This is a genomic window from Bacillus mobilis (assembly GCF_001884045.1).
GTDB lineage: Bacteria > Bacillota > Bacilli > Bacillales > Bacillaceae_G > Bacillus_A > Bacillus_A mobilis.
This window is the reverse complement of sequence record NZ_MACF01000119.1, coordinates 230,687-287,615: the sequence shown is the minus strand read 5'-3', so window position 1 is coordinate 287,615 and position 56,929 is coordinate 230,687. Positions and strand designations below refer to the sequence as shown.

The 56,929-nt window shown below is 33.2% G+C and carries 67 protein-coding genes (1 of these 67 only partly in view); 46 read left to right on the top strand and 21 right to left on the bottom strand.

The window, feature by feature from the left end:
* Positions 1-45 precede the first annotated feature (45 nt).
* Positions 46-555, top strand: a complete 510-nt coding sequence (locus tag BAQ44_RS21130) for a 2'-5' RNA ligase family protein (RefSeq protein WP_071723547.1) — start codon at positions 46-48, stop codon at positions 553-555.
* Positions 556-561: 6 nt separating this feature from the next.
* Here BAQ44_RS21130 and coaW read toward each other — a convergent pair whose 3' ends face one another.
* The 7 genes from coaW to BAQ44_RS21095 all read right to left on the bottom strand — a co-directional run bounded on the left by coaW (position 562) and on the right by BAQ44_RS21095 (position 5,936).
* Positions 562-1,392, bottom strand: coding sequence for a type II pantothenate kinase (coaW, locus tag BAQ44_RS21125; protein WP_071723545.1), 831 nt, complete (start codon positions 1,390-1,392; stop codon positions 562-564).
* Between the two features lie 91 nt (positions 1,393-1,483).
* A complete protein-coding gene (locus tag BAQ44_RS21120; protein ID WP_071723543.1) occupies positions 1,484-1,882 on the bottom strand; it encodes a 3-hydroxyacyl-ACP dehydratase FabZ family protein in 399 nt (132 codons plus the stop codon).
* 56 nt (positions 1,883-1,938) lie between these two features.
* Positions 1,939-3,138 (bottom strand): LL-diaminopimelate aminotransferase, encoded by a 1,200-nt coding sequence (locus tag BAQ44_RS21115; protein ID WP_071723541.1) that lies wholly within the window; start codon positions 3,136-3,138, stop codon positions 1,939-1,941.
* Between the two features lie 165 nt (positions 3,139-3,303).
* Positions 3,304-3,666, bottom strand: coding sequence for a hypothetical protein (locus tag BAQ44_RS21110; protein ID WP_061679665.1), 363 nt, complete (start codon positions 3,664-3,666; stop codon positions 3,304-3,306).
* 177 nt (positions 3,667-3,843) lie between these two features.
* Positions 3,844-4,146 (bottom strand): hypothetical protein, encoded by a 303-nt coding sequence (locus tag BAQ44_RS21105; protein ID WP_063259975.1) that lies wholly within the window; start codon positions 4,144-4,146, stop codon positions 3,844-3,846.
* Positions 4,147-4,294: 148 nt separating this feature from the next.
* Positions 4,295-5,497 (bottom strand): MFS transporter, encoded by a 1,203-nt coding sequence (locus BAQ44_RS21100; RefSeq protein ID WP_071723538.1) that lies wholly within the window; start codon positions 5,495-5,497, stop codon positions 4,295-4,297.
* Between the two features lie 286 nt (positions 5,498-5,783).
* The gene (locus tag BAQ44_RS21095) at positions 5,784-5,936 is read right to left on the bottom strand and encodes a YqbF domain-containing protein (protein WP_071723536.1); all 153 of its coding nucleotides are present in this window, start codon (positions 5,934-5,936) and stop codon (positions 5,784-5,786) included.
* 511 nt (positions 5,937-6,447) lie between these two features.
* Here BAQ44_RS21095 and BAQ44_RS21085 point away from each other — a divergent pair.
* From BAQ44_RS21085 to BAQ44_RS21050, 8 genes are all read left to right on the top strand, one after another.
* Positions 6,448-7,233, top strand: coding sequence for a class I SAM-dependent methyltransferase (locus BAQ44_RS21085; RefSeq protein ID WP_071723533.1), 786 nt, complete (start codon positions 6,448-6,450; stop codon positions 7,231-7,233).
* A gap of 69 nt (positions 7,234-7,302) precedes the next feature.
* Positions 7,303-7,491, top strand: a complete 189-nt coding sequence (locus BAQ44_RS21080; RefSeq protein WP_063259970.1) for a DUF3970 family protein — start codon at positions 7,303-7,305, stop codon at positions 7,489-7,491.
* A gap of 77 nt (positions 7,492-7,568) precedes the next feature.
* Positions 7,569-8,534: a nucleoside hydrolase gene (locus tag BAQ44_RS21075; RefSeq protein WP_061679672.1), complete on the top strand. Its 966-nt coding sequence runs from the start codon at positions 7,569-7,571 to the stop codon at positions 8,532-8,534.
* A gap of 171 nt (positions 8,535-8,705) precedes the next feature.
* Entirely contained in the window at positions 8,706-8,948 is a 243-nt protein-coding gene (locus tag BAQ44_RS21070) for a GlsB/YeaQ/YmgE family stress response membrane protein (RefSeq protein ID WP_000638305.1), read from the top strand.
* Between the two features lie 77 nt (positions 8,949-9,025).
* Entirely contained in the window at positions 9,026-9,421 is a 396-nt protein-coding gene (locus BAQ44_RS21065; protein WP_000847586.1) for a hypothetical protein, read from the top strand.
* A 117-nt stretch (positions 9,422-9,538) separates the two neighbouring features.
* The gene (locus tag BAQ44_RS21060; protein ID WP_071723532.1) at positions 9,539-10,036 is read left to right on the top strand and encodes a hypothetical protein; all 498 of its coding nucleotides are present in this window, start codon (positions 9,539-9,541) and stop codon (positions 10,034-10,036) included.
* Between the two features lie 108 nt (positions 10,037-10,144).
* Positions 10,145-10,990: a gluzincin family metallopeptidase gene (locus BAQ44_RS21055; protein WP_071723529.1), complete on the top strand. Its 846-nt coding sequence runs from the start codon at positions 10,145-10,147 to the stop codon at positions 10,988-10,990.
* Between the two features lie 28 nt (positions 10,991-11,018).
* Positions 11,019-11,687 carry a YjgB family protein gene (locus BAQ44_RS21050; protein WP_071723527.1) on the top strand — a complete coding sequence of 223 codons (669 nt, stop codon included), beginning with the start codon at positions 11,019-11,021 and terminating at the stop codon, positions 11,685-11,687.
* A 65-nt stretch (positions 11,688-11,752) separates the two neighbouring features.
* Here the strand turns inward: BAQ44_RS21050 and BAQ44_RS21045 are convergent, their stop codons facing one another.
* Positions 11,753-12,979 (bottom strand): MDR family MFS transporter, encoded by a 1,227-nt coding sequence (locus BAQ44_RS21045; RefSeq protein ID WP_071723525.1) that lies wholly within the window; start codon positions 12,977-12,979, stop codon positions 11,753-11,755.
* Positions 12,980-13,080: 101 nt separating this feature from the next.
* On the opposite strand from BAQ44_RS21045, the gene BAQ44_RS21040 reads away from it, so the two are divergent.
* From BAQ44_RS21040 to BAQ44_RS21020, 5 genes are all read left to right on the top strand, one after another.
* The gene (locus BAQ44_RS21040) at positions 13,081-14,823 is read left to right on the top strand and encodes an ABC transporter substrate-binding protein (RefSeq protein ID WP_071723523.1); all 1,743 of its coding nucleotides are present in this window, start codon (positions 13,081-13,083) and stop codon (positions 14,821-14,823) included.
* A gap of 150 nt (positions 14,824-14,973) precedes the next feature.
* The gene (locus BAQ44_RS21035) at positions 14,974-15,597 is read left to right on the top strand and encodes a YhbD family protein (RefSeq protein ID WP_000102259.1); all 624 of its coding nucleotides are present in this window, start codon (positions 14,974-14,976) and stop codon (positions 15,595-15,597) included.
* A 13-nt stretch (positions 15,598-15,610) separates the two neighbouring features.
* Complete coding sequence (locus BAQ44_RS21030) at positions 15,611-16,321, top strand: bactofilin family protein (RefSeq protein ID WP_071723520.1); 711 nt, start codon at positions 15,611-15,613, stop codon at positions 16,319-16,321.
* An 18-nt stretch (positions 16,322-16,339) separates the two neighbouring features.
* Positions 16,340-17,047: a cytoplasmic protein gene (locus BAQ44_RS21025; RefSeq protein ID WP_063259962.1), complete on the top strand. Its 708-nt coding sequence runs from the start codon at positions 16,340-16,342 to the stop codon at positions 17,045-17,047.
* 23 nt (positions 17,048-17,070) lie between these two features.
* The gene (locus BAQ44_RS21020; protein ID WP_071723519.1) at positions 17,071-18,606 is read left to right on the top strand and encodes an MDR family MFS transporter; all 1,536 of its coding nucleotides are present in this window, start codon (positions 17,071-17,073) and stop codon (positions 18,604-18,606) included.
* 54 nt (positions 18,607-18,660) lie between these two features.
* On the opposite strand, the gene BAQ44_RS21015 is transcribed toward BAQ44_RS21020, so the two are convergent.
* A complete protein-coding gene (locus BAQ44_RS21015; RefSeq protein WP_001062734.1) occupies positions 18,661-18,981 on the bottom strand; it encodes a hypothetical protein in 321 nt (106 codons plus the stop codon).
* A gap of 253 nt (positions 18,982-19,234) precedes the next feature.
* On the opposite strand from BAQ44_RS21015, the gene BAQ44_RS21010 reads away from it, so the two are divergent.
* Positions 19,235-20,014 (top strand): BC_2878 family exosporium-associated protein, encoded by a 780-nt coding sequence (locus tag BAQ44_RS21010; protein WP_071723516.1) that lies wholly within the window; start codon positions 19,235-19,237, stop codon positions 20,012-20,014.
* A gap of 263 nt (positions 20,015-20,277) precedes the next feature.
* Positions 20,278-21,048, top strand: coding sequence for a GNAT family N-acetyltransferase (locus tag BAQ44_RS21005; RefSeq protein ID WP_071723514.1), 771 nt, complete (start codon positions 20,278-20,280; stop codon positions 21,046-21,048).
* 118 nt (positions 21,049-21,166) lie between these two features.
* Here the strand turns inward: BAQ44_RS21005 and BAQ44_RS31185 are convergent, their stop codons facing one another.
* Positions 21,167-21,340, bottom strand: a complete 174-nt coding sequence (locus BAQ44_RS31185; protein WP_080467486.1) for a hypothetical protein — start codon at positions 21,338-21,340, stop codon at positions 21,167-21,169.
* On the opposite strand from BAQ44_RS31185, the gene BAQ44_RS30695 reads away from it, so the two are divergent.
* Entirely contained in the window at positions 21,339-21,536 is a 198-nt protein-coding gene (locus BAQ44_RS30695; protein WP_145925753.1) for a hypothetical protein, read from the top strand. The two genes, BAQ44_RS31185 and BAQ44_RS30695, sit on opposite strands and share 2 nt — an antisense overlap.
* Positions 21,537-21,587: 51 nt before the next feature.
* Here BAQ44_RS30695 and BAQ44_RS21000 read toward each other — a convergent pair whose 3' ends face one another.
* Complete coding sequence (locus BAQ44_RS21000) at positions 21,588-22,019, bottom strand: GNAT family N-acetyltransferase (protein WP_071723512.1); 432 nt, start codon at positions 22,017-22,019, stop codon at positions 21,588-21,590.
* Between the two features lie 214 nt (positions 22,020-22,233).
* Here BAQ44_RS21000 and BAQ44_RS20995 point away from each other — a divergent pair, with 214 nt between their 5' ends.
* From BAQ44_RS20995 to BAQ44_RS20975, 5 genes are all read left to right on the top strand, one after another.
* A complete protein-coding gene (locus BAQ44_RS20995) occupies positions 22,234-23,094 on the top strand; it encodes a DegV family protein (protein ID WP_061679684.1) in 861 nt (286 codons plus the stop codon).
* 220 nt (positions 23,095-23,314) lie between these two features.
* Positions 23,315-24,103: a PH domain-containing protein gene (locus tag BAQ44_RS20990; RefSeq protein WP_071723510.1), complete on the top strand. Its 789-nt coding sequence runs from the start codon at positions 23,315-23,317 to the stop codon at positions 24,101-24,103.
* A gap of 226 nt (positions 24,104-24,329) precedes the next feature.
* Complete coding sequence (locus tag BAQ44_RS20985) at positions 24,330-25,706, top strand: 5'-methylthioadenosine/adenosylhomocysteine nucleosidase (RefSeq protein ID WP_071723508.1); 1,377 nt, start codon at positions 24,330-24,332, stop codon at positions 25,704-25,706.
* A 173-nt stretch (positions 25,707-25,879) separates the two neighbouring features.
* The gene (locus BAQ44_RS20980; protein WP_071723506.1) at positions 25,880-26,584 is read left to right on the top strand and encodes an alpha/beta hydrolase; all 705 of its coding nucleotides are present in this window, start codon (positions 25,880-25,882) and stop codon (positions 26,582-26,584) included.
* A gap of 319 nt (positions 26,585-26,903) precedes the next feature.
* Complete coding sequence (locus BAQ44_RS20975; RefSeq protein ID WP_071723503.1) at positions 26,904-27,320, top strand: GNAT family N-acetyltransferase; 417 nt, start codon at positions 26,904-26,906, stop codon at positions 27,318-27,320.
* Between the two features lie 41 nt (positions 27,321-27,361).
* Here the strand turns inward: BAQ44_RS20975 and BAQ44_RS20970 are convergent, their stop codons facing one another.
* Positions 27,362-27,781 carry a hypothetical protein gene (locus tag BAQ44_RS20970; RefSeq protein WP_071723501.1) on the bottom strand — a complete coding sequence of 140 codons (420 nt, stop codon included), beginning with the start codon at positions 27,779-27,781 and terminating at the stop codon, positions 27,362-27,364.
* A 121-nt stretch (positions 27,782-27,902) separates the two neighbouring features.
* On the opposite strand from BAQ44_RS20970, the gene BAQ44_RS20965 reads away from it, so the two are divergent.
* The 3 genes from BAQ44_RS20965 (at position 27,903) to BAQ44_RS20955 (ending at position 31,919) form a co-directional block, all read left to right on the top strand.
* Complete coding sequence (locus tag BAQ44_RS20965; RefSeq protein ID WP_071723499.1) at positions 27,903-28,550, top strand: response regulator transcription factor; 648 nt, start codon at positions 27,903-27,905, stop codon at positions 28,548-28,550.
* Positions 28,543-29,919: a sensor histidine kinase gene (locus tag BAQ44_RS20960; RefSeq protein WP_071723497.1), complete on the top strand. Its 1,377-nt coding sequence runs from the start codon at positions 28,543-28,545 to the stop codon at positions 29,917-29,919. The genes BAQ44_RS20965 and BAQ44_RS20960 overlap by 8 nt, the downstream gene beginning before the upstream one ends.
* Positions 29,920-30,122: 203 nt before the next feature.
* Positions 30,123-31,919, top strand: a complete 1,797-nt coding sequence (locus BAQ44_RS20955; protein ID WP_071723495.1) for a Xaa-Pro dipeptidyl-peptidase — start codon at positions 30,123-30,125, stop codon at positions 31,917-31,919.
* A 59-nt stretch (positions 31,920-31,978) separates the two neighbouring features.
* On the opposite strand, the gene BAQ44_RS20950 is transcribed toward BAQ44_RS20955, so the two are convergent.
* Positions 31,979-32,260, bottom strand: a complete 282-nt coding sequence (locus BAQ44_RS20950) for a hypothetical protein (RefSeq protein ID WP_071723493.1) — start codon at positions 32,258-32,260, stop codon at positions 31,979-31,981.
* A 197-nt stretch (positions 32,261-32,457) separates the two neighbouring features.
* Here BAQ44_RS20950 and BAQ44_RS20940 point away from each other — a divergent pair, with 197 nt between their 5' ends.
* The 3 genes from BAQ44_RS20940 to BAQ44_RS20930 all read left to right on the top strand — a co-directional run bounded on the left by BAQ44_RS20940 (position 32,458) and on the right by BAQ44_RS20930 (position 34,277).
* On the top strand, positions 32,458-33,222 hold the full coding sequence (locus BAQ44_RS20940; protein ID WP_071723491.1) for a class I SAM-dependent methyltransferase: 765 nt from the start codon (positions 32,458-32,460) through the stop codon (positions 33,220-33,222).
* Between the two features lie 203 nt (positions 33,223-33,425).
* Entirely contained in the window at positions 33,426-33,689 is a 264-nt protein-coding gene (locus BAQ44_RS20935) for a hypothetical protein (protein ID WP_063259942.1), read from the top strand.
* Between the two features lie 357 nt (positions 33,690-34,046).
* Complete coding sequence (locus BAQ44_RS20930; protein WP_000789031.1) at positions 34,047-34,277, top strand: hypothetical protein; 231 nt, start codon at positions 34,047-34,049, stop codon at positions 34,275-34,277.
* A gap of 259 nt (positions 34,278-34,536) precedes the next feature.
* On the opposite strand, the gene BAQ44_RS20925 is transcribed toward BAQ44_RS20930, so the two are convergent.
* Positions 34,537-34,983, bottom strand: coding sequence for a cytidine deaminase (locus BAQ44_RS20925; protein ID WP_071723489.1), 447 nt, complete (start codon positions 34,981-34,983; stop codon positions 34,537-34,539).
* A 166-nt stretch (positions 34,984-35,149) separates the two neighbouring features.
* Here BAQ44_RS20925 and BAQ44_RS20920 point away from each other — a divergent pair, with 166 nt between their 5' ends.
* The 9 genes from BAQ44_RS20920 to dltD all read left to right on the top strand — a co-directional run bounded on the left by BAQ44_RS20920 (position 35,150) and on the right by dltD (position 43,561).
* Positions 35,150-35,641, top strand: coding sequence for an ankyrin repeat domain-containing protein (locus BAQ44_RS20920; RefSeq protein WP_071723487.1), 492 nt, complete (start codon positions 35,150-35,152; stop codon positions 35,639-35,641).
* Positions 35,638-36,228, top strand: a complete 591-nt coding sequence (locus BAQ44_RS20915; protein WP_071723485.1) for a DJ-1/PfpI family protein — start codon at positions 35,638-35,640, stop codon at positions 36,226-36,228. Before BAQ44_RS20920 ends, BAQ44_RS20915 begins: the two co-directional genes overlap by 4 nt.
* A gap of 404 nt (positions 36,229-36,632) precedes the next feature.
* A complete protein-coding gene (locus BAQ44_RS20910; RefSeq protein WP_071723483.1) occupies positions 36,633-36,989 on the top strand; it encodes an FtsB family cell division protein in 357 nt (118 codons plus the stop codon).
* A gap of 259 nt (positions 36,990-37,248) precedes the next feature.
* Positions 37,249-37,575 carry a DUF3870 domain-containing protein gene (locus BAQ44_RS20900; RefSeq protein WP_046954146.1) on the top strand — a complete coding sequence of 109 codons (327 nt, stop codon included), beginning with the start codon at positions 37,249-37,251 and terminating at the stop codon, positions 37,573-37,575.
* A gap of 143 nt (positions 37,576-37,718) precedes the next feature.
* Positions 37,719-38,780 (top strand): dipeptide epimerase, encoded by a 1,062-nt coding sequence (locus BAQ44_RS20895; RefSeq protein ID WP_116758397.1) that lies wholly within the window; start codon positions 37,719-37,721, stop codon positions 38,778-38,780.
* 39 nt (positions 38,781-38,819) lie between these two features.
* Positions 38,820-39,821, top strand: coding sequence for a C40 family peptidase (locus BAQ44_RS20890; protein WP_071723479.1), 1,002 nt, complete (start codon positions 38,820-38,822; stop codon positions 39,819-39,821).
* 20 nt (positions 39,822-39,841) lie between these two features.
* Positions 39,842-41,464: a peptide ABC transporter substrate-binding protein gene (locus tag BAQ44_RS20885; protein ID WP_071723477.1), complete on the top strand. Its 1,623-nt coding sequence runs from the start codon at positions 39,842-39,844 to the stop codon at positions 41,462-41,464.
* Between the two features lie 119 nt (positions 41,465-41,583).
* The gene (locus BAQ44_RS20880) at positions 41,584-42,111 is read left to right on the top strand and encodes a GNAT family N-acetyltransferase (protein ID WP_071723831.1); all 528 of its coding nucleotides are present in this window, start codon (positions 41,584-41,586) and stop codon (positions 42,109-42,111) included.
* Positions 42,112-42,379: 268 nt separating this feature from the next.
* On the top strand, positions 42,380-43,561 hold the full coding sequence (gene dltD / locus BAQ44_RS20875) for a D-alanyl-lipoteichoic acid biosynthesis protein DltD (protein ID WP_071723475.1): 1,182 nt from the start codon (positions 42,380-42,382) through the stop codon (positions 43,559-43,561).
* A gap of 38 nt (positions 43,562-43,599) precedes the next feature.
* Here dltD and BAQ44_RS20870 read toward each other — a convergent pair whose 3' ends face one another.
* Positions 43,600-43,824, bottom strand: a complete 225-nt coding sequence (locus tag BAQ44_RS20870; protein ID WP_061679707.1) for a hypothetical protein — start codon at positions 43,822-43,824, stop codon at positions 43,600-43,602.
* Positions 43,825-43,964: 140 nt separating this feature from the next.
* Here BAQ44_RS20870 and BAQ44_RS20865 point away from each other — a divergent pair, with 140 nt between their 5' ends.
* A complete protein-coding gene (locus BAQ44_RS20865) occupies positions 43,965-44,441 on the top strand; it encodes a DinB family protein (RefSeq protein ID WP_063259934.1) in 477 nt (158 codons plus the stop codon).
* Between the two features lie 38 nt (positions 44,442-44,479).
* On the opposite strand, the gene uptA is transcribed toward BAQ44_RS20865, so the two are convergent.
* Positions 44,480-45,085 carry an undecaprenyl phosphate transporter UptA gene (uptA, locus tag BAQ44_RS20860; protein WP_063259933.1) on the bottom strand — a complete coding sequence of 202 codons (606 nt, stop codon included), beginning with the start codon at positions 45,083-45,085 and terminating at the stop codon, positions 44,480-44,482.
* 493 nt (positions 45,086-45,578) lie between these two features.
* Between uptA and BAQ44_RS20855 the strand changes: the two genes are divergently transcribed.
* On the top strand, positions 45,579-46,979 hold the full coding sequence (locus tag BAQ44_RS20855; RefSeq protein ID WP_071723473.1) for an HD domain-containing protein: 1,401 nt from the start codon (positions 45,579-45,581) through the stop codon (positions 46,977-46,979).
* 191 nt (positions 46,980-47,170) lie between these two features.
* Here BAQ44_RS20855 and BAQ44_RS20850 read toward each other — a convergent pair whose 3' ends face one another.
* Positions 47,171-47,935 carry a DUF1836 domain-containing protein gene (locus BAQ44_RS20850; RefSeq protein WP_000447228.1) on the bottom strand — a complete coding sequence of 255 codons (765 nt, stop codon included), beginning with the start codon at positions 47,933-47,935 and terminating at the stop codon, positions 47,171-47,173.
* Between the two features lie 259 nt (positions 47,936-48,194).
* Here BAQ44_RS20850 and BAQ44_RS20845 point away from each other — a divergent pair, with 259 nt between their 5' ends.
* Both BAQ44_RS20845 and BAQ44_RS20840 read left to right on the top strand, forming a co-directional pair.
* The gene (locus BAQ44_RS20845) at positions 48,195-48,644 is read left to right on the top strand and encodes a hypothetical protein (protein ID WP_000914486.1); all 450 of its coding nucleotides are present in this window, start codon (positions 48,195-48,197) and stop codon (positions 48,642-48,644) included.
* Entirely contained in the window at positions 48,632-48,940 is a 309-nt protein-coding gene (locus BAQ44_RS20840) for a YxcD family protein (protein WP_061679711.1), read from the top strand. The genes BAQ44_RS20845 and BAQ44_RS20840 overlap by 13 nt, the downstream gene beginning before the upstream one ends.
* A 24-nt stretch (positions 48,941-48,964) precedes the next feature.
* On the opposite strand, the gene BAQ44_RS20835 is transcribed toward BAQ44_RS20840, so the two are convergent.
* The 4 genes from BAQ44_RS20835 to BAQ44_RS20820 form a co-directional block, all read right to left on the bottom strand.
* Positions 48,965-50,200, bottom strand: coding sequence for an NAD(P)/FAD-dependent oxidoreductase (locus tag BAQ44_RS20835; protein ID WP_071723471.1), 1,236 nt, complete (start codon positions 50,198-50,200; stop codon positions 48,965-48,967).
* Positions 50,197-50,529, bottom strand: coding sequence for a (2Fe-2S)-binding protein (locus BAQ44_RS20830; RefSeq protein WP_061679713.1), 333 nt, complete (start codon positions 50,527-50,529; stop codon positions 50,197-50,199). The genes BAQ44_RS20835 and BAQ44_RS20830 overlap by 4 nt, the downstream gene beginning before the upstream one ends.
* The gene (locus tag BAQ44_RS20825; RefSeq protein ID WP_061679714.1) at positions 50,526-50,798 is read right to left on the bottom strand and encodes a (2Fe-2S)-binding protein; all 273 of its coding nucleotides are present in this window, start codon (positions 50,796-50,798) and stop codon (positions 50,526-50,528) included. Before BAQ44_RS20825 ends, BAQ44_RS20830 begins: the two co-directional genes overlap by 4 nt.
* A gap of 72 nt (positions 50,799-50,870) precedes the next feature.
* Positions 50,871-52,532 (bottom strand): sigma-54 interaction domain-containing protein, encoded by a 1,662-nt coding sequence (locus BAQ44_RS20820; protein WP_071723469.1) that lies wholly within the window; start codon positions 52,530-52,532, stop codon positions 50,871-50,873.
* A 185-nt stretch (positions 52,533-52,717) separates the two neighbouring features.
* On the opposite strand from BAQ44_RS20820, the gene BAQ44_RS20815 reads away from it, so the two are divergent.
* The 5 genes in view from BAQ44_RS20815 to BAQ44_RS20795 are tightly spaced (at most 22 nt apart) and all read left to right on the top strand, a layout consistent with a single transcriptional unit that may run on beyond the window.
* Positions 52,718-53,893 carry an NAD(P)/FAD-dependent oxidoreductase gene (locus BAQ44_RS20815; RefSeq protein ID WP_063259927.1) on the top strand — a complete coding sequence of 392 codons (1,176 nt, stop codon included), beginning with the start codon at positions 52,718-52,720 and terminating at the stop codon, positions 53,891-53,893.
* A complete protein-coding gene (locus tag BAQ44_RS20810; protein WP_071723467.1) occupies positions 53,890-54,927 on the top strand; it encodes a proline racemase family protein in 1,038 nt (345 codons plus the stop codon). Before BAQ44_RS20815 ends, BAQ44_RS20810 begins: the two co-directional genes overlap by 4 nt.
* Positions 54,924-55,865, top strand: a complete 942-nt coding sequence (locus BAQ44_RS20805) for a proline racemase family protein (protein WP_071723465.1) — start codon at positions 54,924-54,926, stop codon at positions 55,863-55,865. The genes BAQ44_RS20810 and BAQ44_RS20805 overlap by 4 nt, the downstream gene beginning before the upstream one ends.
* A gap of 22 nt (positions 55,866-55,887) precedes the next feature.
* Complete coding sequence (gene dapA, locus BAQ44_RS20800; protein ID WP_061679719.1) at positions 55,888-56,784, top strand: 4-hydroxy-tetrahydrodipicolinate synthase; 897 nt, start codon at positions 55,888-55,890, stop codon at positions 56,782-56,784.
* An 18-nt stretch (positions 56,785-56,802) separates the two neighbouring features.
* A protein-coding gene (locus BAQ44_RS20795) for an aldehyde dehydrogenase family protein (protein ID WP_061679720.1) crosses the window boundary here: on the top strand, positions 56,803-56,929 show its 5' end (the start). 1,358 nt of this gene lie beyond the right edge of the window; only the first 127 of its 1,485 coding nucleotides appear in the window; the start codon lies at positions 56,803-56,805; its stop codon lies beyond the right edge, outside the window.

Below are 56,929 nucleotides of genomic sequence, written 5' to 3'. Positions count from 1 at the left end.
AGAATATGATACAAATTATAACGAGGGAAAGATGAGGGGATAAAAATGCGCACAATTTTAGTTTTTTTAAATAACATGTCCATCAATAAAATAGAGAACATTAGACAAAAATATGATCCTTTATTTGGGTTAATTCCACCTCATATAACAATTGTATTTCCATTTAAGAGTGATATTTCAGATGATGAATTAAAATCTCATATTTTGAATTTATCAAAAGGGGTAGGTAAAATTGAAATTGAGTTTGCAAATCGTATTACTAGTGTAGGAAACTATTTGTTTTTAGAAGTTGAGGGAGGGAAAGAACAAATAGACGAATTGCATGATTTGCTGTATACAGAAGCTTTATTACAATTTTTGAAAGAAGATATACCGTACATACCGCATGTAACAGTCGGGAGAAAAGAAAGTGCTGAGTTAGCTGCTGAAGTAGCTAAAGATATTCCAAGTTTCCCTGAAAAGTTACAATGTGTAGTTGATAGAATTAGTGTAGAGCGAATTGGAGAGAACGGAGAATCAATTATTGAATTTGAAGTACCGTTGCAAAAAAGCTGACAAGTGTCAGCTTTTTTTATCTGTAACATGAAGTAGAGCACCAATCGCACCGCTATTACCACCATCGCGTAAAAAGATTGGTGTTTTATTTTGATATTTTGTGTAGTTACTAATAATATTTTGGAGTTGTACGTTATTACAAAGAGTCGAACCAATATAAATAATATGGTCAATGTTTTTTGTTTCGGCGAATTGAAGGCTTAATGCAGTAACGACTTCACCGACAAGTCCTTGCACAGTTGCTAGTATATCAGAGCTACTAAAATTCGAGTCTGTTTTAGTAGCTTTGCCGAAATTACTTGCAGTTAAGCTATTATCAATAGGAGAGAGAATGCCATCATAAATATCTCCAACCGTAATATCTAGTGCTTTTCTAGAACCTACTTTTGTTAACGGAATCACATCTTCAAAATGATCTATATTTGTTAATAATTTTGAAAGCCCCATAATAGTACCACCGCCAACACCAGTTCCGCCAGCGCGAATATATTGGTCATTATAAACGTAATGAATGGAAGTACCTGTACCGATATTTGTTAATATAAAGTTATTTATATCATATTTTTCTTCTTTTAATATGTATTGGACACCTAATAGAGTAGCTTCAAATTCATTTCGTTCTACTATTTTATATGAGTCTGAAAGTAGTAGCTGTAATTGCTTCGCTTTACCACCTGTAATACATATTTGTTTTATACGAGTGTTTTTCTTAAGCCAATCTATTATTTTATCTTGTTCATTTGAATAAAATTTTTCAAAAGCTAATTGTTTTTGTTCGTTCAAATAAGCAATTTTCGTTAATGTTCCTCCAGCATCAATACCGATAGTACTTTCCATTTTCCTGCTCCTAACCAAGTAATTTGTTTACTCTGCTCAAGTTGGTGAGACAAATTTGTAGGAGGTAGATACCCCGCGGATTAAATCGTCTCTAATCTGCTTGATATATGAATAGCTTTTCCACAGTTACAATCGGCTGATTATTAACAGTTGCAGTACCTTTACCGAGAATAAAACCTCGACGATTGCGAGTTAGCTTATAATGTAAATCAAGTTTATCACCGGGATATGCTTTTGCGTGAAATTCAACTCCATCTAATGAGGAGAGGAAGCCAAGACCTTCAGAGTCATTTGGATGTACAAATGCACTAAGCTGAGCAAGTGCTTCTACAATTAGCATATGAGGCATATGTTTTTGACTATCATTTATAAACCATTCATTATTCGTAATGAGTTTATATCCCGTAACGGATTCACCATGTTTTACATTTGTTACTTTATCAATCATTAAAAATGGATAACGATGAGGAAGAGTGTCTTTAATGTGCATATGAAAGTACCTCCAATGAATAATACCCCTGCTACGGTTAAGCAGGGGAGTTATCATTAATTTTTAACTAATTCATTTACTTTTTCAAGAGAAAAAATACCACTATTTCTAATGTTTTCAACAACTTGTTGTAACACATCTTTATCTTGAACGAGTGCAATACGTACAAAGCCTTCTCCGTGAGGTCCAAATGCATGACCTGGTGTAACAACGACATTCGCACGATCCATTAACGCATAAGCAAAATCTATAGAAGTCCAGCCCTTCGGAATTTTGGCCCAGACGAACATACTACCAGCTGGTTTATCAACATTCCAACCAAATGTTCGGAATCCATCAACTAAAGTATCTCTACGTTTTTGATAAATACTGCGATTTTTCTCGCAAAACGAAGCGCCATTTCTTAGTGCAGCTGATGCTGCTTTTTGAATTGGTAAAAACACACCGTAATCTGTATTTGATTTAAATTGCGTAAGTGCACGAACAATTTCTTCATTACCAATCATATAACCAATACGGCTACCTGCTAAACTATAACTTTTTGACAAAGAGTTGATTTCTACGCCAACTTCTTTAGCCCCAGGTACTGAGAGGAAGCTAATTGGCTTATTACCATCAAAATAAAATTCAGCATAAGCAAAATCATGGACAACAATAATGTTATGCTTTTTCGCGAATGCAATTACTTCTTTAAAGAAATCTTCATGAGCCATAGCCGGAACTGGATTCCCTGGGAAGTTTAAAATCATCATCTTCGCTTTATCGGCAATTTCTTCAGGAATTAGCTCTAAGTTAGGTAAGAATTCATTCTCTTTCTTTAATGGCATGTAATAAGATGTTGCACCAGCCATTTGAATACCTGTTTCATAAGCTGTATATCCTGGATCAGGAACTAATATAATATCTCCCGGATTCGCATAAACCATAGGTAAATGAACGAGTCCGTCTTGTGAACCCATTAATAATAAAACTTCTTTATCGGCATTTAAAATAACGTTATGAGTGTTGTTATAATATTCAGTTACAGCTTCGTGAAATTCTTGAATACCACTTAATGTGTATCCATAGCTTTCTTTTTCACTTGCTGTATGTACCATTTCTTCCCTTACGAAGTCAGCAGGTGGCATATCAGGATTCCCGATACTTAAATCAATCATTTTGTGACCTGCTGCAATTTTTTCTTTTTTATAAGCCCCTAATTCACTAAATATAGAAGATTGGAATGCTTTCATTCTAGTTGCTAACGTGTAAGTCATCAAAACCCCTCCTAAAAACTGTGTTTTCTTTCTGCGTTTTTAATTATTCTGAAAACACATGGTTACATTTTATCATTTTTTTATGAAAATTAAAACGATTGACAAATTTAGAGGGAGGATAAAAATAACGCAGAAAATATTTTCTGCGTTTTAAGTGAAGTGTAATCATTTCTTCTTATATGTACATAATTTTTCAACTGCATAAAAGTATACGTTTAATTTTCCATCGACAACTTTTAAAGTTTGATCAGATGTAAATGAGTTACCATAATCAATGTGGTACGCGTTAGAATCCTTTACAAAGGAACCTTTGTATAAATCTTCTTTTTTCTTCGTTGTTTGCATTTCCACTAAGTTTTGCACAATTTTTTCTTTCTTTTCTTCTTTTACAACTGTTTCAAATTTATAAGATGTAGGACAGAGACCGTTTTTGTTATCAATGACTTCCCAAGAACCGTATATGTCATTATTGCTACAACCGCTAAGTAGAACGATGAATATAGGAATAATCAATAGAATCTTTTTCATTTTGTGCTCCTTTCATTTTGTTTTCAATAAACGTGCGAATACGATAGGGATATTGTAATAAATAAAGTTTAAATTTTTATAAAGAATTATTTAATTTCACATAAAAATTGGGGAAATGGGAGGTTTTTAAAATAAAAAGGCATGAATCTAACGTAATCCAGATTCATGCATAGTGTGCTATCTTATATTTTGTTTTTTGAGGATAAATGATGCGGAAAAAAGGATGACAATACCGTTTAAAATATACACGTTTATAATAGAAGAGGATAGGTTAATTGATCCAAAACCAGCGTTATCGAATATAGAAGTGAGTGCCGTAGTTGTCAAAAAAATAATAGGTGTTAGCAGTAAAAATAAGAAGCCTGCCACAATTCTCCTTTTAAAGCTATGTTGAGATAGGGAAATTGCTAAAAAGTTTATGATGCTAAACATAACGAATACAACCAAAAGGATAATCAATAACTGGATGCCATCAGACATTTTGCGCCTCCTATATACCTTATTTATATATTATATTCGAAAGCAAAATGGGGTACTCCTTTAAATCATTTCAGTAAACGTAATAAATAAGATTATATATAAAAAAGAAGCATGGATTAATCTAATGATCCATGCTTCTTTTCTTAAGTTATAAATTCGCAGATTGTGAAGGTTGTTTTTCATATTGTTTCTGTTTAGATAATGAAATGAAAATAATTAATAGTGAAATGACACCGAAAATTAATACCATGTACTGTAAATCAATCGTATCTAAGAAGAAACCTGTGCCAAGTAAGACAATTTGGAACATAACTCTCTCAAACATATTACGGAATGAGAAAAGACGGCCGTGATAGCTTTTTTCCACTTTCGTTTGGAAAATTGTCGACATAATAGGGAAGAAGCAACCGACACTAAAACCAAACAAACCAAATGATGTAAGTGACATCCATTTTATATCGCTAAAGAACAACGATAGATGTGCAAAAGCGGTACAAACTGCGAAGAAATATAGTAATTTTTCAGGTTTGAAATGGTCAGATAAACGTTTAATAACGAAGGCCCCTAACATAAATGCGACACCTTCAATTGTATATATAAAGCCTTTAATCGTTGGATCATGTTGCATTTCACTTATGTTAATTACCATTAAATTAAATCCAGTTATAAATAATAGAGGGATAATACTTAATATAAGTGCTGTAAAAGCAATAGGAATGCCTTTTAATATACGAAATACTTCCATAAAGCTATTATCTTTTGCAGCTTGTTTACTTGGTGTTGTTGATTTCTTATCTTCGAATTGTAGGAAGAATGTTGAGAGGAATAATAAAGCGTATGCAGCCATCGAGAAGGCATACATATACTGTAAACTCATTACAACTAAAAGAATTCCACCTAGTGAAGTACCTGCAATACGAGCGATTGTACCTACATTCATATGTACACCGTTCATCTGTAATAATTCATGTTCACGTACGATGAGAGGAATTACAGATTGTAATGCAGGGAAGTAAAATGCTGCTGAAATTTGAAGAGCAACCATAAATGCAATCATAAAGGCAATACTTTCAAATTGGATAGCGAAAAACATAAAAATAACACTAATAACACGACCGAATCCAGCATAAAGAAGAACTTTTTTCTTTTCATACTGATCAATGACGCGACCAGCCATAGGACCGACTAGAACACCTGCTAATAATCCGATAAATAATATAACGGATTTCATAAAGTCAGAAGGGACATATTTTTGCATAAATTCAAGGTTGCCAAGAATACCAAGCCATAGCCCTAGACCAGCAATAAACTCCCCAATTAAAACAATCCAAACATTTTTATTGCGCCACATAATATAAAACCTCTCCGTCTTTTAAAATGAAAAACTCGTATATAAAACCTCCTTATTTTATGTATTATTATTAACGAACTTTTTTAGAGTCAGAGTCTATAATACGTGTTTCATGAGTGGATTTCAATCTTTTTGATTTGTCAAAAATTTGATGTGTTAATTGATAAAACAAATAAGTCAAAATGTAAAAAACTTATGATTAAATATTTATTGAAAGTAAGGATACGTCAAATAAAAACATCAAGAAATTATCACAAGTGGATAATTTCTTGATGTTTTTTATGCTTTAAGCAGAATATTCTTCTTTACGTACTTCAAAAAATTCATTACGACGTAAGTAATTATAAACTTTCTCTGAAACCTTTTCTTCTTCAGACATTAAGAAACGATGATCAAAAGCATAGAATGATTGACCTTTAATTAATTTTACGTAGTATATTTTACACGCCTCCTCTAGCAGGATTGGAACTTACCTAATCTTATGATGGCCTATATGCTTGTGAATCATACTTGAAGTTTCAAAGGATAGAAGCTAAACAAATTGAAAAAGCTTACAAAACTGTAATGTTGTTGTCACGTTTTCCGATAGTTAAATACAATTACTCCCATCTATACTACAAATAAGTTACATAAAATAAGGGGGTAAAAAGATGGATGAAGTAATTGGAGAAGTAGTAGCAGGTATTTGTGAATTTGTGGTGGAAGTAACGGCGGATGCTATTGGTAGTCTAACTTCAGGAAATGAAAAAAGGGAAAAAGAAACTATATAGAAAGATTTAAAAAACAGATTTTAGCATACTTAAAAAACTGTGAGATACATTCTTACAGTTTTTTATTATTTTTTTCAAAATAATAAATGACATATGTTTAAAAGAGGAATTGAAAATATGAAATAGAACTTATTAGTTATCTGAATCGTGCACAAATAATAATAGAAAGAAGATGATAAAATGAGTAAAGAAGAGCTTGTAAAACAACAGTTTGGTAATAATGCGGAAAAGTATGTGAAAAGTAAAATTCATGCTAAAGGGCCGGATTTACAATATGTAGTTCAACAAGTTGAGTCTCGTCATAATTATCGTCTTCTTGATATCGCTACTGGCGGTGGACATGTTGCAAATGTATTAGCTCCATTTTTTAAAGAAGTAGTTGCCTTAGACTTAACTGAAAAAATGTTAGAGAGTGCGAAAAATTTTATTATAAGTAATGGACATGAAAATGTATCTTTTGTCGCTGGAAACGCTGAAAGTTTACCATTTACAGATAGTTCTTTTGATACGATTACGTGCCGAATTGCAGCACATCATTTTATGAATCCATCTCAGTTTATAAATGAAGTAAATCGTACGTTAGAAGATAACGGATTGTTTATTTTAATAGATAATGTTTCACCGGAAAATAATGAATTTGATACATTTTATAATTTTATAGAAAAAAAGAGGGATCCGAGTCATGAACGGGCGCTGAAAAAAACAGAATGGATTACCTTGTTAGAAAAAAACGGTTTGCAATTGCAGTCATGTCTTACTTTTGACAAGAAATTTGAATTTGACTGGTGGTGCGATATGATGAATGTACCTTTGCAGAAACGCGTGAAGCTAACAGAATGTATGATGAAAACATCAGTTGAAATGCAAGAATTCTTTAACATTGAATATGAAAAAAATAAAATTATATCGTTTTATACTGAAATGGCACTGTTTGTATGTAAAAAAAGCGCGACATTAAAAAGATAAATTTCTTGCAGTCTTTTCAAAGTAAGTTATACTTAGTACAGAGAATATGAGAATTGAGGAAATGTAATAATGATTCGCTTACGTATTGAAGGAACTGAAGAAGAAATGCTTGAATTTATGGAAAAAATGCCGGATATTCCTGGATTTGAAAAAACACATATGAGAGAACCGAGAAAAGGAAATAATCCAAAATATGATTCAAGTAAAAATGTACTAGCATATTTATCTTATAAAAAGATTGAAGTCGCCAATAAATAGGCGGCTTTTTTAGTTTGCACCGTTTCACAGCCTTGTCTTTTTCACATAATAATAATAGTAGATTATGCTAAAGAGGGGTGAGGATAGTTAATAAGAAAATCATCTTTTTTGGAGACTTTGGTATTGACGATGCGGTGGCATTAATTTATGCAAATAAAACATGTAAATTAGATATTATAGGTATTGTTGCTGAATACGGGAATGTATCGCGAGAAATTGTAACGGAAAATGTGTATTTTTTAGAAAGATACTATGCTACAGAAGTAAAAATCATAGAAGGTGCAGCAAGACCGATGACGGCTGAAGAGCCTTTGTTCTTTCCTGAAATCCATGGGGATCACGGTTTAGGACCTATTATTCCACCTGAAATGAGGATTTGTAAACGGGAAAATTTTTGTGAATTAATTAAATTAATTGAACCTTGTCCAGAAGATATTATTATCGTAGCGACAGGACGATTAACAACATTGGCGACGTTATTTTTATTATATCCAAATGTAATGGATAAGGTATGTTCGTATTATATTATGGGCGGTGCTTTTTTATTTCCAGGTAACGTTACTCCTGTATCAGAAGCTAATTTTTATGGAGATCCAATCGCCGCAAATATTGTGATGAAGTACGCAAAGAATGCGACTATTTATCCGTTAAATGTAACGCAAGGAGCCCTCATTACTCCTGAAATGGTGGATATTATTAATAAAGAAGGAACAGGGCAGGCTAAGCTTATTAAACCAATGATTGATTTTTATTATGAGAACTTTTATAAAAAAGAATACCCAGGTATTGCTGGAAGTCCAATTCACGATTTACTTCCGTTCATTTCTTTTATAAATGACGAAATTTTTGAATATAAAAAATCTGCAGTTTGGATTAGTACGACAAATGACGTAACAAGAGGACAAAGTGTGGCGGACTTTAGAAAAATAGCTGAGCCGACAACATTTGATAATAGGCCTGTTCAAAAAATTGCAGTTGGTTTTAACTATCCTGCATTTAAAGAAGAGTTTATGCGGACAATATTAAAGCCTGACTGTCCTTAATATGTGTAATGCGAATAACATCAATCCTAAGTCAAAAAATGGTCGTTCATTATTTTAAAATAAATTAATAGTTGATCTGTATGAATAACTACTGAAAAATGTAACATAACTAAGGGTAAGCAATTGTTTCTAATTATATTTTGATCTGTGAAATATAAAGGAGGTTATCATATGATTTGGTCTTTAATCGTCGGTGGTATATTAGGATGGCTTGCGAGCTTAATTACTGGAAAGGATGTACCTGGTGGTGTAATTGGTAATATTATTGCTGGTATTATCGGTTCTTGGATTGGTTCGAAATTACTTGGTAGTTTTGGTCCAGTCATTGGCGGATATGCAATTATTCCAGCTTTAATCGGTGCGATCGTTTTAATTTTCATCGTAAGCTTCTTATTACGAGCAATGCGAAAATGAATGTAAGGACTGTTTACATTTGTAAGCAGTCCTTTTTATATGTTATGCTAGTATTATACAATCAGGAGGTGTCAGCATTGAAAACATTTACAGTAAATTTCCATCAAGAAGATAATGCTAAAGCGACAACAGTACATAAATTAAGTGAAGAGGACTTCAATAAAGCAACAGAAAAAGGTACTCGTCATCTATTTGATTTAGATACAAACGTTGGATTCTTCGTATTCTTTGACGCAGAAGATGCAGAAGGTAATGATCAATACTTAATGTTACAATACGAAGGGGATCATGAAGAGCCAACTGCGTGCTACGGATTTGATTTAAAACTATACTATCAATTTTTAGCACTATACTTAAATGATCTTGAATTCCACGGTGAAACAGATGAGGAAGAGGAAGAGTATGGCCCAATTCATCATTTAGCTCACTTACTATATCATATTGTTGAAGATGGTAAGTCAATCGAAGTGTAAAAATACATATGTAAAGCTGTCCCTTTTTGGGCAGCTTTTTTTATTTTTTAAGCAAAATATACAAAAACCTTGCTATAATTTTGTATATTTATATGTTATGAATAGGAAGTGAAGTATTTGTTTACAATTGAGAACTATAAAAACTCTTTAATAAAAGGACTCGAGACAAAATCCTCTGATTTGATTGCAAGGTTAAAAGCGACAACACAGTTTACTTATTATAAAGAAATAGATTTATTAGATTTTACTGCTTTTGTTCAGTCATTTGAACTGTCAATCGTTATGTTTTCAATGGATGGAGATGCTAATGAAGTTTTTTATGAAGGAACTGATGAGGGGATTTTTTCTGGTAGCTATAATGTAATGGATGACGTTACATATTATACGTTCAGTGATGAAGAATCTGATGAGTTCTGGGATTTTTACGAAAAAAATGATGAGAAGTTATCTGAAATTGAAATGAAAGTTATAGTAGAATGGTTTGCTACATGCTGGAATAAAGCTGGTGGTATGAATGTTGAATTACCTTCTTACTTTAGTTTTCATGATTATGATGAATGTTATGATTTACATAATGGTAAATGGATTTCTGATGGTGATAGATGGTTCGATTAAACAAAAAAGCAACAAGGAAGGCTCATCCTTCTTTGTTGCTTTTTCTATGTTTAAAGGGAGGATTTTAGTGTAAATGGCGAGAAGGGATATATTAAGGAGATGGGAAAAATGATAAATAATACAATCCCGAATTTTTTAAAATTATGGGAAAGTGACGATGTAGAATTAGAAGTTCTTAATCAATACTTTACTTCGCATCCAGAGATATTTGATGAATACTTTAAATATCATTGTCCTAAAACGAGAGAACGTCTTTCGAATGCCATTAAACAATATCCTGAAAAAATAGAAGATATTCGTATCATTGCAGAAGCATTACTGACTATTATTCAAGAGATAACGAATGCATATCATTATAAATATAACTTTGATGTAAATATGAAGTTTCATCTGTTTGTTGGAGGATTTGGCTCTAATGCATTTGTAGAAAGGGAAATTATTGGTGACATATTTTTTGCGGCAGAAAAATTATCTCCAGATTCGAACCATCTTCGTGTTATTGTCGCTCACGAAATAGGCCATATATATCATAATGTTATGTTACAAAATGATGGCATAGATTGGGCAAAAGCTGAGTGGACTGACGCAGCAGTTACTTTGTATCGTGAAGGTGTCGCAACATATTTATCAAAGCAAATTATAAAGGACGTCAATGAATCAGTGTATTACTCATATGACAATGAGGGTGAACGTTGGTTACAATATTGTATAGAAAATGAAGAACATATAAAGAAACGTTTTTTGGCAGATTATATTGAAGGATGGACGTTTGAAAAAGAGAAAGAATGGTTCCGTTTATCAGGAGGGAATTATTTCGGATATAACCGACTCGGTTATTTTTTAGGAACAGCTTTTGTAGAATATGTTGTGCAAGCATTGGGTGAGAGTGAAGCATTTACTTTTTGGAACAAACACAATTTGAAAAGTAGTGTAATGGATTGGTTATCGAAATGAATAAGATTATAATAAGGGGCTGAAATGTATGAAATTGTATGTAAAGATAGTTATGTTATTTCTCGCTTTTACATGCATATTTGCATTAGCAGCATGTAAAGGGACAGACGAAAAAAAGGAAACAAATCAGACATCGGAAAATAGTAAAGACAATCAGAATAACTCTGCTGAAGAAAAGAAAGAACCTGATACAAAATCAAATAATGAAGGATCAACAAAACCAAAGACTGATTCAAGCACGAAAGATACAGTAATAAATCAAAAATCAATTAACTATGTTAAAGATTTGTTTGAACTAGCGAAAGAAGGAAAAGTAGCTAACGTTCCGTTCGCAGCTCATACAGGAGATATTGAAGAAATAGAAAAAGCTTGGGGGAAAGCAGATAAAACGGAACAAGCAGGTAACGGAATGTACGCAACTTTTACAAATAAAAATGTTTCCTTCGGTTTTAATAAAGGATCACAAGTTTTTGATGTACGCTCCTATCATGCTGAGCTAAAATCAATTACATTACAAGAAATAGAGAAAGCATTAGGAAAACCAGCTTCAGTTAAAGTAAATGGGGAAGATAAAATATATGTATATAAAGTAAACAATCAGTTTGAGTTAAAATTTATTATTCCAAAATCGACTGGTAAAGTAAATCATATTTCGGTATTTTCGCCAGAAGATAGTATTAATAAAATGGCAGGATAATAAAAAAGGATGTCACAATAGTCTCAAGACTTTTGTGACATCCTTCTTTTTATAAAGAAAGCATCCTATAAAATATGAGTAGTATGCTCCGAAAGGTCTTTTTTCATTTTATTACGTTCTATATTTTGAATAAACATTGCTTGAATAATGCCTCCGACTACTAAGAAACAAGCACAAATATAAAATAGCATACTACCGTTTAGTTTACTTAGTAAAACCGCACCAATAACAGGACCGCACGTTCGAGATATATCCCAATGTAATCCATAAATTGAAAAATACAATCCACGTTTATCTGTAGGAGCGATTTCTGAAACGAATCGAAATAAATGGTTTAAAGCAATACTTTCCCCAATAACTAAAAAGAGTAATGTGAAAAATAATGAAGCGATTATTTCTGAAAGCCCGTAGCCAATGGCAGCTATTGTATAGCAGGTGTAAGAAATAAGAATAATTTTCGCCATTGAAAATCGTTCAGACCATTTCACGAGAAAAACTTGTAGAGTGATTTCCATAATAGCTTTGCATGTTGTAATAAACACGATTATGCGTTCGAAATCCGGAAGTGTATGTTTCACGAAAATAAGATAATTTGTCTCAGTTTGTGCATAAAAAAAGCTAATAGGAAGTGTAGTAATCATCAGTGCTAAAACGGTGTAATGTTTGTGTACAAATTGTTTTGGAGATGATACTTCAAGTTTTTGTGTTGGTTTTGTCATTGCTGGAGCGGTTTCTGGAAGTTGCGTCCAAATAACGACTGCATATACTATAAGTGCAATGCTTTGCACCGTAAATACATATTCAGGGTGAGTCCGATAAAAAATAGTACCAATTAAAGGGCCAATCACGGAACCGATTGCAGCCATCGTATGCAAAAGAGCAAAAATTTCTGCTTGTTGTTTTTGTTTTGTTAAATCAGCAATTTGTGCCCGTTGAGCGGGAATATATAAGGAACGGCCAACCCCATTTATGACGTATAACAATGCAAATATAAAAACGGATTGAGCAAAGACGAAGCAGCCGATTGCAATGCCTTGTAGTAATAAGCCGAGTAACATAATTTTTTTTCGTCCATATTTATCAGTAACTCCCCCAGCAATAATTGTAAATACAATATCTGAAAGCGGTTGTAATCCGAAAATGAGCATGGTTATTATTATATTACCGTTTAACATTTTATTAACGTAAATAATCATAATGATGGCTAACATGGATTCTGTTGTTCGAGTTAATAATTCACCGCATAGTCTAATGATGATTGGTTTATTGTAACGTAATAAGAGATGATTCAATATTATTTCCTCCTTTCTATATTGAAATGATAAGATGAAAGGAGAATTGGAAAAAGGGTAGAAAGAATAAGGAGTATTTTTCACCTTTTAGGGGGAATATGATGTTTATTTTAGATCAATACATTGAACTATGGATTGCCTATGGCAAAAGGGAAAAAGAAGGAGAACAATTAGAAATAACAGTGCAAAATATATCCGAAACATTATTTTGTACGGAGCGTAATAGTAAATTAATAATAAAAAAATTAGAAGAACTACGTTGGATTACTTGGTTTCCAGGACGCGGGAGAGGAAATCGTTCTAAATTAATCTTTCAAAAGCAACCAATTCCACTAATTTTAGAAAAAGGAAAAGAACTAACGAAAAAAGGAGATGTGAAAAGTGGAATCTCATTTGTAGAACGCTACAGCTCACAATTTCCATCAGTAAAGGAAGAGTATAAAGTTTGGATAGATTCAATATTTGGTCATCAAATAGAACGGACACCTGAAGGAAGAAAAGACGTACTTCGTTTGCAAGTACAGATGAACCTGGACATCGCTTTAGATCCGGTTTACGCTACAATGCGCTCAGAATGTCATATGGTTAAACATATTTTTGATACACTCGTATATGTAAATGAGGAAACAAATTGTATAGAACCAAGGCTTGCTTTTCACTGGGAATATAATAATGCTGACAAGGTTTGGACATTTTATTTAAGAAAAAGCGTATATCTTCATAATGGAAAACGACTTACTGCACATCATGTTATACATTCGTTGAATCGATTTATGGAAGCTGAAAACAACCCACACGCATGGATGTTACAACATGTTAAAAATGTTCGTGCAGTGGATGAATATGTTGTTGAAATTCAATTACATACGGAAAATAGGATATTTTTACACATGCTAAGTGCAGAACAATGTTCTATCGTACATGAAGATGAAACGGGAATCTTCATTGGTACAGGTCCTTTTATATTACGTGAGAAAAATGCACAGTTATTTGTATTAGAAGTGAATGATTTATATTATCGTGAAAGACCTTTTCTTGACCGAATTGAACTAATGAATGTAGAGCAAAATGTAAATACGTATGATGTATTAGTAAAGGCGCAGTATAAAGATAAAGAAAAGCCTAATAAAGAGTTGTCTCGGCTTGAATCGAACGTGACATATGTAACGTGTAATCTTGTAAAAGAAGGGCCAATGCAAGATGAGTTGTTTCGAAAGGCGCTATATAAAATTATTCATGGCGATAAAATTGTTCAAGAGATCGGCGGTGAACGTGGAGAAATAGCGAAGAAACTAATATTAGCAAATGAAAGCATAGTAGAGATTGAGGAAGATATTGCTAGTTTAATGAAAAGGAGTATGTATCAATATGAAGTGTTGCAACTCTACACGTTTACAGGACGAGATCACGTAGAAGATGCAATATGGATACAAAAAGAGTGTGCGAAGTACGGGATTCGTGTAGAAACTAATTTTCTTGAAATAGAAGAGCTATTGGAGATCAGTACGATACAAAAGGCTGATATGATGCATGATAGTGCAACTATTAGCGAACGAATTGAAGATAGTCTGCTATATATGTTTCTTACAAAAAATAGCTTTATTCATGGGCAAAGCAACATGGACTTTCATAAAACGTTGTCACCGTATTTTAAACAAGAACAAGTAGAAAAAAGAGTTACATTGTTACGCGATATTGAGAGTACATTGTTACGTCAAATTCATATTATTCCTTTATACCGGAACAAACAACAAGTAACTTCTCACGAAAAAGTACAAAATATAATGATTAATTCACAAGGGTGGATTGATTTTTATGAAATATGGTTTACATGTGATATATAAGGGTTTTTACGCATTTTATAGGATGCGTGAGAACTCTTTTTTTTTGTGAAATAGGGTTGTTTTACACATTGTTACGTTACTTGTGATAAAAGTCTATTTACAGCGTAACAGTGTTATGTTACATTGTTATCAGGAAGGAGTGTTATACAGTTGAGTACAGATTTAATTTCAAAAAAAGATTTATTAGAACTAACTGGTATTTCATACGGACAGTTATATAGGTGGAAAAGAAAAAATTTAATACCGGAAGATTGGTTTGTACGAAAGTCAACATTCACGGGTCAAGAGACATTTTTTCCGAAAGAAAAGATATTAGAGCGTATTGATAAAATTCAAACGATGAAAGAAGATTTATCCCTTGATGAACTAGCGAATATGTTTTCACCGAGTGTAAGTGAAATTCTTTTAACTAAGGAAGACGTCTTACGTAAAGGGATTGCATCAGAGCCAGTTTTACAATTCTTCATAGAACAAACGAATAAAACAACAGAGTTTCAATTTGTAGATATTCTTTATGTGTATATGTTAGAAGAATTACTACAATCAGGAGAGATTAGTTTAGAAGAAGGAAAAATGGTCCTGCAAGTTTTACGTGAAAATTATGAAGCGATTAAGCATAAAACTTGTGATTTAATCATCGTTCGAAAGTTAGGGATTTCTACATGTTTCTTAGTTTCAAACGTGGATGATTTAATTTTTGAAAAAGGAACCAAAATTGTTTTACGCGAAGCGATTATGAAATATACCGAAGCATTAAAAACTAAACTGTTGTAGTGGAGGAGAAAGTATGCGTACAGATAATTTGATTATAAATGGTTACGGTTCATCGAATGGCGGCGAGTTTCATAAAGTGCAATTAAATGGAAAAGGGACTGTTAATGGAAATATTGAATGTGACCAGTTTGAATGTAACGGTTACGGTGCTGTTACTGGAAATTTGAAAAGTAGCAATGCAAGAATTAGTGGATCGGGTAAAGTCGATGGCACAGTTCATGCAGAAACGATGCGCATTGATGGAAAAGCAACAATTACGCAAGATGTGAAGGCGAACAGTTTGAAAATTGCAGGAAAAGGTACGATAGGTGGAAATGTAACTGGTGAAGAGTTTAAAGTCAATGGTCAAGCGACGATTGATGGTAATTGTGAAGTGGATACTTTTTCTTCAGAAGGCCAATTTACAATTGGTGGATTATTAAGCGCCGATGAAATAAATATTAATATTCACGGTACATGTCGAGCGAAAGAAATTGGTGGTCAAACGATTAAAGTAAAACATAGACTAAGTACTTTTAGTAGACTGTTTAAATCAGTATTTGGTATGCAGTTAGAGGCTGAACTATTAGAAGGTGACAATATTGATATTGATTATGCTCACATAAGAACGGTAAGAGGAAACAATGTGATAGTAGGAGCGAACTGCGAGATTGAACTCATTGAATATACGGGTGTTCTGACTGTCGATAAAAGCGCAAATGTAAAAGAAATTAAGCAGGTTTAATGGGAGGGGAAAAGTAATATGGAACATCAACATAGTCTTACTGTCAATGGCTCTGGTAGTTCAGCAGGCGGGGATTATAACAAAGTGAAGATACGCGGCGAAGGAACGATTTCTAATGATATGAGTTGTAATGAATTTAAAACGTATGGAACGAGTGATGTACAAGGTAATATGAAAGTGAAAAATTATGTCGTGTATGGAGATAGTGAAGTACAAGGAAATGTAACTGCGGAATATGTAAAAATATACGGAAATACACAAATGAATAGTGATGCTCATATTGAAAAAACGAAAGTAAGAGGTATGATAGAAGTTAAAGGGAAGTTTACTGGTGATTTCGTAGATGTGAAAGGCGCTTTAAATGTGAAAGGAGATATCGAAGTTGAAGAACTATCACTAACTGGTGGTCTTGAAAGTGATGGATTACTTAATGCTGAAAATATTGAAATTTCACTTCGTTATGAAGGAAGTAAAGTGAGAGAAATCGGCGGTAAAAAGATTACTGTTCGTAAAAAAGCGAGATTTATTCCATTTACAAGTCACGCAGGAAGCCTCCAAACGTCTGTCATTGAAGGAGATGAAATTTATTTAGAGCATACTATCGCTGAAGTAGTAAGAGGTAATAACGTTACCATTGGTCCAGGGTGTGAAATTAGTGTTGTAGAATATCATACTAGTTTTAACCAAAAAGGTAATGCAGTCGTAAAAGAGCATAAACAAATATAAGTAGTACGAGGGAGAGCAAGGTTATGGTTGAGAAGAATAATAAGCTCGGCTTTGTTGTGGCGGGCTTATTGCTAGGTATTTTAATGGCATCAATGGATAATACCATTGTCGTAACAGCAATGGGAACAATCGTTGGTGACTTAGGAGGCCTTGAAAACTTTGTATGGGTCGTTTCTGCCTATATGGTCGCAGAAATGGCAGGTATGCCGATATTCGGAAAACTATCAGATATGTATGGTAGAAAAAGATTCTTTATTTTTGGTTTAATCGTCTTTATGATTGGTTCGGCACTGTGTGGTACTGCTGAAAATATTACACAGTTAGGTATTTATCGTGCCATTCAAGGTATTGGCGGCGGGGCATTAGTGCCGATCGCGTTTACTATTGTTTTTGATATTTTCCCTCCTGAAAAACGCGGGAAAATGGGTGGATTATTCGGAGCAGTATTTGGTTTATCAAGTATTTTTGGTCCGTTACTTGGTGCATATATTACAGATTACATTAGCTGGCACTGGGTATTTTACATTAACTTACCGCTTGGCGTTTTAGCACTTATTTTTATTACATTCTTTTATAAAGAATCACGAGTTCATAGAGAGCAAAAAATTGATTGGTTTGGTGCAATTACTTTAGTTGGTGCAGTAGTTTGTTTAATGTTTGCTTTAGAGCTTGGCGGACAAAAGTATGATTGGGATTCTAGCTTTATTTTAAGTTTATTTGGCGGATTCGCTATTTTAATTATTGCATTTATTTTTATTGAACGTAAAGTAGAAGAACCGATTATTTCATTTGAAATGTTTAAACAACGTTTATTTGGAATGAGTACTATAATTGCATTATGTTACGGTGCTGCATTTATGTCAGCAACTGTATACATACCGTTATTCATTCAAGGTGTATACGGCGGCACTGCAACAAACTCAGGATTATTACTTTTACCGATGATGTTAGGATCAGTCGTAACAGCGCAATTAGGTGGATTTTTAACGACGAAGCTTAGCTACAAAAACATTATGATTATTTCTGCAGTTATTATGCTAATTGGACTATTTTTATTAAGCACATTAACGCCAGAAACAAGTCGTATATTACTAACGCTTTATATGATTATTATTGGCTTTGGAGTAGGTTTCTCATTCTCTGTACTAAGTATGGCAGCTATTCACAACTTCGGTATGGAACAGCGCGGATCTGCAACTTCAACGAGTAACTTCATTCGTTCATTAGGAATGACACTAGGTATTACAATCTTCGGGATGATCCAAAGAACAGGTTTCCAAGATCAATTAGAAGAAGCATTTAAAGGTATGAGCGGGGGAATGAATACAAACGCTTTAGGAGATTCAAGAGCTATCCTATCAGAATCGGCAAGATCTCAAATCCCGCCGCAAATATTAGATAAAATTATTGACGCCCTTTCTAGCTCCATTGTTCAAACATTTATGTGGGCATTAGTACCAGCAGGTTTAGCCTTCGTATTTATTTTCTTTATGGGAAATGAGCGCATGGTAATTAAGAAACAACAAACGAATAAAAAGAGTGAAACATCAAAAGCGTAATGAAAAAGCTACTTTCCAATTGGAAAGTAGCTTTTTCGTATGTACGGATTTAGATTAGCCTTCGATAATTTCGTATTCTTCGTCTGCTAATAATAAAACTTGTGTTTTCTTACCTTTGTTTTGAACTTCGATTACATCGTATGCACCTAAGTCTCTTAGCTTGCTTTGAGAAGCGTTAACCATAACTTCCATAGAATCAATTAAGATATCTTCTTCAATGTATGATTCAGGCAATGCCATATCTTCTGTTTCTAATACACATGCATATAGATTTTGTAAGTTTTCAGCAGTTGGATTTTGTTCCTCAACATCAATGATGTTTTTTACTGCTTCCATATTTTCTTCTTTTGCTTGGTATACTTTAATTTTAGCCATTGTTTTATTCTCCTTTATAACGTAATCGTAGAGGCTACACCTTATTATAACGTTTTTTTCATGAAAGATGAAATTGTTATATGTATTTATAGGAGAATTTATGTGTTATTACTCATTATTGACGTAATTTCATTATTAATGTGATGAGTAAGTAATTATATTCCGAGCTTAAAGTTATATTGTCCAAGCTTTTTTATACGCCGTTCATATTATATGTATTAGATAAAATATATAGAGAAGGGATGGAGTGTAAGTGGGTTGTGAGCCGAAACGAAATTATCGATGTTGCCAAAATAGTATTTGTGAATTTTTGCGAAATCTAGAGCCTTCTACAAAAGTTGAGAGTATTGTAATCGCCGGAAACGAAATTGTTGTATCTTATTTTCTTTCATTTAATAAGAGGAATGGCATCGTATCCTTCGTACAAGAGGATAATGAGGTTATTTTTGTAGATTGTTCTAGGATTGATGCAATTCGAATAGGAAAAGTTTGTAGTTGTAAAACGAAAGTTAAATTTATTGAAGAGGATTTTAGTCTACTTGGAAATGTTTGTCCGCAATGTTTAACGGAGGGAAGTACACTCTTTTTCGACTTTCATAATCCTGAATTGAATGTATCACTACAAGCAAAAACAATTGATGCACCTAGTTGTACTGAGTTTATAGATGAGGTGGGGAATGTCGTAAAGCAAATTACTATAATAGGTGAAGCGATTGTTTCTAAAGATTTTGTTCAAGAGCCTGAACTATTAAACTTTCGATTAGTTTTATCTGAGACGGCTGCGAATCCTGTAAAGTTTGGAATACTGTTCATTAATTTCCCAGATCTTACGTTTATTATTCTTTTCGCATCGAGTGGATATCTCAACATCTCGAACTGTTTGAAAATCGAGAGTGGAGCTGGTAATACTGAGATAGAAGAGATGAAAAAGATGATATCGAATGATGAAAATACGTACACATCAGTTGTTCAAGTGACTAAAGTATATAAAAACGGAGGAACAGAATCATTTGTTTATAAAAATGAGTTATAACATATGCATTTAAATGAACCCTTAAACCAATGTTGAGGGTTTTTACATAATAAAAAATTATAAATTGCGAATTATTATTAAGTATAATATATATAAACCTTTATATAGGACAGTTATTTACTTATTATTAGATGTTATAATAATTTTATATTTATGAATAATTTATAATAATATGAAGTTTAGTAGAAGTTTGCTTATATGTAGAATAAAAGGACTTATGAAAAAGTAGAAGTACATTGATTCTAACGAAAGAAGGAATGCGAATGATATATGAAGCGAATATACATACGAGAGAAAAATTAGTTACTATGTTCGAAGGTTTCAATAATGTTGTTTTACTTTCTTATTTACAAGGACATATGGGTACTGCTTGGGTAAATGATCTTGAAAATCCAACAGTAGCGCAAGTTACGGTAGGGATCTTTACATTTTACGCTGGGGATTCGAATGCGAAAGAAACTGAAGAGTTATTACGTAACATTCCTGATAGAATGTTAGTAATCGCAAATAGTGAAGAGTGGAAAAAACGCCTAGAAACATGTTACGAAAGAAAAATAGATAAGTTTTTACGCTATAAATTCAAACGTAATGCGGAATTTTTTGATCGTTCAAAATTACAATCTTTTATATCAGCGCTTCCAAAAGGATACGAGTTACGAAAAATAGATGGACATATCGTAAATATCCCTACATTACATAAGGTTTCTGAAGATTTTACAAGTCAATTTCAATCAGTAGAAGATTATTTAAACCGAGGTATAGGGTATAGTATTTTGTACAACGGAGCAGTTGTATGCGGTGCATCATCATACAGCATTTATGATAATGGGATTGAAATCGAAGTGGCGACTGATCGCAATCATAGAAGAAAAGGATTGGCGACTATAGTTAGCGCAGCGTTAATCTTGGATTGTTTAGAAAAAGAGATATATCCAAACTGGGATGCAGCAAATACTACATCTGCTAAACTAGCTGAAAAGCTAGGATATGTTTTTGATAAGGCGTATGATACTTATTTTGTGGATAATAGTTGAATTCGTTTTAAATAAAAGAGCAGCTAGCAAAAGCTAACTGCTCCTCTCCAAGGGAGAATGGAGAAATACAATCATGTTATTTACATTATTGACGGAACAGTAATTTTTAATCAAATAACTATATAAGTTTAGATAAAATATCTTTAATTAAACCTGATGCTCCGATAAAGAGTACTGATAGAAAAACGATTGAGAATATACTTTTTTTAGGTTTTTTAAACTCTAGGTAAATGTTAATAATGGCACCAATTGCAACTACAATAAAGATAACGAGTCTTATTACATCTATCATGAATAACGCTCCTTTTTATTACTTAATTGTATTATATAGGAATTCGTCTTCTGATTGGTTTATTGGAATACGATTTAAGGTAACTTTAAACAAAATAATCTTTTATACGAATGTAATGTTGGGGGAAAAGGAGACGTATGTAGTAATTGTATCTCTTGTAGAAGCTGATGGTGACCAAATAAAGTACGGTTCTTAGTTAAGTGGGAGAGATAATTTATATTTTGATATACGCTCTCTTTAGGCGCACTTACAGCTTACATAATAAAACATGCTTATCATAATGATCTAAACACCAATTATATTTTTTTAGAATAATTGGATGAACCGCTTCTTTCGTAGTATCGACCTCAGTATAGCTATATTTTTTATAAAATTCTTCTAATTCTGCAAAAGGAAGACAATATACATGTTGTACTTGTAATTTCTTCGCAGTTTCTACTAAAAATGAAACAAGTTCCCCAGCTAATTGTAGACCCCTAAATTGAGGGAGAATAAAAATCCCACCCATTTCTATAGTATCTTTATCTATTTGGACTAAACGACCAACACCTGCATACGAATTGTCATATGTAATGATTGCCACGATATCGCGTTTTAAATCACTGGGTACAAATCCTATCGATTTATATTGATTATTAATCCATTCTAAATCATTAGAGGTGGCTAGTTGAATACTCATTTGTATCACTCCTTTGGAAAATTCGATATATTTGTATTATACAGAATGTAAAGCGGTTAAATTTAGATGATTTTTAATAACAGTTCAAGTTTTGAAGAATAGTGCATACAATATAAAGTCTTTTCCTTTCTTCATTTAAGTTTTACGTATATAATTTAAAAGTACTATTTTTATTTTATATTTTTTATATTTATAACAGAATAGAGGTTTAAAAATGGGTGTTAAAATCATTACGGATAGTGCGGCGGATTTACCGGTAGAATTGCTGCAAGCATATGATATTGATTTAATTCCACTCCGTGTTTATGATGAAGCAGAAACAGAGTATTTAGATGGAGTTACATTAGAGTCAGTTACATTATTGCAAAACATGAGAGAAGGCGCAGTTTATAGAACGTCATTGCCATCACTTGAAACTTTCCAAGAAAAATTTGTTTCTTATGCAAAAGAAGGTAATCCTTGTATATATTTAGCTTTTTCATCTGAACTATCTGGTACATATCAATCATCAGTTGTTATTAAAGAAGAAGTGAAAGAAACATATGCAGATTTAGATTTAGAAATTATTGATACGAAATGTGCTTCGCTTGGTCAAGGGCTTGTCGTATTAGAAGCGGCTAAAATGGCGAAAGACGGCGCATCAAAAGAAGATATTTTAAAACGTGTCGATTTTCTAATGAACCATATAGAACATATCTTCACTGTAGCTGACTTACAGTACTTAGTGAGAGGTGGGCGTTTAAGTAAAGTAGCTGGTTTTATCGGTGGTTTACTAAACATTAAACCGATCTTAAACGTGCAAGAAGGAAAGCTTGTACCACTTGAAAAGGTACGTGGGAAAAAGAAAGTACTTAGCCGAATTGTAGATATTATGGAAGAGCGCGGAAAAGATCTTAAAGATCAAACAATCGCTATGACCCACGGTGATGACTTAGAAACAGCTGAAGCATTAAAAGGATTAATTACAGAAAGATTTGGCTGTGAAGTATTTATCGTAAATACAATTGGAGCAGCAATCGGAGCGCATACAGGACCTGGTGCGTTAACATTGTTCTTCTTAAATGAGGTAGAGTAAAGGATTGATCTTTTGATCAATCCTTTTTTATTGTAAGGTAATAATTTCTAATTTTTGGTATGGTATTGATTCCTTAGGTAACTAGTGATAAAATATTTGTTTCTCTATTAATAAATGAAATTCAAACAAGTTTAATAACCTTTTAAAATTAATTATAAAATAGGGTGTTAAATTTTGTTAAAAATAATAGAATTTTCATATTGGAATTTGGAGGTTTATTATGGTTTTTTTTAGTTTGAAAGTACAATGTAGTGTTTGTGATAATAAAGTCGGATTGAATCGTTATAAAGTAAAAAAATCGAATGCCTGGGTTTGTCCAGATTGCTTAAAAGCAGCTGGTGGTCTGACTGTTGTGCCAGTAAATAAAATTACAATTGAAGAGATTAAGGCAATGATTGAAGAGAAAAAAGCTGTAGTTGATGCAAGGGCAGAAAAAATTGCTGAAGATCCGATGTCAACTGCTGAAGGAATGTATCAATACTGTGTTGATAATAATTATGGGTCTGGGCATAACGAAAAATGGGGTTTAAAACATTTCGGAGTAATTGAAAAAAACTTGATGCAAGGTGAAGAAGTTCTAATGGCGTTTATCGGATTACATAATTATGAATCTGCAACAAAACATGATCGTAATTTCGCATATACTATTACTAATAAACGAATAATGTTCGGGCAAAAATCTTTAACTGGTGAGAAATTCAAATCTGTAGCCTATGAAAAAATAAATGATATAACATTTGAAAAAGGGTTATTATTCGGTGTTTTAACGATTGATACACCACAAGAAAAATTTAATATTTCTTTAGATAAAGAGTCAGCAACAGCTATTAATAACAATGTTCACCAAGTTTTGGATTCATTAAAAAATAGTACAATTGAAACTCAACCTGTTTCAGCATCTGGGGTATCTGTAGCAGATGAACTGAAAAAATTCAAAGAATTATTAGATTTGGGTGTTATTACAGAAGAAGAATTTAACGCAAAGAAGAAACAGTTGCTCAATTTATAAACGTGCTATTTTCTCATAACCAAGATGAATATGCTTGAAAAAGCTTATTCTAAGTTATGGGAATAAATAAAGTCTAAAAGTAGATGATTTCTGTATTTAACGGGAATCATCTTTTTAATTGGATTTTAAGTCTGAATATTTATTTATGTTAAAATTCTCTTTATTCATATATAATTGTGTAGGGGTTGAATTTTTGTAATTATTTGTAAAAGAGGGGGCGACATACATGAACAGAATCGGCATTATCGGAGCAATGCAAATCGAAATAGACTTACTTTTAGAAAAACTAGCTATACAAGAAGAACAGACGATTGCGGGAATGCCCTTTTACATTGGCGAATTCATGGGAACAGAAGTAATTATTACACGTTCTGGTGTAGGGAAAGTAAATGCAGCCGCATGTACGCAAACATTAATTCATAAATTTGATGTAGATGCTATCATCAATACGGGTGTTGCTGGAGGGTTACACCGAGATGTAAAAGTTGGTGATATTGTTATTTCAACGAATGTTACCCATCATGATGTAAGTAAAACACAAATGAAAAACTTATTCCCCTTCCAAGAAGAATTTATCGCAAGTAAGGAATTAGTAGAGTTAGCACGTATTGCATGCAATAGTAGTAGTTTACATATGGAGATTCATGAAGGAAGAATCGTCAGCGGTGAATGTTTTGTTGAGGATTCAAAACTAAAAGCGAAATTAATAGACGAATATGCACCTCATTGTACAGAGATGGAAGGCGCAGCAATTGGACATGTTGCCCACATAAATGATATACCGTTTCTCGTTATACGATGTATTTCGGACAGTGCAGACGATGAAGCTCAAGTTTCCTATGATGATTTCGCAAGAACTGCCGCAAATTATTGTTCAGAAATTATCGTTGAGATGCTGAAAAATATATCGAATAATACTTATAGTTCAAAAGGAGAGAATGAAATGTTACAAGCATTAATTTTTGATATGGACGGTACGTTATTTCAAACAGAGAAAATTTTAGAATTATCGCTAGATGATACTTTTGATCATTTACGTTCATTACAATTATGGGATACAGTAACACCTATCGATAAATACCGTGAAATCATGGGTGTTCCATTACCGAAAGTTTGGGAAGCGTTATTACCGGATCATTCTCTTGAAGTAAGAGAACAAACAGATGCATATTTTTTAGAAAGATTAATTGAAAATATTAAGAGCGGAAAAGGTGCATTATACCCGAATATAAAAGAAATTTTTACATATATAAAAGAAAATAATTGTTCAATTTATATTGCTAGCAATGGTTTAACTGAATATTTACGAGCAATTGTATCTTATTATGACTTAGACCAATGGGTTACTGAAACGTTTAGTATTGAACAAATAAACTCACTTAATAAAAGTGACTTAGTGAAAAGTATTTTGAACAAATATGATATAAAAGAAGCAGCAGTAGTTGGAGACCGTTTATCTGATATAAACGCAGCGAAAGATAATGGCTTGATTGCGATCGGATGTAATTTTGATTTTGCACAAGAAGGTGAAATTGCTCAGGCGGATATAGTAATAGATGATTTATTGGAGTTGAAGGGGATATTGCCTGTTGTGCAGAGGTAATAAAGTCATTTTAAAAAACTATATAATTGTATAAAAAGCCTTCTTCCACTAGCGGAGTAAAATTCATTTGTGATAAATCAGTAATCGTTTGATTTATTTTAAAACTGAGTAGAGGTTTATAAATTGTGCAGTTTTTTGCCAATACCTATATGTCTTATTTCACGGGGGAAAGTATGCTTAAAGATAATTTTAAAATTAGTAATATTCCTACGGTTTTATGGGGAGATAAGAGTGAAAAAATTTTTATTGCAGTACATGGAAATATGTCCAATAAGGAAGATGCAGTTATTCAAATATTAGCTGAAGCAGCCAATCAAAAAGGTTATCAAGTATTAAGCTTTGATTTACCTGAGCATGGAGATAGGAAAAATGATAATACTCCTTGTAAAGTACAGTTTTGTGTTAGTGAATTATCTATAATCATGAATTACGCAAAAGAACATTGGAAAGAAGTAAGTGTGTTTGCATGTAGTATCGGAGCTTATTTTAGCCTTTTAGCCTATCAAAATGATGTGATAGAAAAGGCATTATTTTTATCACCAGTAGTTAATATGGAACGAATTATCGAAAATATGATGAAATGGTTTAATGTAACACCAGAACTTTTGCAAAAAGAAATGACTATAGAGACACCTATTGGTCAAAGATTATATTGGGATTATTTATGCTATGTAAAAGAACATCCTATTAATTCATGGAATACAGATACATATATTATGTACGGAGCCAAGGATGAACTATGCGAATTTGAAACTATTAATTATTTTACAAAAAAATATCGTTGTGAATTAGAAGTCATGGAGACGGGTGAACATTACTTTCATACTGTAGAACAGTTAAAGATATTTGAACAGTGGTTAAACAAACATATCAATTAACAAATTATAATTTATTTTGAGTCTGTTAGAGAAGAATGACGAATATATAAACTAATACAATATTTGAGAGATATTATAAATGTATTTACTGAAACGGCTTTATTCATGACTTTTGAGTACAAATACCTTTAAATGTATAGAAATAAAAGAATTATATTATCGATTTACATCTGAAGTGAAGAATATCCATTCTATGAATTGAATAAAGTAACAATCATAAAAATGCTCAGAATAAATGATTCTTGAGCATTTTTATGTATTTTCAAATTAAGGGGGAAACCAATTGAAAGATATACATATTCAATAAATAGAAGATTTAATGATATATGAATACGATTATCTTGTTCAAGAAAGCAAAGAAGAAGGATTTAATTTCCTAGTAAAACTAATAAGTGAATATGAAAATAAAATAAACATATTTTATAAAATTGGTGAATGTTTATATGGCATTTTTCAAGGAGAAAAGTTAATTGGAATAGGAGGAATAAATGAAGATCCATATACAGAAAACAATAAGATTGGCCGATTAAGGAGATTTTATATTTCAAAGGACTATCGTCGTATAGGGTTAGGGAACTTGTTATTAAACCGATTATTATTTCATGCAGAAAAGTATTTTAAAGTGGTTGTTTTACATACGGATACGAAACAAGGTAATGCGTTTTATACTGCAAATGGATTTGTGAAAGGAGAATTTTATAAAGGGTCTAGTCACTTTAAAGTATTATATGAGTAAAACAAGAGACTTTATAAGCTTATAAAGTCTCTTGTTTCTATTTAATTATGTTTCACATTCATTTCTTTCAATAATCCCTTCGGATCACCTTTCACATAATAAAAATGCGGGTTGTTTTCATCATCGTAAAGCATAATATAAGGTTTTTGATTAAGTGGGAGGAGAATAAGTACTTCATCAATTGTTGTATGTAACCATTGATTTGTGATAGAAACTGGTTTAGATAAAGGGATTTTTATCATATGACCATCTTTTGGAACGACGTTTAAGTTTTTAAATGGGCCAGAAATGGATTTAGCATATCGAACAGCTTCTTTTTGAATAGCTGGATCTAAAGATTGTTTTTGAATGACCATTTCTTTTTGACAATCAAATACTTCAATTTGTTGATTAGTATTTGCGAGCGCATTTGTTGATAATAAGAAACAAAGAAGAGTAATGACCCCGATTTTTTTAATCATAATACAACACCTCGTCCTTACTATACCCTTAAAAGGATCAAATATTTTTCTGTCACATTGATGTAACAAAGAAGTTGTATAATACAATTGATTTTTGTTTAAAAGCAATGGAGGATAATGCATGAGAGTATTAATCGCAGATGATGAACAAGATATGTTAAGGATTTTAAAAGCTTATTTTGAGAAAGAAGGCTTCGAAGTTTTATTAGCGAAAGATGGAGAGGAAGCACTTCAAATATTTTTTGATGAAAAAATTGATTTAGCTATTTTAGATTGGATGATGCCGAAACATAATGGTATTACTGTTTGTCAGGAAATAAAAAAGAATTCAAGCGTAAAGGTATTAATGCTTACGGCGAAAAGTGAAAGTGAAGATGAATTAGCAGCTCTTCAAAGCGGGGCAGATGAATACGTAAAAAAACCATTTCATCCAGGCGTACTCATTACGCGAGCGAAAAAGCTAATACAGCACGATGATGTCATTCAAGTTCAAGATTTGAAAATAGATTTCACTAAAAATAAAGTTTATAAAAATGACAAAGAGTTGGATATTACAAAAACAGAGCTAGAATTAATAAAGTGTTTTTTAAATCATAAAGGCATGATTTTAACTCGCAAAAAATTGTTAGATATCGTATGGGGATTTGACTATTTTGGTGAAGAGCGAACTGTTGATACACATGTAAGAAGATTACGTAAAAAAGTAGGAGAAAATATTATAAAGACTCACCGCGGGCTAGGATATAGTTTGGAGGAGCAGAGTGAATAAACTTGGAAAAAAGCTGTTTTTCAGCATTTCTTTAACTGTTATTTTTATTTTTTCAATCTCTTTATTATTAATTAACTATCTTTTACCGAAATATAATATTTATAAAACGCGAGAAAGCTTAGAAGGTATAACAGCACAAATACAGTCCATACCGAGTAAACAACTGGATGAAGCAATTACTAGCATTGAAAATGAAGGAAATGTTACGATTGCGTATACATCCATAAAAGACTCAGAAGATCATATTAATGATGAATTACGAATGCAACTTTCAAGGAAAAGAGTTGCGCTTAATAAACTTTGGATTACTAAAGAAGAAATAACGAAAGTAAAGCACTTCGGGCAATCGAATAAAATATATGATCAAGAGAAGATGAAATCTAGCTTTTTTGTGAAATACATTGCGAAAGACGATATGTTGATTTTAGTAGGGGTTTCGATCGCACATTCTAATGAAGTAATCAAAACATTAAATTCATTTTATTTGTATATTTTAGGCATTACGATTTTTCTCATTATCGTACTTGTATGGATACTTTCAACAACAATCACTAGACCATTGAAAGAATTAAGTGAAGTGGCAGAGGATATTTCAAATTTGAAATTTGAACGAGCGAAAGTGAAAACGAATGATGAAATAGGGGAATTAGCTACTAGTATTAATGTCATGAGTGATAAATTACATGAGGCACATGAAGATTTAACAGATCGAAATGAACATTTAAAACGATTTATGGGTGATGTAACGCATGAATTAAAAACTCCAATCGCATTAGTAAAAGCATATTCTATGGGAATAAAAGATGGTTTAGATGATGGTACATACATAGATACTATTATTAAACAAACGGATCACATTTCGAATTTAATTGAAGAGTTATTACGATTTGCTAAACTAGAGAGAGATGTTTTACAAAAAGAACAATTTCCTATCGTATCACTAGTCCAAAGTATATTAGATAAGCATAAGATTGAACTGGAATCGAAAGAAATTGATTTGCATGTGAACTATAATGTTGGCGATGCAATTATTTATGCAGATATAAATAAAATGAAAATGGTGTTTCAAAATTTAATATCTAATGCGATAAAATATACAGCAAATCAACATATAAAAATTACTTTAGAAGAACGAAATGACAGTGTATATTTTCAAATTCAAAATGGTATGAATGTAGAACATATAAAAGATATCAATAAAATTTGGGAACCTTTTTATGTCTTAGAATCTTCTCGTAGTAAAGAACATTCCGGCACAGGACTAGGCTTAGCGATTGTGAAAAGTATTTTAGAAAGACATGGTTTTGATTATGGAGTCTCTACAATAGAGGGAGATATACGATTTTATATTAATATGAAGAATGACTAATTTAAATACTATTAGAAACATCGTCTATTATTAGGCGATGTTTTTTATTGATTATATGAGAGTAGTAAATCAGAATATATAACTTCGAAAGCTCGTTTAAAGGGTGCTCTACCAATTTTTCAAGTTATTGCACAAAATATAAACTGAATTTTCAGTAATTTTGTTGTATAGTAAAAAGGAGACATATATGGGGAGGAAAGACTATGGGGAAAAAGAAAATAGCAATTACATTATCAACAATCTTATCTTTATCAGTCACATCAGGAGTTTCTAGTATGACTGCGTATGCAGACAAGAAAGAAACAAACCACATAAATGAGAATGACGTAAAGTTAAATGGGAAAGTTTCAGAAGGACTACAATCAAATACGAAGATCGAATTAGAAAATGGGATGACAAAGCCGATTTACTCGCTTGATGAAGCAATTATCGAAAATCTATTTGTAGAGACGGAAGTTGATAGTGATCGAGATGGAAAAAAGGATCGTGTATCAGTAAAGGTTATGCGTCCAAAAACAGATCCTAATGTGAAAGTTCCTGTTATATATGAAATGAGCCCATATCGATCTGGTTTAAAAGATGTACCTGTATATAATGTAGATGAAGAATTGTATGCGTATGAAGGCAAACCGTATGGAGCTGTTAATCTTGGTTCGTACGGCAATTATTATGTGCCAAGAGGCTATGCAGTCATTTTAGGTGAAAGTATCGGAACTGGCAAATCAGACGGATGTCCAACTACTGGGGATGAGCAAGAAATATTAGGGACAAAATCTGTTATTGATTGGGTAAATGGACGTGCGAAAGCATATACAGAAAATGGTGAGGAAGTTAAAGCTGATTGGTCAACAGGAAATGTAGGTATGACAGGAGTATCTTATAATGGTACGTTACCGAATGCTGTTGCGACGACTGGTGTTGAAGGGTTAAAAACAATTATTCCAATCGCAGCGATTAGTAGTTGGTATGATTATTATCGTGCAAACGGTGCAGTCATAGCGCCAGGTGGATACCAAGGAGAAGATACAGATAATATGGCAGAAGCAGTACTAACAAGAGAAAATCCTGAAGTTTGCGGACAAGTAATAAAAGAGCTAACAGCTGGACAGGACCGGAAAACTGGTAATTATAATGATTTTTGGGATAAACGTAATTATGTAAAAGATGCTAAAAATGTAAAAGCAAGCGTATTTGTTGTTCATGGCTTAAATGATTGGAATGTTAAGACGAAGCAGTTCGCGCAATGGTGGGATGCACTTGGAGAAAATAATGTTCCTCGTAAAATGTGGTTACATCAAGGTGGACACGGTGGGACATCAACGAATGACTGGCAAAGAACACAAAATAAATGGCTCGATTATTGGTTGTATGGAATTGAAAATGGAATTATGAATGAACCAATGGTTGATGTACAACGTGAAAATAAAACTTGGGAAAAATTAAAAAACTGGCCGGATCCATCGGCTGTGCCGTCAAAAGTTCGTATGTATTTAAGTAATAAAGCAGTTAATTTACCATTAAGTATGGGCTCTGCAAATAAAGTTTTCTCATTCGTAGATGATGCAAAACTGAAATCAAATCAATTAATAGCAAACCCAGAATTAGAAGTAGCAAATCGATTAGTGTATACAATGCCGGTATTACAAAAAGATATGAGAATAAGCGGGACACCAAAGATTTCAATTACAGGAAATATTGATCGTCCTGTATCAAATTTAACAGCATTACTTGTTGATTATGGCGGAGCAAAGCCTGAAATAGTTACGAGAGGTTGGATGGACCCACAAAACTTAAATAGTATAAAAGATTCAACAGCACTTAAACCAGGCAAGGATTATACATTCACATGGGACATGCAGCCAGATGATTACGTATTTAAATCGGGGCATCAAATAGGGGTTGTTTTACTCGCTAGTGACTATGATTATACAATTAGACCGAAAGCTGGAACGAAGCTTTCAGTGAAATTAAGTGAAGTGACATTGCCAATTGTGAAATAAAGAGTTATGGATAAAGAGCTTACTGCCTAGTAAGCTCTTTATATTTTGAAATAGGGAGCTTAATGTGAATTTTTATTGGTAGATACAAAAATGCTTACGATAAATAAAAAAATGGCATTTATGATCAGTAGGACACTAAAGGTAAGCCCCGCAAAACCTCCAGCAACCCCATCTCCTACTTTTTCACCAATAATGTGCAAAGTGGCAAAGAAAACAACGGGAGAAGAAAGTATGAAAATGCCACTAGCTATTTTCCATATTCGTGGATAGCTCTTTGCTATAATGAAAATCAGTATATTAAAAGAAGTAAGAAGAAAAATAAACCCAATTAATGAATTCATCATATCCTCCTTTCAGTATAAGTCTGAATTTTCATGTATTAATTTCGGGTGGAATATTATACAATATAATTATATTTTATGGAAAGCGAGTGATATATTATGACAGTCAGCTCTTTTGAATTTTTATTAAAAATAAAGGTACAGGAAGATTAATTGAAAGAAAATCTTCCGTACGTAAAAAACGGAGGAGAAAATAAATGTTTAGTTTTTATAGTACACTTTGTACGGAACTGTATGATTACACAAAGCCTGTCGGTTATTCTTTAAATGGTGATATTGAGTATTACGAAGAACGTTTAAAAAAATGCACTGGAAGAATTCTCGAAGCGGCAGTTGGATCAGGGCGTGTTATCATACCACTTCTTGAGGCTGGTTTTACAGTTGATGGGATTGACTATTCGCCTGAAATGCTAGAATCGTGCCGCATACGATGTGAAGAAAGAAGCTTACATCCTCATTTATATGAAGGAAGCTTACAACAATTTTCACTGCCACATAAATATGAGGCAATTATCATTCCTACTGGATCTTTTTGTTTAATTGAAAATCGAACGGATTCTATAAACGCATTGAAATGTTTTTATGAACATCTTAATCCAGGCGGGCGATTAATCGTAGATATTATGCTTCCGCATGACTGGAAAACAGGAGAGATTCATACATCGACTTTTTCTTTGCCGAGCGGAGACGGAATTACATTAGAAAATAAATCAATTGAAATAGATTGGCTGAACCAAGTTACTCTATCCTATTTAAAATATGAAAAATGGAGTAAAGGACAGTTAGTACAAACAGAACTACAACGCTTCGTGCTGCACTGGTATGGAATAGAAGAGTTTAAACTTCTGTTAGAAAGTATAGGTTTCTCTAACATTACTTGCTCCGCTGACTATGTTTATAAAAAAGAACCGTCAAATGCAAATCAAATGTTTACTTTTGAAGCTGTGCGAAACGAAAAATAAAGAACTATGTATGTAAACAAGGGGGTCGATATTATATCGACTCCCTTGTTTTAGTTGTGATTCCCTTACAGGTTATTATATATGCATTGTCCAAGCATTCTTCTACTAATTACATATACTATTTATGTTAAAGTCAGTCATTATTTTAATTAGGGCTGTTATTTTATTATAAATGATATTTTAGTGAAGGGAGAGGAATCTAATTGGAAAATGAAGAACAAGGTAGAATTGAAGATCAAGTGTATTCAAACCGGGTAGTAAGATCAGAATTTGATGAGAATTGGGAAACATGTATTTCAAAAAGTGGTTATGTAATTTATTTAGCAACGAGTAATAATGCTGAAGTAATAGTACTTCTGGCTGATGGTTCAAGTAAATTATTAATTTTTGAAAAAGGTGGAAAAGTAGCAGTAGGCGGCGGTGGAACAAGTCATTACAGTAAGCCGCATATTGCAAGAAATATATAAGGTAGAACATATTAATTGAGAAGAAGCTGGAAGACGGTTAGTCATTTAGAATGACTAACCGTTTGTATTTGAATCATTTTAAAAGAACTTGATTTGTTATAAATACTTTTAGATGACCAGAGAAATTAGGAGGGAATTGTACGGGTAAGAGTTTAAGAAATAATGAAGGTTTGGAAGTATCATATTAGTGATATAGAAAAAGCATTTCCTATTTCGGGAAATGCTTTTTCTATGTTATAGTATAATAGTGTTTTAAAACGATGTTATTTTAATATACTTCAATTTTTGTTGTGTAGTATTTTTATATTAAATTAGGGGTGCAAGTATTTTTTTATATAAGGAGTAATAAATAGAGAAATGAAAAATATAGACTTTATATTAGAAAGTGACGAGGCATTAAAACCGTCTGAACGATTAGTACTATTATTATTAGAGAAGCATAGAATGTTATATACGAACGATCTATTAGCATTATCTAATTTATCATATAAAACATTAACGGATTCATTAACGGCGCTAGTTTTAAAATCATATGTGTTAAAGGAAACAGGTAAGGGAAGAAGACAGAATTGTTATAGATTGGTATGATAAGACTGCTGAATTTAGAGAGTTTATAATAAGTTTTTTCAAATGTAATGAGAAATATCGTTTTTGTTTTCAAATGAAAAACGTTCTACAATACATGCTTTAATATTTGGATTTCATTTTTATTAATGATAATTCTATTAGTGTTAAAAATAGAAAAATAAAATAAACTGCATAAAAAAGAAATAAAAAACAATCCATTTTTAAAACGGATTGTTTTTTATTGGAATAATATTATTTGATATGTTGAGAGTAGGAATGATTATTCTACTTCGCTTGTATACTTTTCAGGTAATAATTCCATTACGTTACATTTTACAAGTTTACCATTATAAGAAAGTATAACATTCGTATTTTTTCCATAATCACTTATCAATTCTCGACACATACCGCACGGAGCAACAACCCAACATTTTTCTATATCTTCATGAGGATGTGGGTGAGCAACAGCTACAATGGTATCAAATTCATGATCGCCTTCTGAAATAGATTTTCCAATCGCCATAGCTTCACCACACACTGTTATTCTTCCAACATTCGCTTCAACATGCACTGCTGCATAAATATTACCTGTTTTAGTTCTTACAGCTGAACCGATATGATGACGGCCATATTTATAGTTTTTTTCAATTACTTTTTCAGCAGCTGTAATTAAATCATAGTCTTCACTATTTAAGGCATTACTTTTAACATAATTTCTCCTCCGTATTAAACATGATTATTTTATTTTAACAGAAAATTTCAATATTTAAAATAAAAGATGAGAATCGTTTAGATAATATTATTATGTAAACTTCTGTTTTAACAGGAAAATAGCATAATCAATAGAACTTATAGAAGAGTATGCTTAAATATTTGAAAGATAGGAGATTATTATGGGAATTTTAGAATCAATAGTACAAGCTGTTATAAGTGGTAATAAGGAAGAAGCGGTGGAGTTTATAAAGACAAACCCAAGTGCTGTTAACGAATTTAGTGACGATGGCTGGACTCTCCTTCATTTAGCGGGTTATTTTGGACAAAAAGAGATAGCAAGTTTCCTTTTAGAAAGTGGAGCAGATATACATAATAGAGCAAAAAACGAAAATGAAAATACACCTTTGCAAGCTGCCATCGCGAATAAGCAAAGTAAACTTGTTGCTTTCTTAATTGAAAAAGGGTCGGATGTAAATGTTATACAAAGTGGTGGTTGGACAGGATTACATGAAGCAGCATTATTAGGAAGTGAAGAAATAGTTATGCTACTTCTTGAAAATGGAGCTAATAAAGCGATTAAGAAAAATGATGGAAAAACAGCATATGATATTGCGTTAGAAAAAGGATATGATTACCTTTTACATCATTTAAAACCGGAAGTGAACGTATGATAAATAAATGGAGCGTAGGCATATTTTTATTTAATGATGTAGAAGTGTTAGATTTTGCAGGACCATTTGAAGTTTTTTCTGTAACCGAAGCGGATGAAGAAAAACCATTTACTGTTTATACAGTTAGCCAAAATGGAGAAATGATTACAGCAAGAAACGGATTAAAGGTACAGCCGGATTATAGTATTGAAAATTTACCAACAGTTGATATTTTACTCATTCCAGGTGGTAAAGGCGTTAGGGAAAATGAAGTGAAAAATGAAACTATAATAAATTGGATTCGACAGCAAATAAAAGAAGTAAAGCTAATGACTTCAGTTTGTACTGGAGCGCTATTACTCGCGAAAGCTGGTTTACTGGAAGGGTTACAAGCAACAACGCATTGGGCTAGTATTCAAACTTTCAAAAAAGACTTTCCAAATGTAGAAGTAATGGAGAATGTGAAATTTGTAGATGAAGGACACATTATTACATCGGCAGGTATTTCAGCAGGTATAAACATGTCATTTCATATTGTGAAAAATTTGTTAGGTGTGGAGGTTGCTGAGGAAACAGCGAAAAGTATGGAATATGATATAGATTTGTAAAATAAAAAAGCCCAATTTGGGCTTTTTTATATTGAATGTATATAGGTAATTGCCTTTAGAGTTGATCTATGGTCCAACTTCTAATTCTGAATCAGTAATTCCAGTTTTATCGAATGTACGAAAATGCATCTTTTTTCTCCTTGAATCATGTGAAAACGAGGAGAAATTTCGTATGTAAAAAAACTCTTCTACAATAGTAGAAAAAGAATAACAGGAACTACTATTTTATGGCAGCATACATAAAAAAATGCAATGTAAATATGGAAATGTCGTCGAATGCTATCTTTAATTGGTTAATTTGTGAGATATTTTTGTGAAGGAGCTTATTTTATAAGAATAGAATTACAGTTAGTAAGAGATCATGCCGATGGTAGTGAAAATATATGTGTTAGGGGGATTTCATAATGAGGAAACTCAAGCGAATAAATGTTCCTAATATACAAGAACAACTATCACAGTCTAATGAGAATCGAGCAGTTAATAAGAAAAAACTAAGGCGATTTATATTCATGTTTATATTTATTGCGGCGGCTACTTTGTACGTTCAATTTATTTTAACGAAACAACAAGAAATAATCGTAGAAAAAAAGGATACAATAACGAATCAAAAAAAGCAATTGGTTTTTTTAAAGAAAGATAAGACTTCTTTAAAGACTAACATAGAAAATTTAACAGATGATGAGGAAGAAATTTTAAAGTTTGCGAGAAAAGAATATCAATTTTCTAAGTCAAATGAAACTATATTTGTGCTACCGAAGTAGTGTAATAGAACAGTTAGCGATTGCTAGCTGTTTTTTCATGTATGGATGGCATGGTACAAGAAACAATCACATATTGTAAAAATGAAGAGTTTGAACTGTTTTCATAATTATGGAATATATACCGAAATAAATGTTGTTAAAATTCTGTCAATTGTATTATAATACAAGGTAAGCGGATACATTTTTTGATCAATGTTGAGTTTATCGCTCATACGACTATTAAGAAAACCGTTATCCCGTATTAGAAAGGAAGATAGCTGTGTACGCTTCAAATACAATTTATGTCGTAGGGGATGCGAAAGCACCTCAAAATAATCCTATTACGGAAAAGTTCAAAAGTTATTTTGTAGCGTTTGTACTTGTTAAGGAGACAGGGGAAATTGTAGATGCAGATTGCTCAGCGACAATTGCATTAACATCACAATTTGTTAAATATTTGTTTCTACATAAAAATATTAATGATCCACTATTGGTAACAGAAATAAAAAATAGATACTTTGGTTCGTCTCAAAAAGCACTCCTTGTAGCATTAAAAGATGCACAGAAAAAATATAATCAAATCGCTGCTTTGTCTACCCATTCCTAGACAAAATCCAGCCGTAAGAATCTTCTTATGGCTGGATTTTTTTATTTCACATTAATTTCTTGCATGAAAGGTAAGTGAAAGAGGAGATTTATTGCTCCAAAAAAATTGGGAATTAATGATCTACTTTGTCAGAGAACGAAAGGATGAACAATATGAAAATTACTGATGTAAAAGTAATTCGTAGGCATGTAAATCTTCATACACCGTTTAAAACGGCGCTTCGTACTGTAACCGAAATAGAAAGTATAGATGTATATATTCATACAGATGAAGGAATTGTTGGCAAGGGGGCAGCAGCCGCAACACCAGTTATTACGGGTGATTTTGCTAATGGGATTGAAGCAGCAATTTTAGGACCGATGCGTTCCTGTTTAATTGGTCAAGATATTATTCAGTTTCAACAGTTACTACAGCACATTCAAATGAGTTGTGTTGGAAACCCAAGTGCGAAAGCGGCAGTAGATATCGCTTTATATGATGTGTATTGTCAATATCAAAACGTTCCACTTTACGCATTATTAGGCGGGAAGAAAGAAATTCACACAGACATTACGGTGAGTGTAGATGAGCCTTTCGTTATGGCAAAAGAGGCAAAGCAACATGTAGAAAAAGGATTTCAAACTTTAAAAATTAAAGTGGGGAAATCTGCTCATTTAGATTTAGAACGTATTGAAGCGATTCGAAATAATGTACCAAAAAATACGACGTTACGATTAGATGCAAATCAAGGGTGGAATCCAAAAGAAGCGGTTACGATTATTAAAGAGATGGAAAATCGTAATTTAAATATCGAATTTATTGAACAACCTGTTCATGCGAAAGATTGGGATGGATTAAAGTACGTCAAAGACCATGTGCAAACGCCCATTATGGCAGATGAAAGCATATTTTCAGCGAGTGATGCATTGAAAATTGTTCAAGGAGGATATGCAGACTTACTCAATATTAAATTAATGAAATGTGGTGGCATACGTGAAGCGTGGCGTATTGCCGATATCGCTGAAGCAGCGGGTATAAAATGTATGGTCGGTAGTATGATGGAATCTTCCACTTCCGTTAGCGCTGTAGCCCATTTAGCTGCTGCACACCCTAATATTCATTACTTTGATCTAGATGCACCACTTTGGTTAATGGAAGAACCGGAAGGAATGATTTATTCAGGGTCAAAGGTAAACCTTCAATCGACAGTGAATAGTAAATCTTAGGAGAAGAGACTAGTAAACTATCTTTTAAGGGGGATATGTATGAAAAGAGTAGGAACTGCATTTTTAACAACTTTATTTATATTTTCATCGTTTACATCAACACATGCTGAAGAGAAGAAGGATAGTAAAGCATTTATCGATGTATCTGCTGCAACACTTTGGACTGCACCTGATTCATTACGGCCAATTGATGTACCGAGTGCTACAAATCCAGTTGATTTGTGGAAGTGGACGAAATCAATGACGCTTGATGAGAAGCTTTGGTTAACAAATGCAAATAAATTAGAAACGCAAGCGTTATTAGGTCAAGAAGTAACGGTTGTTGATAAAAAAGGGGACTGGGTGAAAGTGCTAGTCCATGGTCAGCCAACACCACGTAATGAAGAAGGTTATCCAGGTTGGATGCCTGAAAAACAGTTAACATTTAATCAAGAATTTGCAGATAAAACAAACGAACCTTTCGTTTTAGTAACGAAACCGACAGCCATTTTATATATAAATCCTTCTGAAAAACATAAATCGCTTGAAGTGAGCTATAATACGCGACTGCCACTACTTAGTGAAGATACAATTTCATACCGCGTGTTGTTACCAAATGGGCAAAAAGCTTGGCTACGAAAAAATGATGGAACGGTTTATCGCTCTCAAAATGATATTCCAACTCCGGCGGCTGATGATTTAATAAACACAGGGAAGATGTTTTTAGGATTACCATATATATGGGCTGGTACAAGTGGTTTTGGATTTGATTGCTCTGGATTTACACATACAATTTATAAATCGCACGGTATTACTATTCCGCGAGATTCTGGTCCGCAATCGAGAAATGGAGTTGCGGTTGATAAAGAAAACTTACAAAAAGGAGATTTAATTTTCTTCGCACATGATCAAGGAAAAGGTAGTGTTCACCATGTTGCTATGTATATTGGTGATGGAAATATGATTCACTCACCGAGAGCTGAAAGATCGGTAGAGATTATACCGCTAAATACACCAGGATATATAGAAGAATACGCTGGTGCTCGTCGTTACTTACCTTAAAAAATAAAGGGGGTTTTCAAATGAAAAAAGTTGTTCGTTACTCATTAGTTAGTACACTCTTAGTTTCTTCATTTTTAGTTGGCTGCGCAAAAGAAAAAACAACGACAAAGCCGAAAGATGAGAAGAAAGTATTACAGTTACTAGAAACGGGTGAAATTCCGTCGTTACATTCAGGGAAAGTAACAGATGCGGTATCGTTTAACGTTTTGAATAACGTAATGGAAGGATTATTCCGTTTATCGAAAAATGATGAACTGATTGAAGCTGGAGCACAAAAATATGAAGTGAGTCAAGATGGAAAAACTTATACATTCCACTTGCGTGATGCGAAATGGTCTAATGGAGATCCAGTAACAGCACAAGATTACGTATACGCTTGGAAGCAGCTTATTAATCCGGATACAGCTTCTCAATATGCATATATTGCGTACGATGTGAAAAATGCGGAGAAAATAAATAAGAAACAACTAGGGCTAGAGGAATTAGGAGTGAAAGCGAAGGATGATAAAACGTTCGTAGTAGAGTTAGAACATCCTGTACCGTATTTTACGAAACTACTTATTTTACCGTCTTTCTATCCAATTAATGAAAAATATGCGAAAGAACAAGGGGATAAATACGGATTAGAAGCAAATAAAGCGGTATATAATGGGCCGTTTACATTATCTGATTGGAAGCATGAAGCGAGTTTTACAATGAAGAAAAACGATAAGTATTGGGATAAAAAAGAAGTGAAGCTTGATGAAGTAAATTATCAAATCGTTAAAGAAATTTCAACCGCGGTAAATTTATATGAAACAGATAAAGTTGATAGAGCTGTCATTTCAACAGAATTCGTAGATAAATATAAAAATAATAAAGAACTAAAACAGTATACAGATCCGGTTATGTACTTCTTCCGATTCAATGAAAATGTACCGATTCTTAAAAATAAAAATGCAAGGCTCGCGCTAAGTACAGTGTTTGATAAGAAAGGGCTTGCAACTTCATTTTTAAATGATGGTTCGGTAGCTGCAAACTATTACGTGCCAAAAGGATTTTTAAAAGGTCCAGATAAAAAAGACTTTAGAAGTACGGCTGGTGAGTTTAATAAGACAGATGTAAAACAGGCGAAAGAATATTGGGAAAAGGCGAAGCAAGAAACAGGTACAAATGAAGTGACGCTTGAGTTATTAAACTATGACTTAGAAAACTTCAAAAAAGTAGGAGAATACATTAAAGAAGAGCTAGAGAAAAACTTACCAGGCTTAAAAGTAAATGTAAAATTACAACCACATACGCAAAAACTGGCGTTAGAGAAGAAGAAAGAATATGAAATGTCGTTATCACGTTGGTTGCCGGATTATCCAGATCCAATGACTTATTTAGAAGTATTCCTTTCTGGAAGCAGTGTAAACAATACAGAATATGCAAATCCGGAATATGACGCGTTAATTAAGAAGATTAAAACAGAATTAGGTAATGATGAGACAGCTCGTTGGAAAGCAATGCAAGATGCGGAAAAAATGCTGCTAGATGATGCAGTAATAGCACCGGTATTCCAGCGCGGATTATCATACTTACAAAAACCATATGTGAAAGATTTGTATGTACATCAATTCGGTCCGGCAACAAGTTTAAAATGGGCAGATGTACAAAAATAAAAGTATGGAAAAACAGACTTCACATGTGTGATAGTCTGTTTTTCTTATTTAAAGTTAGAGAAATAGTCCGTGGTATAATTTACTAGTCTGTATTAAGCATTTGGAGGGGAATGATGTTTATGTTTGAAGAAAAGGAAGTAGTATGTACAAAAAGATTGTTCATGAGAAAACCAACTATAGAATATGTTGATCAATTTTATAACATATTAAAGAAAGAAGCTGTTGGCAAATGGCTTGCTAAATCAAGAGGAATGTCAAAAGAAGAAGCAAATGATTATATTAGTAAGCTTATATTACATTGGGAACAGTATAATTTCGGTGTATGGTTGTTATTCAATAGTGAAACAGGAAAGCTTTTAGGACATTGTGGTTTAAGAAAAGTGGATGAAACTGATGAAATAGAGATTATGTATCTACTTGATCAGGAGTATTGGGGAAATGGATATGCGTCAGAAGCAGCAGGGGCTTCTATTCAATATGCAAAAGAGACGATGGATGTAAAAAGAATAATTGCTAGGGTGAAAATAGCAAATGACAATTCGAAAAATCTTTTACGAAAGTTAGGTTTTACATATACTCATGATGTTGATTATAGTGGACGTACCTTATCTTATTTTGAATTTAATATAGCTCCTGATGAATTATAGACATTTTATATGTTTTTTCATGTCTTAATAATAAAATTATTACTAAAATTCCAGTGTGAAATTTATGTAGAATCTTGTATAATTAACGTGTTTCTATGGAAACATTTTCTTGTGATATTTCTATAGGATTGAATAGAACAAGAAAAGAAATACATACATGTATATAATAGATAAATAGAATGGAACATGTATAGAGAAAAAGGAGAGAAATGATGGCGTGTCAAAAACAAGGGTTACAATTTAATAGCGATAGAAAGAGGAAGAGACGATGAAAATGAAGCATGCTTTTGGCCCGATAATTTTAGCGTGTGTGCTTTTTTTCATTATCATACTCATTCCATCAAAAAGTTTAGTATCACTTATTAGTGATAAGAAGGTAGAAGATGCGGCAACTTCCTTACAAAAAGAAAAATTACAAAGTGTTTTCTTACAGCAAAAAATGTTAGAGAATTCGCAGTATTTACCGATGTATGGTTCATCTGAATTTTTACGAATGGATGCATATCATCCGTCTAATTACTTTAAAGTAAATCCCGCAGGTTTTACACCATATTTAATGGGGATTGGCGGTACGCAAAGTTTAGCTCATATATTAAATATGACGTCTACAATGGATGAGCTAGAAGGTAAAAAAGTAGTCTTTGTTTTATCCCCACAATGGTTTACAAAGACTGGGGTATCACAAGGGGATTTTACTAACAATTTCTCCAAACAACAAGCATATCATTTTATTTTTAATGATGAGATAAGTGTTGAAATGAAGAAGCAAATCGCGAAACGACTATTAGACTATAAAGTTGTTCAAAAAGATGATATATTAAAAAATTCATTAGAAGGTATTGTGTATAATGATACGAAACATAACATAAAAGCAGGTTTAGTCAAACCACTTGCTTATATGCATCGAAATATTTTAGATCATAGAGATTTATTTAACTCTTTATTTAAGATTGAACCGATGAAAGAAAAAACAAATTTGGGATTACGTTCAATTTCTTGGGTAGATGCACGTAAACATGCAGAGGAAGAAGGGAAAGCGGAATCTACTACAAACACATTCGGAATTGAAAATCCGTATTACTATAAACATAATTTAAAGAAAAAATTAAAAGGTTTAAAAAACTTTAGAGCAAACGAATCGTATGAAGAATCACCTGAATATGATGACTTACAAATTGTTTTAAATATTTTTAAAGAGAAAAATGTCAAACCACTCTTTATTTCTGTACCTGTAAACGGACCGTGGTATGATTACGCTGGCTTCCCAAAAGAACGCCGTGAAGTATATTATAAAAAAGTCCGAGAGCAAGTTGTGAAAGCAGGATACCCAGTAGTTGATTTCTCTGGTCATGAATATGATAAGTATTTCTTAAAAGATACAATTCATTTAGGTTGGAAAGGCTGGATTTACTTTGATGAAGCAGTACAAAACTTTTATACTGAGAAATAAGTGTGGAGAAAAAGGAACGGCTATAAGCTGTTCCTTTTTTAGTATAGAGTATTTTGATGTGGGCAATTCGGGAAGGCATGTATATCTTGAATTTGTCTAAAATCATAATGCTTCATTGCGAACTGCGCTTGATAAAGGTATTCATATACATATAATTGACCATCATGTGCTGAACATAATACACCAGAAGTACCTTGCCCGTTCATGAAGGAAATGCCGATAGGGCGTCCGATTAAGTATTGTATTTTTTGTTGCCAATGCATAGGGGAATCACTCCTTTTTGAGATAATATACGAAATCAATGAGTGAAAGGTTGCTTATCCGCATAATTATGGAGGTCTTTTATACAATTTCTAGAAAATATTAATATGAATGAATTATAAGCGCGAGAAAGGAATGAGTAATGAAGAAGGAAAATATTGTAGAAGAAAAGTTAAATTTAATAAAATGGTGTCAAACATTGAAGGGAGTATCGGATGATATATGGTTTCAACCATTTAAAAATGGCTCATGGGGAATTGCAGATGTGATTTCACATTTTATCGTTTGGGATGTGTTTTTAATAAAGGATAGAATTCCATACTTTATAAGTGAACAATCTGTACCAAATGTTCCAATAGATGTTGAGGAAATGAATAAGGGAGCAATTAAATATGCGAGATCTGGTATTTCAAAAGAAGAACTATTAAATCAATTTAGCGTTACTCGTAAACAGTTAGTGGATGAAATTGAGCGAGTTCCAACCAAATATTTTTATAATTTCTACCAATTTGGCACTAAAAAATTGAAATTAAATAATTACTTTTCATCACTCATTCAACATGACTTAAAGCACAAAGAAGAAATAATGCAATTTCTAATATATAATAAAAACCGCTAACATTCGTAATGAATGTATAGCGGTTTTTATTTATATTTTTACGCAAGATTTTTACGCTTTTTTGTCCATTTTTTAATGACGAAGTATAAAAGAATAAGTATGACGCCGCCAATTGCGAACGATTTCACATACGGTCCAGCAACATCGTTAATATTCTCCCAATTCTCACCTAGTTTTTCGCCTAAATAAATGAAAATAATAGACCAAGGGATGATTGCGAGTGCTGTTAATGTAGTGAAACGTAGGAATGACATTTTTGTAATACCAGCAGGAATTGAAATTGCATGGCGTACTACCGGAATGAAGCGCGCAGTGAAAATTACGCCAGTTCCGTACCGATTAAACCAATCTTCAGCTGCATCTATATGTTTTTTATGAATGAAAATATATTTACCGTAACGTTCTAATATAGGACGTCCACCGTATCGTCCAAGCCAATAAATAAAGATTTGGGCAATAACACCGCCAATTGTACCGAATATAACTGCGCCTATAAATGAGATACTACCATTGAATACTAAATAACCTGCATAAGCAAGGACGATTTCACTCGGAATAATCTCAATCATAAGTCCAAGCATAATGCCCCAATAACCTAATCCTTCAAAAAACGTTAATACTGAGTGAATAAAACTACTTACCATTGTTGCACCTTCTAGTTTATGTATTTTTGAATATATGCCCCTTTACTTAACGATATAAAAGGTTCACTATATGTAGATTATACCTTATTTATATAGGGGATTGCTATTTCAATTCTTTTATGTCTCTGATAAGTATTATAGTAAAGCATATAAGTTCAGTTTTCATGAAGAGATAATGAAAAAAATATTAAAAATTTCTCATATATAAATGATAATGTTATGGGCTTTTAATTTACAAAGTGGGAAGAGTAATGTATGCAAAATAAGAATCAAATTTATGGACTATTTTCTATTTGGGATAGAGATATGATTCGGTTGATAAAAACAAAAGTATTTCAAAGGTTGGCTTATAGGTTCAAAAATATAAAAATAATTCAAGGAGAATGAAAACATAAATATTCTCTTATCACCTAGACAGGTACTTCACTTTCAAATAACGAATTATAAGGTTAATAAAATTTTTATAGAAAATTTACATGATGAAGGTGAAAATATGAAAAAAGCATTATTAGAAAAGGCCTCATATCTACATAAAGCAGAATTAGAACAATTACATAAAGCTATATTAGTTTCCAAGAAAGCACATGAAGGACAATTCCGCGTTTCCGGTGAGCCGTATATTACTCATCCATTTGCAGTTACAGAAATTTTGTTAGATTGTAAGGCAGATATTATAACTTTAGTTGGAGCATTACTACATGATGTGGTGGAGGATACAGATTATACAATTGAGTATATACGTGATATATTCGGTAAAAAAGTTGCAGATATTGTAGAAGGGTTAACTAAAATTGATAAAAAACAAATCCCTAATAAAGAAGAGTATGAAGCAATAAATTTAAAGAAATTATTGTTAGCTACGCAAGGAGATATAAGAGTAGCTATTATAAAAGTGATAGATCGTCTACATAACATGAGAACTTTACAGGTGAAAGCTGTAAAGAAACAAGTTCCTTATGCAAATGAAACACTCAAAATTTTCGCTCCGATTTGTAAAAGACTAGGGCTATTACATATTCAACACGAGTTAGAAGATTTAGGTTTTTATTATCTTAACCATTCTAAATATAAGGGAATGAAAATTCTTTTACAAAATTATGTTAAGTTATTAGAGGGTTTTTCTCAAAATATCATGCAAGATATAAATAATTTTCTAAATCCATCTTTAATATTTGAAGTTAACTATGAAGTAAGCCCTATTTATACAGCTTATTCTCGTCTCCAAGATATTCAAGACATTACAGCAGTGTCAAAAATAATTATCACGGCCTCAAATAATTTAGACTGTTATAAAATATTAGGAGTTATACATCAACTATACCAACCAATTCCATATCAATTTGAAGATAATATAGCAATTGAAAGTGATGTATTAAACAAATACTTAAAGACTAAAGTTGTGATCAATAACCATGAAATAGTGATATGTATTGAAACAAAAATAAATCAGGAGATACGAGATAAAGGAGTATTTCATGTACTTACAAAAAGTTTAACTGATAAGGAGATGCAAAATATAATTCATAAATTGATGGATCATTTTATTAAGACAAATGATCTAGTAACTCAAGATGCGATTGAATTTTATGATTTAGTATCGTATGAACTATTCCAAGATAATATTGTTGCATTTACTCCTAAGTTAGATTCCGTGAACTTACCGCAAGGTGCTACTGTAATTGATTTTGCTTTCGCATTAAATCCTGAGATTGCTAAGTATATGTCAGGGGCTAAAGTTAATGGTATAAATAAATCGATAATAACGAATGTTTCACATCTAGATATAGTTGAACTTTTGGTAACTGAAAACATTAGTAATGTGAGACAGGGTTGGTTAAGTTTTGCTAATAGCTCAAGAGCTCAAATCGAAATTTATAAAGAGTTACAAAGATGAAGGGATTAAATTTATCGAGAAAACTTGTTCGAAATATAATAGAATGAAATGATCAATTTTGAATTAATAATAGGCGATTATGGTTTTTTATAATTAATATCTAGAGAAACAAGCATCAACCTGTTCTAAGTATGTAACAGGTTGATGCTTGTTTTCGTTATAAAAAAATAGAAGCATTTCTGCTCCTATTTTTACGGTTTCACTTCTAAATTTTGTAAAAATAAAGTTGCTGTTACGTAGCGTTTTGCTAACATTTGTACATAAGCGGTATGAACAGATAATGTGGCAATAATAATCGCATTACGAATCGCTTCACGTTGCTCGTTATTAACCTGATCGAACTTGCTTGCGATTTTATCAGCTTTTTCTTTTACGATGTTTTCAATCGTATGAACTGTATCTGTTGCATTTAGTTGTAAGCAGTTCCCTTGATTGAGTTCTTCAAATAGAGAAGAGTATGCTCCATATAAATGAACAGGATTGATTAAGTCATCACTTCGATCGGCTGGGTCATTTACGATAAGGCGTAATAGCTTACGAATGGATTCAAAATCAAGTGCTGTTTTTAAATCTTCGACAATGAATAGTAAGGCAGCTTGTTCAATTGAATATTTTTTCCCTTTTTGAGGAGAGCCAATCATTTCTTTAATATCTCGTTTTACCCAGTTTTGCATGGCCGTTACTGAGAAACTTGTATTTTCAATTTGATTTCCAAGCGCAACTATTTCATTTAATGAAAAACCGACGTCTGTATCGTCAATTTTAATCAGTTTTTCAAAAATAGGTGAAAGTGCGGTAGTAATAAAAGCAGTTACGCTTTGTCCGCTTTCAATATCTTTTTTATGTGACTTTGCCCACGCTTCTTGTAAAATACCGAGAGGCTTTTTCGTATTCCATCCTCTTAAAGATAGAAGAAGGGTAGCCATTTCGTTTCGTGTGAGATGAAATGTTTCCATCTTTTCACCTCCAAAAATAATAAAAAGTTCTTATGAACCTATAATATGTTTTGTTTCATTTAAAGTCAATTCTGTTTTGCTTAATTTTTCCTTTGTCACCAAACTGTCGCAAGTAAATAATGCTTGCATATTTCGACAAAAGTTCATATAATAAGTTCATAAGAACCTTTAAAATGTTTTTAAAAACAAATCTATCATTCTGAATTTACTAGAAAGGTAGATTTCACATATATCTATATAAAAGGAGAATGGATATAATATGTTGAAAAAACTTGTAGCAGTCATGACAGCATTCATGGTTATCTTTGGAGCTAGTAGCTTCATGTTTGTAGATCACGCAGCAGCGAAGAGTTACAAATCTGGTAAAAAATCATACACACCAAGTTCTGGTCAAAAGTCAAAAGTTGATTTGAACAAAAAAGATAGTAACGTGAATTCACAAAAAACAACAACAGATTCAAAAACAAAAGCAACAAACACAGCACCAAAAAGTAATAAAGGAAGCTTTATGAAAGGTTTATTACTAGGTGGTCTTGGTGGTTTACTAATGGGTAGCTTATTTGCAAATATGGGAGCTCTTGGTTCTGTATTAGCGTTTATGGTAAATATGTTAGTAATGGCTGGTATCGTAATGTTAGCAGTTCGTGCATTTAAATACTTCAAAGATCAACGTAAGAAAAAGGAAGATGAAGTAGCATGGAAACAATAAAAATTTCTGAACAAGAACTTATCAATGCACTTTGCGTATATATCGCTGAAAAAAGACAAGTCGGTCCAGAAGAAGTTTTAGTTGAACTAATGTATGACGATGACTATGGTTTCTCTGCTGAAGTAGAGGTAAATGGTCGTAAACAAATTTTAATTCAAGCGAACTTAATCGAAGCACTACGCTTATTGCTTGACAGAGAATATAATGTCAATTCATTTGCAGCAAGATTACAACTTGAATTAGACGATGAAGAAGGCATTTACGCATTAGCGAAATTTAATAACTCAGAAGAGTAGAAAAAAGAGCTGTTGAGAGTAATCTCAGCAGCTCTTTTTAGTATGTGCATATGCCAGGGAATAATCACGCCAAATTTCATTCATTTTCCGTCTACCGTCATCAATCATCGGGTTAAATTGAATGGCAGCTTGCTGTCGCACGGTATGTACATGTTGCATCGCCTGTTGCAAGTGTTGTTCAACCGAATGAGATTTTGTATTTGCTTGTTGTACAATTGAATATCCAGCAACAGTTCCTTGTGCCATTGCGATTTTCCCGCTTTCAATGCCAGTTATATTACCGGCAACAAATAAACCGGGAAGAGTGGTTTCCATTGTTTCGGAATGCAGTGGAACATGTCCGCCTAATTCCGGAATGTAACGGAAAGGACAACCAGCTACAGCAGCTAACTCAGCAAGAGGGTATAAGCCGCCGGCAATACAAACGAAGTCTGCCTCATATATTTGTTCCGATCCAGTTAAGATGTTTCCTTTCGTATCAATATTAGCAACGCGTACACCTTCAACTTGATCTGTACCGATAATTTCAAGAGCTGCTTTTCGAAGGTGAAGGGGTGTACCATTTATTTTCATACCGCTATTTGGATAGAAGTTTAATCCAGCTTGTTTCGCCCAATTATATTTCATCAATCGACTACCTATACGTAATAAAGGTGATGGAGCAAGGTGAGCAGCATGTAATAGAGAGTTTAAAACTTCTTCTGGTTCACCAGCTCTTTGACTTAATTCACTTTTTTCAGGAAGTACGATATGTTCCACTTTAATTCCCGCTAATTGTAATTCATTTAAAATAGCGAATGACAAAATGTTAGCACCAATAATTATTCCTTTTCGCCCAACTTGAACGCGATGTACATTTGTCATTACTTGGGCTGCCCCGATTGACATAACTCCTGGAAGTGTCCAACCAGGAAGGGGAATAGAGTACTCAGCAGCACCAGTAGCAAGTAAAATGAACGGTGCTTCTAACGTACCGATATTCGTATGTACGTACCAAGAACTTTCATCTTTATCTAAATTATAGACGGAAATACCACATCGAATATCAACTGAAAGTGATTTTGCTTCTTCGTGAAGGCGTTTTGCTTCTTCTATTCCGTTCCACCATTCTCCAGTAGGTTCTTGATGTAATTGTCCGAGTAACCTTCCGCCAGGCTTCATAAATTCATCAATAACAAGTACATTTAGTCCAAAACGAGCACAAGAGATGGAGGCCGATAAACCTGCTGGTCCAGCTCCGATAATAATGACATCGTTCATCGCTTTTTCACCATCTCTCTGACGATATTGGGATGCTGTTTACCACTGGCAACAACCATATTGTCTTCTACAACGGTTAAACATGCTCGTACGTTTGTTTGATTGTTTACTGTGACGCGGCATTCAGAACAATGTCCAATATTACAGTAAATACCCCGTGGCGTCCCGCTATCTTCATGCACTCTTAAAGTTCTTATTCCGTTTGCAAGTAAAGCCGCCGCAATCGTTTCATGTTCATATGCTTCATATTGTTGTCCGTTAAATTGGAAAGTGATGCGCTTACTACTATTTAAACTCCCTAAAATAGGATGATGTGTAATTCTATTCATTGATTTTCACCTACCGCTCCAAAGGTAACTGCTCGCACAGGTGGTTGATATTTTAATGGGATTTCATTAGGAATTGCATCAGGATTCGCATTTTCAATCATTCGATCTATCATCATTCTACATGTGCGGCCACCGCAAAATCCCATGCCAGCACGTGTTCTTAGTTTTAATTCTCTTGCCGAGCATTTATATTCAGCAATTGTCGATTGAAGTTGACCGTATGTAACTTCTTCACATCGACAAACAATTAAGTGATCTTTATTCGTCATATGAATTCCTCCTCTAGTTCGGTTTGCACAAATTATTATGCAAAAACTATGCCAATATAAAGGAGGAAATGGTTATTGTAACCCAAGTTTTTTTAATCGATTATATAAAGTTGCCCTTGTAACACCAAGCTGTTTCGCGCATTCTAATTTATTCCCATTCAAAATACGTAATGCCCTCTCGATTACTTTTTTCTCATGTTCATCCATCTCTTCTTGTAAAGAGAGGATTGTATGATTGTTGCTGAGTAATAGGGAATGAGTCGTATGATTGTCTAACGTTTCAGTTGTATGAAATGGTAAATATTCTTGTTTTATAATACCGTCAGTCGCAAATACGACAAGTCTTTCAACAACGTTACGAAGCTCGCGAATATTACCTGGCCAATTGTAATGAAGCAGTTCATGCATAATGCTTGAAGGTAAGTCACGGATTGGTCTGTTGTAGTTGATTGAAAAATCGTTTAAGAAAGAGTAGGTTAATTCAATAATATCTTCGCGTCTCTCGCGCAGCGGTGGAATATGCAAGCTAACTACATTTAGGCGGTAGTATAAATCTTCTCGGAACGTGCCTTTTCTCATTTCTTCTTGTAAATCACGGTTTGTAGCAGCGATAATACGGAAGTCAATATTAATCTCTTTCTCGCCACCAACTCGGTAATATTTTCGTTCTTGTAGTACACGCAAAAGCTTTACTTGCATATCAAGCGGCATTTCTCCTATTTCATCAAGGAATAATGTACCGCCCTGTGCGAGCTCTATTTTTCCTTTTTTCCCTTTACTATTTGCACCAGAAAACGCCCCGCGTTCATACCCGAATAATTCACTTTCAAATAACGCTTCTGGAATGGCGCCGCAGTTAATTGAAATGAAAGGTGCCTTAGCTGCCTCACTAGCTTCATGTATCGCCTTTGCAAAAACTTCTTTTCCAACTCCACTTTCTCCAAGTATTAAAACAGTTGATTTCACTGAACAAACCTTTCTAGCTAATTGTATTGTTCTTTGTATAACAGGGCTCTTTCCATTCATTGCAAGGAAAGGATCTGATTCATCTTTATATTTTGCGACTTCTTGTTCTAATCGGTGCATTTCATGTGACATATTGAATAGTTTTTCGTTTAAAGCAACTTGATTTGTAACATCAGTTTCTGAAACGACAGCCCCTATAATTTCATCGTTACAATACACTGGGTTTGAATTTATTAATACGAACAAATCTGGGCGAGGCTGATGGAACTGAGCGATTATGCTTTTTCCGTCATGTAATGATTGCAAAATTTCCAAATCTTTATAGTCAAAAAATCGAGTGATAGGTTGTCCAATAATTTCATTATGATTGACTGAAAAAATCTTTTCAGCACCATCTGTCCAAGTACGAACATGTTCTTTCTCATCGATGACTGTAACGGAAGAATCAGTTGTTTGTATTACGGCGTTATAAAAAGATTGCAGTTCATTGTACGACTTAACAAGAAACGGAATGATTTGCTGAGTCGTTATACAGCATAGCGGCTCTTTATTTTCGTTCATTATGATAACGACTATTTCATTGGAAAACGCGTCAATTAAAGCGGTGAATGAGTCATCTTCATATATTACTGCGCAGTTATATTCTTCTGTAGTAGAAGGGCGGTAATAATACTTTTCGTGAACTTGCTGGGTATGTTGCAAGCTGTATGTATGATCAATTGATAAAGTTTTTAGAAATTCTTTTATTGTGGGAAATGAGAATGCCATATTGTCCTCCTGTTATGTATAAAAATTTTGACAGTGATAAAAAAATAATACACCTATTTACGATGAATTTAAAATATTTTTACAAATAAAAATATTATTTATAAAAAGTGTATATATGTACAGTTGGCACGTCAATTGCATAAAAGAAAGTGAGGGATGAAAAAGAAAGAAGGGAGGGGTGCTACGTGAGGCACTGTGACGTTTTAATAATAGGCGGTGGTATTATAGGCTGTTCTATCGCTTATTACACATCAAAATACGGAAGAGACGTAACAATCATTGAAAAAGGAGAATTTGTCAGTGGGACGTCTTCACGGTGTGACGGGAATATTTTGGCTATTGATAAAGACCCAGGATTTGATAGTCAAATGTCGTTAGTAAGTCAAAAATTAGTTACTGATTTAAGTGAAGAGTTAGAGCACTCATTTGAATATAGGGCGCCAGGAAGTATTCTCGTATGTGAGTCAGACGAAGAAATGGAAGCAGCACAGCAATGGGTGAATCGTCAAAAAGAAGCTGGTTTACCGTTTCGAATGCTCGATAGGCAAGATATAAGAGAGGAATCGCCATTTTTTGCAGACGATTTATTAGGCGGATTAGAATGCGCAACGGATTCGACTGTAAATCCATATCTTCTTGCTTTTTCACTTCTTGCAGAATCGAAGAAGTTTGGTACGAAAGCTTTTAATCATACGGAAGTGAAAGAAATGAAAAGAGATATAGACGGTTCCTTTATTGTAGAAACGACTAACGGGACGTTTACTGCGAAGCAAGTGGTGAACGCAGCTGGTGTGTGGGCTCCGAAAATCGGAGAAATGTTGGATGTAAATATCCCAATTGAACCGAGAAAAGGGCATATTATTGTAGCTTCAAGGCAACAACACGTTGGTTGCCGTAAAGTAATGGAATTTGGTTATTTAATTTCTAAATTTGGCGGAAAACGAAAAGTGGATGCTTTAACTGAGAAATATGGGGTTGCTCTTGTATTTGAGCCGACAGAAAGCCAAAATTTTTTAATTGGTAGTAGTAGAGAGTTTGTAGGTTTTCATACGAAGATAAACAACGAAGTTATTAAATGTATTGCAAACAGAGCAATTCGTTTTTATCCGAAAATGGCGGATATGATGGTGATTCGTTCATATGCTGGATTACGCCCGTGGACAGAAGACCATTTGCCAATCATTTCACGTGTGGAACATATCCCGAACTACTTTATAGCAGCTGGGCATGAAGGGGATGGCATTAGCCTTGCAGCGGTTACTGGAAAAGTGATTGAAGAGTTATTAAATGAAAAAGAAACAATCATTCCAATTGAACCACTTCGTTTGAGTCGTTTTACAGAAAGGGTGTTAAACGGATGAGGTCACAAAGAGTCTTTACGACGATTGATACACATACGGGCGGGAATCCAACGAGGACATTGATAAGCGGACTTCCAAAGTTAATTGGAGAGACGATGGCAGAGAAGATGTTACATATGAAAAAGGAGTATGACTGGATTCGCAAATTGTTAATGAATGAACCGCGTGGTCATGATGTAATGTCAGGCGCATTATTAACAGATCCATGTCATCCTGAAGCTGATATTGGTGTTATTTACATAGAGACAGGTGGATATTTACCGATGTGTGGTCACGATACAATTGGTGTATGTACAGCTTTAATTGAATCAGGTTTAATTCCGGTAGTTGAACCGATTACTTCGTTAAAGTTAGACACACCAGCTGGCTTAGTTGAAGTGGATATCTTTGTTCAAGATGGAAAAGCGAAAGAAGTCTCCTTCTGTAACATACCAGCTTTTTTACTTAAACATATCACTGTACAAGTCGAAGGAATTGGAACTGTAGAGGCCGATATTGCGTATGGAGGGAATTTTTATGCCATTATCGATGCGAAATCAGTAGGTTTAGAGTTAGTACCAGAAAATGCATCTACAATCATCGATAAGGCAATTCATATTAGAAATATCATAAATGAGAAATTTGAAATCGTTCATCCAGAGTATTCGTTTATTAGAGGATTAACCCATGTTGAATTTTATACAGATCCTACTCATGAAAGTGCGCATGTGAAAAATACAGTTGTCGTTCCGCCAGGAGGAATTGATCGTTCTCCTTGTGGTACAGGAACATCAGCGAAATTAGCGGTATTATACGCTAATCAAAAAATCGAGATTAATGAAGAGTTTATTCACGAGAGTATCGTTGGCTCTCTATTTAAAGGGTGCGTCATTCATACGACAAATGTTGAAAATATGGAAGCTGTCGTAACAAAAATTACAGGTTCAGCTTGGCTTATGGGAATGCATAGATTTTTTTACAATGAAAAGGATCCACTTAAAGAAGGCTTTTTGCTAATTCCGCCGATGGAACATGAAACGGAGGATGTAAAATGAACATTCAAAAAATGTATACAGCAGTAGACGTACATGTAAATGGTGAAGCATTTCGTGTAATAAAAGATGTACCATGCAAATATTACTACAGTTTAGAACATTTAAATGAACAATTTTCAGGTGAATTAGCAGAAGAAATGAAGCTTTTATTAAATGAACCACGTGGTTTTATCGGTTTAAATGGATGTATCGTCGTTCCTTCTATTTATGCGGAAGTCGATGCAGCTGTATTATTTTTTAATCATGAAGGTTCCATCCCTCTTCATTATGGAGGCATTGTCGCAGTCATTACGATGTTACTAGAAAGCGGTTATTTAAAAAAGAGAGATACGAATCAATACAAAATTGAAACGTTATCTGGCATATTTTCAGTCCATGCGTATGTAGAGAATGATGAAGTTGTATCTGTTTCATTTGAAAGTAAATTATGTTATATGATTGAGAAAAATTTACAAATTGGTAATATAAGTTACTCCCTTATACAGGCAGATAAAGTATATGCAGTTGTAGAAAAGGATGCATATTCACCAGAAATCAGCATTGAAAACATCTCTAAATTAAAAAAATGGGGTGAAGTTACACTTCAAGCTATACAAAAACAGTCATTAATAAAAAGACTTATTTTAGTAGAATCTATGCAAACAGAAAAGAACCATATAACGTCGATTACATTTCATGAAGATAACTTTATCGTACGTTCGCCTGGTTTTGTTTCTACTATTGTATCTTATGTTCATACATTATTTAAAAATGATTATATAGCGGATAAACCTTTTAAAAATGAAAGTATTTTTAATAGCTTTATAACAGTGGAACAAGTGAAGAAAGAAGAACTAGGCTACATTTTCCGATTTGAAAGTAGAGGATTTATTACAGGAATGCAGACGTTTCTATTAGACTCTACAGATCCGTTTCCGACAGGATTTTTATTAAAATAAAATAGTAAGGGGAGAGATAATTATGAAAAACATTAAAGGGGCATTTCCAGTATTAATCACACCGATGGATGAGTTTCAAGAAATTAATTGGAATGGTGTAAAACAAAACGTAAACTACTTTATTGAGCAAAAAGTAGCTGGGATTATTATTAATGGAAGTACAGGAGAGTTCGTTAGTTTATCAAAAGAAGAACGATTTAAAATGGTAGAAACAGTATTAAAAGAAGTAGATGGCCGTATTCCAGTTATTGTTGGAACTGCAGCAGAAACGACGAAAGAAACGATTGAATATACGAAACATGCAGAAGCGCATGGAGCAGATTGTGCATTAATTATAAACTCGTACTATTGTAAACCGAAAGAAGAGGAAATTTATTTTCACTTTAAAGAAATCTCAAACGCTGTAAATATACCAATTATGTTATATAATAACCCGTTTACATCCGGTGTTGATATGAGTACGGAGCTCATGCTACGTATTGGAAAAGAATGTGAAAATGTTACACATATTAAAGAATCAAGCGGGGATATTCGAAAAGCTAGAGATTTAGTAAGACAAGGAGAAGGTGCTTTTCAAGTCTTCTGTGGGTCTGAAGATTTAGTTATGGAATCTTATTTAGTTGGTGCGACGGGATGGGTTTCAGTGGCAGGAAATATTGTACCAGGACTTGTTACGAAAATGTATAAGCATTTCCAAAACGGTGAATTAGAAAAAGCTTGGGAAATAAACGATGCGATTTTACCACTTTGTGAGTTTCTTGAAGGATCAGGAAAATATGTACAAATCGTTAAACGCTCAATGGAATTACACGGGCAAGCTGGGGGACCTTCTCGTTATCCAAGACTCGGATTAACTGAAGAAGAAGATCAAAAACTTCAAACGATTATTTCAAAAATTGCAGCTCATGCAGCTGTTTAAATAAGGAGGAGATCATATATGTTAACGACAAACATTGAGCTGAGACCAAAAGTGAAAGCGTTTTTAAATGAAGAAATTAAAATGTTTATTAATGGTGAATTTGTCCCTTCCGTTAGCGGGAAGACATTTGAGACATACAATCCAG

Excerpts from the sequence above, each read along its gene's own strand:
- BAQ44_RS21130 (WP_071723547.1), top strand. The coding sequence starts at position 46 with ATGCGCACAATTTTAGTTTTTTTAAATAACATGTCCATCAATAAAATA.
- coaW (WP_071723545.1), bottom strand. The coding sequence starts at position 1,392 with ATGGAAAGTACTATCGGTATTGATGCTGGAGGAACATTAACGAAAATT.
- BAQ44_RS21120 (WP_071723543.1), bottom strand. The coding sequence starts at position 1,882 with ATGCACATTAAAGACACTCTTCCTCATCGTTATCCATTTTTAATGATT.
- BAQ44_RS21115 (WP_071723541.1), bottom strand. The coding sequence starts at position 3,138 with ATGACTTACACGTTAGCAACTAGAATGAAAGCATTCCAATCTTCTATA.
- BAQ44_RS21110 (WP_061679665.1), bottom strand. The coding sequence starts at position 3,666 with ATGAAAAAGATTCTATTGATTATTCCTATATTCATCGTTCTACTTAGC.
- BAQ44_RS21105 (WP_063259975.1), bottom strand. The coding sequence starts at position 4,146 with ATGTCTGATGGCATCCAGTTATTGATTATCCTTTTGGTTGTATTCGTT.
- BAQ44_RS21100 (WP_071723538.1), bottom strand. The coding sequence starts at position 5,497 with ATGTGGCGCAATAAAAATGTTTGGATTGTTTTAATTGGGGAGTTTATT.
- BAQ44_RS21085 (WP_071723533.1), top strand. The coding sequence starts at position 6,448 with ATGAGTAAAGAAGAGCTTGTAAAACAACAGTTTGGTAATAATGCGGAA.
- BAQ44_RS21080 (WP_063259970.1), top strand. The coding sequence starts at position 7,303 with ATGATTCGCTTACGTATTGAAGGAACTGAAGAAGAAATGCTTGAATTT.
- BAQ44_RS21070 (WP_000638305.1), top strand. The coding sequence starts at position 8,706 with ATGATTTGGTCTTTAATCGTCGGTGGTATATTAGGATGGCTTGCGAGC.
- BAQ44_RS21055 (WP_071723529.1), top strand. The coding sequence starts at position 10,145 with ATGATAAATAATACAATCCCGAATTTTTTAAAATTATGGGAAAGTGAC.
- BAQ44_RS21050 (WP_071723527.1), top strand. The coding sequence starts at position 11,019 with ATGAAATTGTATGTAAAGATAGTTATGTTATTTCTCGCTTTTACATGC.
- BAQ44_RS21040 (WP_071723523.1), top strand. The coding sequence starts at position 13,081 with ATGTTTATTTTAGATCAATACATTGAACTATGGATTGCCTATGGCAAA.
- BAQ44_RS21030 (WP_071723520.1), top strand. The coding sequence starts at position 15,611 with ATGCGTACAGATAATTTGATTATAAATGGTTACGGTTCATCGAATGGC.
- BAQ44_RS21025 (WP_063259962.1), top strand. The coding sequence starts at position 16,340 with ATGGAACATCAACATAGTCTTACTGTCAATGGCTCTGGTAGTTCAGCA.
- BAQ44_RS21020 (WP_071723519.1), top strand. The coding sequence starts at position 17,071 with ATGGTTGAGAAGAATAATAAGCTCGGCTTTGTTGTGGCGGGCTTATTG.
- BAQ44_RS21015 (WP_001062734.1), bottom strand. The coding sequence starts at position 18,981 with ATGGCTAAAATTAAAGTATACCAAGCAAAAGAAGAAAATATGGAAGCA.
- BAQ44_RS21005 (WP_071723514.1), top strand. The coding sequence starts at position 20,278 with ATGATATATGAAGCGAATATACATACGAGAGAAAAATTAGTTACTATG.
- BAQ44_RS30695 (WP_145925753.1), top strand. The coding sequence starts at position 21,339 with ATGAATAACGCTCCTTTTTATTACTTAATTGTATTATATAGGAATTCG.
- BAQ44_RS31185 (WP_080467486.1), bottom strand. The coding sequence starts at position 21,340 with ATGATAGATGTAATAAGACTCGTTATCTTTATTGTAGTTGCAATTGGT.
- BAQ44_RS21000 (WP_071723512.1), bottom strand. The coding sequence starts at position 22,019 with ATGAGTATTCAACTAGCCACCTCTAATGATTTAGAATGGATTAATAAT.
- BAQ44_RS20995 (WP_061679684.1), top strand. The coding sequence starts at position 22,234 with ATGGGTGTTAAAATCATTACGGATAGTGCGGCGGATTTACCGGTAGAA.
- BAQ44_RS20990 (WP_071723510.1), top strand. The coding sequence starts at position 23,315 with ATGGTTTTTTTTAGTTTGAAAGTACAATGTAGTGTTTGTGATAATAAA.
- BAQ44_RS20985 (WP_071723508.1), top strand. The coding sequence starts at position 24,330 with ATGAACAGAATCGGCATTATCGGAGCAATGCAAATCGAAATAGACTTA.
- BAQ44_RS20980 (WP_071723506.1), top strand. The coding sequence starts at position 25,880 with ATGCTTAAAGATAATTTTAAAATTAGTAATATTCCTACGGTTTTATGG.
- BAQ44_RS20975 (WP_071723503.1), top strand. The coding sequence starts at position 26,904 with ATGATATATGAATACGATTATCTTGTTCAAGAAAGCAAAGAAGAAGGA.
- BAQ44_RS20970 (WP_071723501.1), bottom strand. The coding sequence starts at position 27,781 with ATGATTAAAAAAATCGGGGTCATTACTCTTCTTTGTTTCTTATTATCA.
- BAQ44_RS20965 (WP_071723499.1), top strand. The coding sequence starts at position 27,903 with ATGAGAGTATTAATCGCAGATGATGAACAAGATATGTTAAGGATTTTA.
- BAQ44_RS20955 (WP_071723495.1), top strand. The coding sequence starts at position 30,123 with ATGGGGAAAAAGAAAATAGCAATTACATTATCAACAATCTTATCTTTA.
- BAQ44_RS20950 (WP_071723493.1), bottom strand. The coding sequence starts at position 32,260 with ATGAATTCATTAATTGGGTTTATTTTTCTTCTTACTTCTTTTAATATA.
- BAQ44_RS20940 (WP_071723491.1), top strand. The coding sequence starts at position 32,458 with ATGTTTAGTTTTTATAGTACACTTTGTACGGAACTGTATGATTACACA.
- BAQ44_RS20930 (WP_000789031.1), top strand. The coding sequence starts at position 34,047 with ATGAAAAATATAGACTTTATATTAGAAAGTGACGAGGCATTAAAACCG.
- BAQ44_RS20920 (WP_071723487.1), top strand. The coding sequence starts at position 35,150 with ATGGGAATTTTAGAATCAATAGTACAAGCTGTTATAAGTGGTAATAAG.
- BAQ44_RS20915 (WP_071723485.1), top strand. The coding sequence starts at position 35,638 with ATGATAAATAAATGGAGCGTAGGCATATTTTTATTTAATGATGTAGAA.
- BAQ44_RS20910 (WP_071723483.1), top strand. The coding sequence starts at position 36,633 with ATGAGGAAACTCAAGCGAATAAATGTTCCTAATATACAAGAACAACTA.
- BAQ44_RS20895 (WP_116758397.1), top strand. The coding sequence starts at position 37,719 with ATGAACAATATGAAAATTACTGATGTAAAAGTAATTCGTAGGCATGTA.
- BAQ44_RS20890 (WP_071723479.1), top strand. The coding sequence starts at position 38,820 with ATGAAAAGAGTAGGAACTGCATTTTTAACAACTTTATTTATATTTTCA.
- BAQ44_RS20885 (WP_071723477.1), top strand. The coding sequence starts at position 39,842 with ATGAAAAAAGTTGTTCGTTACTCATTAGTTAGTACACTCTTAGTTTCT.
- BAQ44_RS20880 (WP_071723831.1), top strand. The coding sequence starts at position 41,584 with ATGTTTGAAGAAAAGGAAGTAGTATGTACAAAAAGATTGTTCATGAGA.
- dltD (WP_071723475.1), top strand. The coding sequence starts at position 42,380 with ATGAAAATGAAGCATGCTTTTGGCCCGATAATTTTAGCGTGTGTGCTT.
- BAQ44_RS20870 (WP_061679707.1), bottom strand. The coding sequence starts at position 43,824 with ATGCATTGGCAACAAAAAATACAATACTTAATCGGACGCCCTATCGGC.
- BAQ44_RS20865 (WP_063259934.1), top strand. The coding sequence starts at position 43,965 with ATGAAGAAGGAAAATATTGTAGAAGAAAAGTTAAATTTAATAAAATGG.
- uptA (WP_063259933.1), bottom strand. The coding sequence starts at position 45,085 with ATGGTAAGTAGTTTTATTCACTCAGTATTAACGTTTTTTGAAGGATTA.
- BAQ44_RS20855 (WP_071723473.1), top strand. The coding sequence starts at position 45,579 with ATGAAAAAAGCATTATTAGAAAAGGCCTCATATCTACATAAAGCAGAA.
- BAQ44_RS20850 (WP_000447228.1), bottom strand. The coding sequence starts at position 47,935 with ATGGAAACATTTCATCTCACACGAAACGAAATGGCTACCCTTCTTCTA.
- BAQ44_RS20845 (WP_000914486.1), top strand. The coding sequence starts at position 48,195 with ATGTTGAAAAAACTTGTAGCAGTCATGACAGCATTCATGGTTATCTTT.
- BAQ44_RS20840 (WP_061679711.1), top strand. The coding sequence starts at position 48,632 with ATGGAAACAATAAAAATTTCTGAACAAGAACTTATCAATGCACTTTGC.
- BAQ44_RS20835 (WP_071723471.1), bottom strand. The coding sequence starts at position 50,200 with ATGAACGATGTCATTATTATCGGAGCTGGACCAGCAGGTTTATCGGCC.
- BAQ44_RS20830 (WP_061679713.1), bottom strand. The coding sequence starts at position 50,529 with ATGAATAGAATTACACATCATCCTATTTTAGGGAGTTTAAATAGTAGT.
- BAQ44_RS20825 (WP_061679714.1), bottom strand. The coding sequence starts at position 50,798 with ATGACGAATAAAGATCACTTAATTGTTTGTCGATGTGAAGAAGTTACA.
- BAQ44_RS20820 (WP_071723469.1), bottom strand. The coding sequence starts at position 52,532 with ATGGCATTCTCATTTCCCACAATAAAAGAATTTCTAAAAACTTTATCA.
- BAQ44_RS20810 (WP_071723467.1), top strand. The coding sequence starts at position 53,890 with ATGAGGTCACAAAGAGTCTTTACGACGATTGATACACATACGGGCGGG.
- BAQ44_RS20805 (WP_071723465.1), top strand. The coding sequence starts at position 54,924 with ATGAACATTCAAAAAATGTATACAGCAGTAGACGTACATGTAAATGGT.
- dapA (WP_061679719.1), top strand. The coding sequence starts at position 55,888 with ATGAAAAACATTAAAGGGGCATTTCCAGTATTAATCACACCGATGGAT.